Genomic DNA, 57,671 nt, shown 5'->3' on the forward strand with positions numbered 1-57,671 from the left:
CGGGATCCCCAGCGGGGCAAGATTGCCGGGGTCTGTGCCGGTCTGGCAGAGTACTTCGGGGTGGAGACCTGGATCGTGCGGCTACTGGCCATCAGTGGTCTCATCTTCGCCGGTTTCATCACCTTCACCGCCTATATTGCCGCCTGGTTCCTGCTCGACAAGAAGCCGGTCACCCTCTACTCCCAGGAGGATGCCGAATTCGCCGAGGTGCGGATGAAGGCGCGCAGCTGGCAGGCAGGCGTCACACCTCATCAGGCCCTTGCCCGCATCGGCCAGGAGCTGGATGCACTGGAGCCCAGGGTGCAGCGCATCGAGAAGCTGGTGACCTCCAAGGAGTTCACCCTGCAACGGGAGTTCAGCAAGCTCTAATCGTGCCGGGCCGCGAGGATACTGCCTCGCGGCCGTCTCTCTGATGTGATCACAAGGAGAAGAAGACCCGCCTTGATACGCAACAAACTAGAACACTCCTGGTCGGTGCTCCAGCACAAGGCAGTTGACGCGGTGAACCGGGCCCGGGATCGCCACATCAGGCTGGCGGTCACCGGCCTTTCTCGCAGCGGCAAGACCGCGTTTATCACGGCGCTGGTCAATCAACTGGAGCACGCGGCCATCGACGGCCGTCTGCCACTCTGGGACGCCCAGCGCCAGGGACGTATCCTCGGTGCTCGCCGGGTGCCCCAGCAAAACGCCCACATTCCCACCTTTCCCTATGAACGGGGCCTCGATGCCCTGTTTGGCGATCCGCCCGCCTGGCCCGCGCCGACCCGGGGGGTGGCCGAGGTACGCCTCGAGATCCGTTATCGCACCCGCCATCCGCTGCGTCGGCACCTGGGGGAGATCTCCACCCTCTATGTGGATCTGGTGGATTATCCCGGGGAGTGGCTGCTGGATTTGCCGCTGCTGGATCTGAACTACAAGCAGTGGAGCGAGCAGGTGCGGGAGCAACTGTGCCGCCCCGAGCTGCAAGCCCTGGCGGCAGGCTGGTTGACGCCGCTCTGGCAGGCAGATCAAGCCTTCGAGGAGCGGGCCGCCAGCGAACTGGCCGCCCGCTACACCGATTATCTGCACGCCTGCAAGCAGGATCTCGGGCTTCACCTCATCCAGCCCGGGCGTTTCGTGTTGCCCGGCGAGTATGCCGGTGCGCCGCTGTTGCAATTCGTGCCCTGGGTGTGGGAGATGCCCACGCACTCCCCCGAAGACGGCACTCTCTACGCCACCTTCAAGCAGCGCTTCGAGCAGTACAAGCAGCATCTGGTACAGGGCTTCTATGAGCAGCACTTTGCAGGCTTTGATCGCCAGATCGTGCTGGTGGACTGCCTGGCGCCCCTCAATGCCGGTGCCGCGAGCTTTGGTGACATGCAGCAGGCCATCGCCCGCATCATGGAAAGCTTCGCCTACGGCAAGAGCAACTGGTGGCGCCGTCTGTTCGCCCCGCGCATCGACAAGCTGCTGTTTGTGGCGAGCAAGGCCGATCACGTCACGCCGGAGCAGCACGGGCCTCTGGTGTCGCTCCTGCAGCATCTGGTGAGCCGTGGCCGGGGTCAGGCCCGCTTCGAGGGGATAGAGACCGAATGCCTGGCGCTGGCCGCCATCAAGGCCACCGAGGTGGGCAAGGGGGTGGCAGACGGACGGGAATTTCCCGCCATTCGTGGCACTACCCTCTCGGGCGAGCCCTTGCTGCTCTTCCCGGGGGAGGTGCCTGCCCAGATCCCGCCTGCGCAGTGGTGGAAAACTCAAGGGTTTGATTTTCAGGCCTTTCGCCCGCTGCCCATGAGCGCTCATCAGGCGCTCCCCCATATCCGGCTCGATGCGGCGCTGGAATTCCTGCTCGGGGATCACCTCGAATAACGGGTGGGTGGCCCGCTGTGCTCGAGGGGCGCCCACAGGAGAGAATGCGATGAACGATCAGACAAGATGGCGCACCGATGACGCCGCTCCTCTGCAAGGCAAGGTGACGCTGGAGCCCGCGCCTTCGATGGCAAGCGAAGCGAAGCCACCCGCCCCGGCCCGGCGGTTGGAAGAGGAGAGCTTCGAGCCTCTGGACGCGCTGGACGAGCTCACCGAGGTGGAACCCGCGCTTCACGTCAGGCCTCGGCGCCGTCATCGTCTGCTGGCCTGGGGGCTGGGCGGGGTGGGGCTGCTGTCCCTTGGCCAGTTTGGCGCTTTTCTGGTGGATCAGTTTGCCGCCTCCCCCTTCTGGGGCGGCGCCTGGCTGCTCGCCTCTGGCCTGGTGGCGGTGGGCACCGCCGCGGTGGCGGGGCGCGAATGGCTGCGGCTGCGCACCTTGAAGCGGCGCCAGGATGTGCGCTCAAGAGCCGAGGATCTGCTGGCCCATCAGGGGGTCGGTCAGGGGCAGGCCTTCTGCGAGGCCCTGGCCGAGAAGAGCGGTGACAAGGGGCGGGAAGGGTATCGCACCTGGTTATCCCAGCTTGACGAGAGCCACAGCGATCGGGAAGTGCTGACCCTCTACAGCCAGCTGGTGCTCACCGAGCGGGACAAGCTGGCCCAGGCCCGCGTCGCGAAATGGTCGGGGGAGGCCGCCGTGCTGGTGGCCCTGAGTCCGCTCGCCACCGTCGACATGATGCTGATGCTCTGGCGCAACCTGCGGATGATCGAGGACATCGCCGATGTCTATGCCATCGAGCTCGGCTACTGGAGCCGCATCCGCCTCATTCGTCAGGTGTTTCGCAACATGCTCTATGCGGGGGCCACCGAGCTGGTGACCGAGGTAGGGATGGATCTGCTGGGCGCCGAGCTGACCGCCAAGCTCTCCGCCCGCGCCGCCCAAGGGGTCGGGGCCGGGTTGCTCACCGCGCGCCTCGGGATGCGTACCATGGAAGCCTGTCGTCCGCTCCCTTGGTGTGCCGACGAGAAGCCGAAACTGGGCGAGCTGCGCAAGCGGCTGATCGGCCAGTTGGCGGGTTATCTCAACAAGTCGTGAGGTGGCTGGCACCCGACATGGATGTCACAAATTATTTACAATTGTCAAAGGCAGCCGACCCCGGGGTCGGCTGCTTTTTTGAGGGGCAAACCGTTACAGTGATCCCATGACTCAACGGCCAGTGACCGCCCGGATGGCGGCTGGCACCCGAAGGATGGGAGCACTCATGGCAAGTCTCTACACGGCCCGCCAACCGGATGGGCAGGGCAGGATCCACTACACGGACAAGGAGCACGGCACCTGGCGGATCCTGATTGCACGCCAGCTTGCGGCGCTCGATGGCAAGGCCTGCGACGAATACCAGGCCGGATTGGCACGCCTCGGCCTGCCTCTGGACCGCATCCCCCAGCTGGACGAGATCAATGCCGCCCTGATGCCCGCCACCGGCTGGTCGGTGGCAGCGGTGCCGGCCCTCATCTCCTTTGATCACTTCTTCGCGCTGCTCGCTGATCGCCGTTTTCCCGTCGCCACCTTCATTCGCCGCCGGGACGAGCTCGACTACCTGCAAGAGCCCGACATCTTCCACGAGATCTTCGGCCACTGCGCCATGCTGACCAACCCGGCCTTTGCCCACTTCACCCACCTGTATGGTCGGCTCGGACTCCATGCCAGCAAGGAGGAGCGGGTCTATCTGGCGCGGCTCTACTGGTTCACGGTGGAGTTCGGTCTCCTGCAGGGGGAGGAGGGGCTGCGCATCTACGGCGGCGGCATTCTCTCCTCCATCGGCGAGACCGCTTATGCCCTCTCGGGCAAGCCTGAGCTGCAACCCTTCGATCTGCTGGAGATCCTGCGTACCCCCTATCGCATCGACATCATGCAGCCGACCTATTTCGTGCTGCCTCGTCTCGATACCCTCTATGGTCTGGAGGGGCAGGGGATCATGGCGGCCGTGGCCGAGGCCCGTCGTCTTGGCCTGCGTCCACCCCGCTTTGCCCCCGTTGCCGGCAAGCAGGCGAGCTGACCCGTATTCATTCCCACGATGTTTCATGAAAGGAGTCCCGAATGACTGAACTGGCGAGTCAACGATGCGAGGCGTGCCGCGCCGATGCCCCCAGGGTGAGCGATCAGGAGCTGGGGGAGCTGATGCACCTCATCCCTGACTGGCAGCCCCTGGTGGTCAACGGCGAGCTTCAACTGCGTCGTGAATTTGTGTTTCGCAACTTCAAGGAGGGGCTGGCGTTCACCAACCGCCTCGGAGAACTGGCGGAGGCGGAGTTCCATCATCCGGCGATCTTGCTTGAATGGGGCAAGGTGACCGTGAGCTGGTGGACCCACAAGATAGGCGGCTTGCATCGCAACGATTTCATCATGGCAGCCCGCACCGACGGGCTGATGAAGTAACCGCCGTCTGGCGCCAACGCAGACAGGGCCTGCCCGGTGAAAGCGGGGCAGGCCCGCATTTTTGTGGGGGAGCGCTCGCACTGGCGGGATCGAGTCTGTATTATCCCGTTATTCAGAATGTTAGCTAGGAAGTGTGTGCCGAATGCGTCTTGAAGTCAGCTGTGAAGACCGTCTGGGCCTGACCCGGGAATTGCTCGACCGACTGGTGGAGCACAACATCGATCTGCGCGGCATCGAAATCGATACCTCAGGCATCATCTATCTCAATTTCCCCGAGCTGGAGTTCCGTGACTTTCAGCATCTGATGCCGGAAATTCGCCGCATTCCCGGCGTCTATGACGTCAAGACCATCCCCTACATGCCCTCCGAGCGGGAGCACCACGAGATAGAGGCCCTGCTCAAGGCGCTGCCGGACCTAGTCTTCTCCCTCGACAGCAAGGGGCGGGTGACCCAGGCCAACCAGGCCGCCCTCACCACCCTGGCGTTGCCACCGGACGAGGTGCGCGGCGTGGCGATCGCCTCCCTGGTCAAGGGCTTCTCGTTTGGCCGCTGGCTGGAGTCGGGGGAGATCAAGCCCCAGACCTGCAAGCTGAGCCTCGGTGGCGAAGAGTACCTGGGCGATCTGATGCCGCTGTTCGTGGCCGAAGAGAAGGGCAAGCAGGCTCTGGCCGGCGCCGTGGTGGTGCTCAAGTCCGCCCGCCGGGTCGGCATGCACTTCAGTGCCCTGCACGCGGTGGAAGTGGGGGGCTTTGAGCACCTTCAGGCCGAGAGCCAGAAGATGAAAGAGGTGCTGGCCCAGGCTGCCAAGCTCGCGATGCAGGACGCCCCCTTGCTCATCGTGGGGGAGACCGGCACCGGCAAAGAATTGCTGGCCCGGGCCTGCCACGGCGCCAGCCTGCGCTCCAGCCACCCCTTCATGGCGCTCAACTGCGCGGCCATGCCGGACAACGTGGCCGAGAGCGAGCTGTTCGGCTATGCCCCCGGCGCCTTTGGCAACAACACCGAGGGCAAGCGCGGGGTGCTGGAGCTGGCCAGCGGCGGCACCCTGATGCTGGACGAGATCGGCGACATGTCCCCCCATCTGCAGACCAAGTTCCTGCGGGTGCTGCAAGATGGCGTGTTTCGCCGGGTCGGTGACGAGCAGGAGGTGAGGGTCAACGTGCGCTTCATCTGCACCACCCAGAAGCAGTTGCTGGATCTGGTCCATGAAGGGAAGTTTCGCGAAGATCTCTACTACCGCCTCAATGTGCTTAGCCTCAATCTGCCGCCGCTGCGCGAGCGCAAGGCGGACATCATGGCCCTGGCCCAGCAGTTCGTGTCGCGCTTTGCCAGCGAACTGCAGCGCCCGCGTCCGCGCTTTACCCGCAACATGGCCGAGTACCTCACCGCCTACCGCTGGCCCGGCAACGTGCGCCAGCTGCGCAACTGCCTCTATCGGGCCATGACCCTGCTGGAAGGGGACGAGATTGGACCCGAGCACGTGGACTTGCCGGTGGCGGCCGATGCCATGCCGCTCATCGACGAGTGGTTCGAAGGGGGGCTCGACGAGGCGGTGAAGCGTTTCGAGAGCCGCCTGCTGGAGCGGCTCTACCCGGCGTTCCCCTCCACCCGCCAACTGGCCAAGCGGCTCGGTGTCTCCCATACAGCCATCGCCAACAAGCTGCGCGAATATGGGATTGGCAAGAAGTAGTGTCGATGGACGGTGTCTGCCTGGGGCATTGAGCGCCTTGCTGGCACGGCTGCGACATCCGGTGACGCAACCGTGCCACTTGCCTCTGGGGGCTGGTCACCCGGCTGGTAAGCTCGGTGCGGTGCCATGCAGGCACTCTCATCATGGGCGTCGGATGACCCCGACGCCGACCTGGACACTCTCGCGGGCACCATGCAGATGTTTTGTTACCTCCGGTTACTGATGTGGCTGGCGCCACTGTGCTGCATGCTGATGCTGGCAAACCAGACCATGGCGGCAACCTCCGCCGAGGCGCGCAGCGACATGGTGCGCCAGACCGTGCTCGATATCCTCAGTTACACCCGCTGGCCCAGCGAGCCCGCCAGACTTCGGCTCTGCATCACGGCGCCGACGGAATATGCGTCATCCCTTCTGACCATCGAACGGCAGGCCAATGGCCGACCGGTGGAGGTCCATCACTACGACATGGACGATGAGGCGCTGATCCAGCGCTGCGATGTCATCTATCTGGGGGTGCTGGCACCGGCGCAGCGCCTCTCCCTGTTCGAGCGCCTGCGCGGTCACGCCATCCTCAGCATCAGCGAGCAGAGCCGCGAGTGCATCGCCGATGCGGTCTTCTGTCTGCAGGCCGGGGAGGAGAGGGTGCGTTTTCGGGTCAATCTGGATGCGCTGGCCCGCAGTGGCGTGCGAGTGCACCCGGCCGTGCTCAAGCTGGCGCGAGCCGATGAGGAGGTGCGATGACGGTCCATCACGCCACTCCCCGGCTTACCCTGCGACAGAGTCTGGGGCGCACCCACATGATGATCTCCCTGACTGCCGTCTGCATGGCCGGGCTGTTTCTGACCGTCACGGCGCTGCTGGCGCTGCGCCTTTATGCGGATCACAACCTCAAGCTGGTGGCGCGGGCCATCAGCTACACCACTGAGGCGGCCGTGGTCTTCCATGACAAGGAGGCGGCACTGGATGCCCTGGAGACCATCACCTCCCGGGAAGACATAGCCAGCGCCAGCATAGTGCTGCCGGACGGCCAGGTGCTGGCGAGCTGGCGCCGGGACATCACTACCCCCTGGACCACCCTGGAGCAGCATCTGGCCCGCCTGATCCTGCCGGGGCCCGTGGTGCTCCCCATGGTGCGCGAGCACAAGGAGATAGCCAGGTTGCATCTGGTCGGTCACGGCCAGTACCTGTTGCGATTCCTGTTGCAGACCTTGCTGGCTACCCTGGTGTGCCTGCTCATCAGTATTCTCGGGGCACTCCATGTGGCGCGCCGGATGCAGCGCTCCATCACGGCACCCCTCAAGGCCCTGACCGAGGTGGCTTACAACGTCAGCCGCCAGCGGGCTCTCAAGGAGCGGGTGCCGGCGGCCAATATCGCCGAGCTGCACGAGCTGGGTGAGGATTTCAATTCGCTGCTCGATGAGCTGGAAGCCTGGCAGGCCCACCAGAAGCGGGAGAACGCCAGCCTGCTGCATCAGGCAACTCATGATCCCCTGACCGGTCTGCCCAACCGCGCTCTGTTCGAGGCTCGCATGGAGCAGGCCATCCTGGCAGGCAACAAGGGGCATGAAGGTTTTGCCCTGCTCTATCTGGATTGCGATCGTTTCAAGCAGATCAATGACAACCTGGGCCACAGCATCGGCGACGAAGTGCTGATCGCCGTGGCGCGGCGGGTGCAGCATCAGCTCAGGCCCCTGGATCTGGTCTGCCGGCTGGGGGGAGATGAGTTCGTCATCCTCCTGACCCCGATCCATGGGGAGGACGAGGTGCGCGAGGTGATAGGGCGAGTGCAGCAGGCCATGAACACCCCCGTTGTATTGAGTGACGGTCGCCATCTCGGGGTGGGGATCAGCATCGGCTCTGCCCGCTCTCCCGAGCAGGGGAAGACGGCGGATGCCCTGCTGCAATGGGCAGACGACGCCATGTATCAAGCCAAACGACAACGCAGGGAGGAGAGAGAAACACGAAAAACGAGCACGTGAAGTTAAACCGGAAATAGTGAAAGGATGATAAGAATGCGCATGTTGAACCCGATCAAAGCGGGCCTGGTGGTACTGTTGCTGAGTGTGCTGGCGGCGTGCCAGAGCCCTCCCCAGGGGCTCACGGCGGAGCAGATCGCCGCCTTGAAGGAGCAGGAATTTCACCTGACCGACGAGGGATGGACCCTGGATATCTCCAACAAGGTGCTGTTCGCCAACAATGTGGGGCCCTCAACCCCGAGACCCGCCAGGTGGTAGAGAAACTCGGCAAGGCCCTGATTGAGGTAGGACTGAACCGGGCCCGGGTGGACGGTCATACCGACTCCAACGGTGATGAGGCCTACAACCAGCAACTCTCCCTCAAGCGGGCACGGTCGGTGGCCGATGTCCTGGTGTCGGTGGGTATGCCACAGGGGAACCTGGATATCCGCGGCCGCGGAGAAGAGGCGCCCATCGCCGACAACGCGACCGCTGCCGGGCGAGCGGAAAATCGACGGGTTGCCATCATCATCGGCAATGGCTGACCCCCGTCAGCCGGTATCGGCGCGGCGCTCCCATCGGGAGCCTTGAATCAACCGCCTGATCCTGTGTGTGCCACCACTCTCCAGTGGGAGAGTGGCTCTCTTCCCTTGTTGTTTCACGCTTTTCTTGCCTGACGCGCGCTGCCCTGATGGGGACAGAGTGACGGCTCAATCCTTCCCGACTTGATCCAGCACAAATACCTGCAACTGATATTCGTTATCATTTGTGTTATTTACGCAGGGTAACCCCAGTGACGACTCTCCAGCTTTCTTCGACCATGACGGGGCTTTGTACCCCGGATCCCCTCAAATTCGCCTTCACCGCCAAGACGTCGGCCCATGCCAGCCGGGGAGGGGCCGCCCCCCTGATGCTGGACGATGCCGGCTGGCAAGCCTGGTGGCAGCAGGAGAGCGAGGCCAAGGCCCGAGCGCTCTATATCCATATCCCGTTTTGCCGCAAGCGCTGCAGTTTTTGCAACTTCTTCGAAAACGGCGCCAATCCGGCGCGCATGAGTCGCTACATGGAGGCACTCTGCGGGTCGCTGCACCAGGCAGCCGAGACGCCGCTTGTCCAGAGCCGGCCTTTCTCGGCGGTCTATGTGGGGGGCGGCACGCCAACCGACATGGCGGCGGGCGATCTCGCCCGCCTGGCCAGCGCCATCCGCCGTTTTCCCCTGACCGTGGATGCGGAGCTGACCCTGGAGGGGCGGCTCAACGGCTTTGATGACGAGAAGTGGCAGACGGCCCTGGCGGGTGGCTTCAACCGCTTCTCGTTCGGCGTGCAGAGTTTTGATACCCGCGTGCGCCAGCAGGCGGCCCGCTTCGATGACAGGGAGACCTTGCTGTCCCGGCTGGCGGCGCTGACCCGCCACAACGAGGCGGTGATCGTGGCGGATCTCATCTTCGGTCTGCCGGGGCAGGATGAGGCCGTGTGGCGCCAGGATATCGCGGATGTGATGGCGAGCGGGGTGCACGGGGTGGATCTCTATCAACTCATCTCCATGGCGGGCACCAACCTGGCGCGCGCCGACGAGAAAGGCACCCTGGGCTGGGCCGCCGATGGCCAGCAGCGGGCAGTCATGTATGCCGACGGGGCACGGACGCTGGAGGCGGGGGGCTGGGAGCGGCTCTCCTGCAGCCACTGGCGGCGCATCGATGCCGAGCAGAGCCGCTACAACCAGATGGCCAAGTGGGGCGCCGAGATCCTGCCCTTCGGCGCAGGGGCGGGGGGCAACATTCACGGCCACGGCCTCATGTATGGCCGGGATCTGGCGCCCTGGCATGAGGCGCAGGCGGGGGGCGTGCGTGCTCCCGGCATGGTGATGAGGCCCAATCCCGATGCCCGTCTCGACGGGCTGCTGCGAGGGGGGCTCGATACCGGATGGCTGGCGTTGTCGCAATTGCCACAGGGGCTGGTCTCCCACCTGATGCCGCTCTTTGAGGCCTGGCAGCGACACGGGCTGGCACGGCTCTCGGCCGAGCGTCTCGCCCTCACCCTGGCGGGGCGTTTCTGGAACGTGAATTTGCAGGCCGGGTTGTTCGAGTATCTGAGGTGCAATCCACCGGGGGGGATCAAGGGGGGCGAGAAACCATCCGGCCACCCGGGCAAGATGGCCGGTCATGCCCTGGTATAACGGGCTATCGGAGCACAGAAAGGAGGCGGGGGCCTGGTGCAGGCCCCCGCTTTTTGTCAGCGGTTGTCGACCTCGTCCACCCGTACCCGCAGCGCTCCCTCTGCGAGGGTGGTGATCAGGGTCTGGCCTGCATTGACCTGGGATGCGCGGCGGATCACCTCCCCGGAGGGGGTGCGCACGATGGCGTAACCGCGCCCCAGGGTGGCCAGCGGGCTGATGCCGTCGAGGCGGGCTCCCAGCATGGCGAGGCGGTGGCGGGCGAGATCCTGGCGTTTTGCGATGAGGGCATGGAGGCGCTCCTCGGCAAGCTGGTGACGACGTTTGCCGATGGCCAGCCGCTTTTCGGGGCTTCTGGCCTGCAGGCGCATGGCGAGGCCCGCGAGGCGCCGCTCCCCCTGGTGCAGGCGATCACGCAGGTGCTGCTGCAAGCGGCGGTCGAGCTCGTCGAGGCGCTGTGACTGCTGCTCCAGCCGTCGCTTGGGATCCTGATGATCGAGCCGCTTCTGCAGCAGGACGAAGCCATGGCGGGCGGCGACCTGGTGACGGCTCATGGCCTGGGTGAGCCGCTGGCGCAGGTGCACGAGGCGCTGGGCGCGGGTGCGCCTGTCCGGCGCCACCAGCTCGGCGGCGGCAGAGGGGGTGGGGGCACGAAGGTCGGCAGCAAAGTCGCTGATGGTGACGTCCACCTCGTGTCCTACGGCGCTCACCACGGGGATGGCGGAGCCTGCGATGGCCCGTGCCACCGCCTCTTCGTTGAAGCACCAGAGATCTTCAAGGGAGCCGCCGCCGCGTCCGACGATGAGCACATCCACCTCGGCGCGGCGGTTGGCAAGCATGATGGCCGAGACGATCTGGGCGGTGGCGGCGCTCCCCTGCACCTGGGTCGGGTAGATGAAAACGGGCAAGTCCGGGGCGCGGCGTTCAAGCACCGTCAGCATGTCGTGCAGGGCGGCGCCGGTGGCGGAGGTGACCAGCCCGACGGCGCTGGGTTCCCGGGGCAAGGGGCGCTTGCGCCCTTCGTCAAAGAGCCCTTCGGCCCCGAGGCGGCGCTTGAGCTCCTCGAAGCGCAGGGCCAGCATGCCATCCCCGGCGGGCTGCATGGACTCGATGATGAGCTGGTAGTCGCCCCGGGGTTCATAGAGGGAGACTCGCGCCTGCACCAGCACCTGCATGCCATCCTGGGGACGGAACGGCACCCGGCGGTTGTTGCCCTTGAACATGGCGCAGCGCACCTGGGCCGACATGTCCTTGAGGGAGAAGTACCAGTGGCCGGAACTTGGCATCGCCAGGTTGGAGAGCTCGCCGGTGAGCCACACCAGCCCCAGATCCTGCTCCAGGATCATGCGCACGGCGCTGTTGAGGCGGGTGACGGTGAAGATCTGCTGTTGTCTGCTCTGACTGGCGGGTTCGAGGTGATTCAAGGCTGGCCCTGCTGTGGTGTCCGCCGGGGCGGGAGAAACGATGGGGGTCATCTTACCCCAGTTGCGCCCATCTGCCGAGCCATGGGCCCGGCAGATGACGCGGAGCCTAGGCTTGTGCCTTGGCCGACTTGACGGCTCTGGCGGGGCTGGTCACCAGCCAGACCGCGAGGCAGACCACGGCGCCGCCGAACACGAAGCCGCCGGTGAGGGTTTCCCCCAGCACCAGATAGCCCCACAGGATGCCGAAGGGCGGAATGAGGAAGGTGACAGTGAGGCTTCGCAGGGGGCTGATGTCGGCGATCAGCCTGAAATAGAGCAGATAGGCGAAGGCGGTACAGAGGAAGCCGACCGCCAGCACGCTGGCCCAGACCCCAGGCTGGGCCCAGTCGACGGCGGGGCCGGTCGCCAGGGTGTAGCCGAAGAAGGGAAGCAGGAAGAGGACGGCCCCTATCTGGCTGCCAAAGGCCACCAGTTTGGCGTCCAGGCCTCCCCGCTCGGTGACCCAGCGTCTCGTCAGGAAGCCGGCGCAGCCATAGCAGGCGGTGGCGATGAGGCAGGCCAGCACCCCGATGGCCAGTTGGCCGCTCAGGTCGACCTCCCCGGTGGTGGTGATGAGCCCGATGCCCACCAGCCCCAGCATGACCCCGGCCCACTTTCGCAAGGTCAGCGTCTCGTGAAAGAAGGAGAAGCCGATGAGGGCGCCCATCAGGGGCGTGGTGGCGTTGAGGATGGCGGAATACCCTGCGGGCAGCCAGAGGGCCGCCACGGCATACATCAGGAAGGGGACGCCGGAGTTGATGATGCCAAGCACCATGATGGATTTGAGCTTGCCCTGAAACTGCATGGGGGTGCGCAGCAGCAGGAGCATGGCGGCGAGCCCGACGAGGGCGAAGAAGACCCGCAGGAAGGTGGTGTTGACCGAGCCGAACGCCGGCGCCGCGATGCGCATGAACAAAAAGCTGGCACCCCAGATGGCTGCCAGCGCGAGCAATCTCCCGTAATCCGATGGTCTCATCGTTTCTCCCTGAATGAACCGCCCTGTTGCCCGAGATGGCAAGGGGGATTGCATCATGGGGGCAAGTGTCCCCGGTGGCAACGGCGCCGTGCAGGAGGCAGGGGCTGACCCTGTGCCCGAGGTGGTCGCGGAGGGCGGCCATCTTGCTCTCCCCGATGGGGGTGCCCCTCACTTCTGCGCCAGGAAATGAAAGCGCTATCAATCACATACAGCCCATGACGAGGTCGACAGTGGTCACATTTTGCGCGTGTTGGCCATTAATTGGCCATGGGGGACTCTAGACTGGTCGGGCTCATCTGAAGGCGGGACGTTGCGGATGGGGGAATGCCGGGACACACCGGCATCACACACAAACAATGAAAATAAAGGACTATCAATGGCTAGATGGATACTCGCGGCCGGATTGTTGGGAACCCTGATCACGGCGCCGAGCACGGCGGCGGAGTGGTTCTTCCGGGGCACCGCGAATGGATGGGCGGCGACCGCCATGACGTCGACGGACGGCGTCAATTTTGATACCTGCCAGCGCTTCGTGAGCGGGGATGCCAGCGGCGGCCCGCGCTTCAAGATAGACAGGTACGGCAACTGGCAGCAGAGCTACCCGGCGGCCGACTACGGGGTCAATGCCAACACGGCGTACCAGATCCGCATCAACGCCAGCACCCAGGCGGTGAGCGCGACGGCAGTGGCCAGTTGCGAGGCCTCGGGGTTTGCCAGCACCTTGCCGCAGCTCAACGTGCGCGGCACCTTCAACGGCTGGGCCAGCCTCCCCATGACCCTGGTAGGGGATCACCTGTGGCAGGTGGAAGCCTACATGGATGGCAAGGCGAGCCAGCGCCTCAAGTTTGATCAGGCTGGGGACTGGGCCGTCAACTTTGGCGACAGCAACGGCGACGGCGTGCTGGAGAAAAGTGGCGGCGACATCTTCTGGAGCGCCGTGGGCACGGTGCGCATCCAGGTCAACGATCAGACCCTGGCCTACAGCATCACCCCCCTTGGGGATGACAACCAGCCGCCGCTCGCGGTCATCACCCCGGGGGGGACGGTGAACGTGACCCAAGGGGCGTCGCTCACCTTGAGCGGCAGCGACTCCACGGATCCTGACGGCCAGATCGCGAGCTATCTGTGGAGCAGCGGCGAGACCACGGAGAGCATCGTCGTCAACACCACCCAGACCGGCACCTTCACCTATGGCCTCACGGTCACCGACGATCAGGGCGCCAAGGGCAGCAGCAGCGTGAGCGTGGTGGTCGGGGCAGGACAGAGCAGCGACAGCTGGTACTTCCGGGGCACGGCCAACAACTGGGGGCTCACCCCCATGACCAGCGAGGATGGCACCACCTTCTGCACCGAGCAGGCCTTTGGCAGCAACAACCCCCGCTTCAAGATTGACCACAAGGGGGACTGGACCGAGGCGTATCCGGCCCAGGATTACCTGGTCAGCGCCAACACCAGTTATCGCATCTGCTTTGACAGCCTGCGCAAGGCCATCGAGGTGGAGACGCTGGCCGGGGCCGATCTGCAGGCCCCCACGGTGACGGCCACCCCGTCCCCGGGGAGTTATGTGGACAGCCAGTCCATCACCCTGGGAGTGAGCGACGATCAGGACAGCGCCCCCGCCGTGCATTTCACCACGGACGGCAGCCAGCCCACCACGGCATCGGCCCGCTATGCAGGCCAGCCCCTGCTGGCGAGTGACAAGGGGAGCGGCACCGATCTGGTGATCCGCACCCTTGCCATCGACGCCAGCGGCAATCAGCGCGAGCAGCGCTTCGAGTACCGTATCGGCGAGCAGGGGGTGGCGAGCGGCGATTTTCGCGCCGAGAGCATCTACTTCCTGCTGACTGCCCGCTTCTATGATGGCGATGCCAGCAACAACTACTACAACCGGGATCGCTACAAGGCGGGGGATCCCCAGTGGCGTGGCGACTTCAAGGGGTTGATCGCCAAGCTCGACTACATCAAGGATCTCGGCTTCACCGCCATCTGGGTGACGCCGCCGGTGGAGAACCGCTCCGGCCTCGACTACCACGGCTACCATGCCTACGACTTCTACCGGGTCGATCCCCGTCTGGAGTCGCCGGGGGCGGGTTACCGGGAGTTCATCCAGGCGGCCCACGCCAAGGGGCTCAAGGTGATCCAGGATGTGGTGCTCAACCACTCGAGCCAGTATGGTCTGCGCGGCAAGACCTGGATCGATCGCCTGCCCGTCAAATACTACGTACCGGCGGGGTCGAGCCAGGGACTCATCAACAATGGCCCCTATCAGGGCAATCTCGGGGACTACGCCAGCGCCAACCGCTGTGACGACGACAACCCGGCGGCGCCCGACTGGTACAAGGCCCGCTGCCAGTCCGATCCGGCGGGCACCCAGCCCCTGGTAGACCCCAAAACCGGCGCCACCGTGCCGAGCGCAGGCTACAACCCAAACCGCTTCTTCGGCATCGACGCCCAGACCCTGGATCCCGCCTGGTATCACCTGGACGGTTTCATGTCCGGCGGTGACTGGGAGAGCCCGCTTGCCCTGCAGCGCAAGCACATGGCGGGGGACTGCATCGATCTCGCCACCGGCAACCAGAACGTCAAGGACTACCTCAACGGCGCCATTCGTCAGTACCTCGACATGGGAGTGGATGCCATCCGTATCGATACCTTGAAGCACATCGAGCGGGACGAACTGCTGACCTATGTCCACGACTGGCAGGCCCACAAGCCGGGGCTGTTCGTCTTTGGCGAAAACCTGGTCAAGGGCACCGGATGGGGCTCGGAGCTCGCCAACGACAATGCCTCGGCGGTGATCCGCCCCTGGTGGTATACCCGCACCACGCCGAACCCGGCCGATCCCCGTGCAGGGGGCGATTCCGGCCTCTCGGTGCTGGACTTCTCCCTCTTCTCCACCTTCCGTGACAACGTCACCCGGGGGAACTTTGGCGGGGTAGGGGGGATTTTCGCCATGGACTGGGTCTATGGGGATGCCACCAAGCTCATCACCTTCTTCCAGAACCACGACGTGGGGCCGGACAATGACTTCAAGTACCGCTACGGCGGGGAAGAGGGCAATGCGGCCATGACCTACAACCTGCTCTGGACGGCGCGGGGGATCCCGACCCTCTACTACGGGGAGGAGGTGATGTTCCAGGCGGGCAAGCCCCAGGACATCGACGGGGCCACCATGACGGTGGATCAGACCGGTCGTGCCTACTACGGAGATGTGCTGGACAACCCCGCTACCCCGAGCCACCCGCTCTATCAGCACATCAAGCGCCTGAACCAGATCCGCAAGGCGGTGCCCGCCCTGCAAAAAGCGCCCATGAGCCAGGTGAACGAGTGGGGGAGCGGCATCAGTTTCGTGCGTGATCTGAGCGCCCAAGGGAGCTACGCCGCCGTGGGCCTTGCGGCCAACTCGGCCCAGCAGATAAACCTGAGTGGCCTGAAGAACGGCACCTACACGGACGCGGTAACCGGTGCGAGCCAGAGCGTCAGCAACGGCAGCCTGAGCTTTGCGGTGCCCGCCTATTCGGCGCGGGTCTGGGTACTGAACGGCCCGGGCAAGGTCGGTGCTGACGGCAAATACCTCAAGTAAGGAAGCCCTGTCACAGGGTGCAGCGAGTCGGCCTTCGGGCCGACTTTTTTATTCTGCCTTCTGCCTGAATGGATGCCCCATCCTGATGGGACTCTGGCTGCGGAGGGGTTGATGGATGGGCAGACCTGTGGACTCGCGACCAGCACGCTCATGGACAGGGGGCTAGAGGGAAGGGAAGTGGTGCATCCGCCGCCCGAGTCACTTCATGCTCTGCATATTGCAGTGCTCATGGCAGTGAGCAAAGCGGTGCCCATGTCGCCTTTGCGCCGCGGTGCAAGGCAAACCGTGCCACTCAGCCGCTCCATATTGGTGCAACTGCACTTTATTGGTGCGCTCCATCCACATACGCCCCTGGAGCCCGCCCCGAAGAAACACGCCGTATGGCCCCCGGACTTCGCCCATGACAAGCATCATCCATGCTGAAAAGCGGCATCGTATCGACATGATCTGCCGAAAAACCGGGCTGTGAAGGGGATAGCACGAGGCCTTTTTCGGTGACTCGGGTAAACATGCTGCGCCACTGTGATGGCCGATCACGGAAGTGGTGAATTCTACCTGCATATTGCACATTTATCGGAATTTAAATCCGATTATTTATGGTATCGCGGACTCTTATTTTGATTGGCGCTCTTTTTGCTGTGACTTGTCATCCCCATGATGGCGAGATCAGGGGGCGGGGGAGCGCAAGATTGGGGGGGTGGGGACGGCAAGGTGAACGGGTCGCCGCCATCAGCCCCAACGCGGCCTGGTTGTCGGGCAACGGATGCCACCATCACATCGGATCTAAGGAGTCATATGGAAGGTGAAATGACCATGCAGCCAGCGGCTGCGGGCAGGGGGCTGGCCCATACCCTCAAGGACGATGTCTACGGCATGGTGCTCGGGGTCATGTTTATCGCCGTGGGGCTCAATCTGCTCAAGTGTTCCGGCATGATCACCGGTGGCATCGCGGGCATCGCCCTGCTGATCGCCCATGTCAGCACCCTGCCCATCGGCGTGCTCTTCTTCCTGGTGAACCTGCCCTTCATGGTGTTCTGCTACGTCACCATGGGGCGCGCCTTCACCCTCAAGACGCTGATCGTCAACGTCGCCCTCTCGGCGGCCACCCAGGCGGTGCCGCTGCTGCTGACGGTGAGCTATGTCCATCCCCTGTTTGCCGCCCTGGTGGGGGGAACCTTCCTCGGCATGGGGGTCTTGTCTCTGGCGCGCCACAATGCCTCCGTGGGGGGCACCGGCGTGGTGACGCTCTGGTTGCAACGGCGCACCGGCATCAATGCGGGAAAGAGCCAGATGGTGCTGGATGTGCTGGTGTTTGCGCTCTCTCTGCTCACCCTGCCGCTTCCCCTGCTGCTCTGGTCAACCCTGAGTGCGCTGGCCATGAACGCCATGCTGATGAACTGGCACAAGCCGGGCCGCTATCAGGGGAACTGACCGCCGGTCTGGCTGACGGCTGAGAGGGGAAAAAAGGCCGTTCCGGGAGACTGGCGGCAGAAAGGGGCTCAACGGCAAAAAAGATCATCTTGTCGGGAAAAACGGCATGGTTACGGCTGAATTTATTGGTTTTTTGCCCTGTTGGTGGCGTTAAATCGGGCTACGCCATAAAAAATTCAAAAAACTTCTTTACCACTGCCCAATGCATGAGTAAAATTTGTCGGCAATATTTTACACCCCCACTCCTCAACGGTGAGATATTGCCATGCTCAGGATTGCCAAAGAAGCGCTGACCTTCGACGATGTACTGTTGGTTCCAGCCCACTCCACTGTTCTCCCCAATACCGCCGACCTGCGTACCAAGCTCACGTCTGCGATCACGCTGAATATTCCGATGATCTCCGCTGCCATGGACACAGTGACCGAAGCCCGTCTGGCTATCGCACTGGCCCAGGAAGGCGGCATCGGCTTCATTCACAAGAACATGTCCATCGAGCAGCAGGCTGCCGAAGTGCGCAAGGTCAAGAAGTACGAGAGCGGCGTGGTCAGCGACCCCGTTACCGTGCGCCCTGACATGACCATCGCCCAGATCAAGGAGCTGAGCCACAAGAACGGTTTCGCCGGTTACCCCGTGGTGACTGACGGCAACCAGCTGGTGGGCATCATCACCGGCCGTGACGTGCGCTTCGTCATCGATCTCTCCCAGACTGTCGAACAGATCATGACCCAGAAAGATCGTCTGGTGACCGTGCGTGAAGGGGCCCCTCGTGAAGAGGTGGTGGCTCTGATGCAAAAGCATCGCATCGAGAAGGTGCTGGTGGTCAACGGCGACTTCAAGCTCAAGGGCATGATCACCGTGAAGGACTTCCAGAAAGCCGAGCGCAAGCCCAACGCCTGTAAAGACGAGCGTGGCCGTCTGCGGGTCGGTGCCGCCGTCGGTGCCGGTGCCGGCAACGAAGAGCGCGTCGCCGCCCTGGTGGAAGCCGGTGTGGACGTGCTGCTGATTGACTCCTCCCACGGCCACTCCCAGGGCGTGCTGGATCGCATCAAGGCGACCCGTGAAGCCTATCCTGACCTGCAGATCATCGGCGGCAACGTCGCCACCGCCGCTGGCGCCAAGGCGCTGGTGGAAGCGGGTGTCAACGCCGTCAAGGTCGGTATCGGCCCGGGCTCCATCTGTACTACCCGTATCGTGACCGGCGTGGGCGTGCCCCAGATCACCGCCATCTCCGACGCCGTCGACGCCCTGGAAGGCACCGGCGTGCCGGTGATTGCCGATGGCGGCATCCGCTTCTCCGGTGACGTGGCCAAGGCCATCGCCGCCGGTGCGAGCTGCGTCATGGTGGGCTCCATGTTCGCCGGCACCGAAGAGGCGCCGGGCGAGATCGAGCTCTACCAGGGCCGCTCCTTCAAGTCCTACCGCGGCATGGGTTCCCTGGGCGCCATGTCCAAGGGCTCAAGCGATCGCTACTTCCAGACCGACAACGCCGCCGACAAGCTGGTGCCGGAAGGGATCGAAGGGCGCGTGCCGTACAAGGGCCGCCTCAAGGAGATCATCCACCAGCAGATGGGCGGCCTGCGCTCCTCCATGGGCCTGACCGGCAGCGCGACCATCGACGACATGCGCACCAAGGCCGAGTTCGTGCGCATCTCGGGCGCCGGGATGAAAGAGTCCCACGTTCACGACGTGACCATTACCAAAGAAGCCCCCAACTACCGGATGGGCTGATAAGACGGGGCCCTGCGCCCCGTTATTCCACCCTTTTTTTATCCCGTGCTTTTTGTGACAACATCAGCCTGATGCAGGAATAAAATGACTAAAGACATTCACGCCCACCGCATCCTTATCCTGGATTTCGGTTCCCAGTACACCCAGCTCATCGCCCGTCGCGTCCGTGAAATCGGCGTCTACTGCGAGCTGTGGGCCTGGGATGTAACCGAAGAGCAGATCCGCGAGTTCAACCCGAGCGGCATCATCCTCTCCGGCGGCCCGGAATCCGTGACCGAGGCGGGCAGCCCGCGCGCCCCCGAGTACGTGTTCAACGCCGGTGTGCCGGTGTTCGGTATCTGCTACGGCATGCAGACCATGTCCGAGCAGCTCGGCGGCAAGGTGCAGTCCTCCAACCTGCGTGAATTCGGCTATGCCCAGGTCGAAGTGCTGGGCCAGTCCGGCAAGACCAGCGCCCTCTTGCGCAACATCGAAGACGCCATTGCCGACAACGGCAATGCCCTGCTGGATGTCTGGATGAGCCACGGCGACAAGGTCACCGAGATCCCCGCCGGCTTCACCACCATCGCCCAGACCGCGACCTGCCCCCATGCCGCCATGGCCGACGAGGCCAAGCGCTTCTACGGCGTGCAGTTCCACCCGGAAGTGACCCACACCCGTCAGGGTGCCCGCATGCTGGAGCACTTCGTCAAGGACATCTGCGGCTGCGAGTGCCTCTGGACCCCGGCCACCATCATCGACGACGCCGTTGCCCGCATCCGCGAGCAGGTGGGTGACGACGAAGTGATCCTGGGCCTCTCCGGCGGCGTGGACTCCTCCGTGGTCGCCATGCTGGTGCACCGCGCCATCGGCGATCGCCTCACCTGCGTCTTCGTCGACAACGGCCTGCTGCGTCTGAATGAAGGCCAGCAGGTGATGGACATGTTCGGCGATCACTTCGGCCTGAACATCATCAAGGTCGACGCCGAAGAGCGCTTCCTCTCCGCTCTCGCAGGTATCGACGAGCCGGAAGCCAAGCGCAAGACCATCGGCCGCGTCTTCGTCGAAGTGTTCGACGACGAGTCCAAGAAGCTCAAGAACGCCAAGTGGCTGGCCCAGGGCACCATCTACCCGGACGTCATCGAATCCGCTGCCAGCAAGACCGGCAAGGCCCACGTCATCAAGTCCCACCACAACGTCGGCGGCCTGCCGGAAGAGATGAAGATGGGGCTGGTGGAGCCGCTGCGCGAGCTGTTCAAAGACGAAGTGCGCCGCGTCGGCCTCGAACTCGGCCTGCCCTACGACATGCTCTACCGTCACCCCTTCCCGGGTCCGGGTCTGGGCGTGCGCGTCCTTGGCGAAGTGAAGAAAGAGTACTGCGATCTGCTGCGCAAGGCTGACGCCATCTTCATCGAAGAGCTGCGCAAGGCCGACCTCTACAACCAGGTCAGCCAGGCGTTCGCCGTCTTCCTGCCGGTGCGCTCCGTCGGCGTCATGGGCGACGGTCGCAAGTACGACTGGGTCATTGCGCTTCGCGCCGTCGAGACCATCGACTTTATGACCGCCCACTGGGCCCACCTGCCGTACGACTTCCTCGGCCACGTGTCGAACCGCATCATCAACGAGATCAACGGCATCTCCCGCGTGGTGTACGACGTCTCCGGCAAGCCGCCCGCAACCATCGAATGGGAATAAGGGTTAATCCCTTTCCCTGCGATCACGCAAAACTGTCAAAAAGGCGCCCTTGAGGCGCCTTTTCTTTTTCCAATCGTTTGCGTTACAAAATCTGGATAAAATAAGGTCCTTGCTTCGAGCACAGGGTTATTTTGATTGACCCGAATTGGTACTCTCTGTCTATAGCTAGGTCGTGCCTCATTATCTCGCTGTCGGGATGAAATAATTAGGAATGATCTCTGGAATCCCTGACATTTAGAGGTATTGCGGATATGAGATTTTTTGCTGATGGCCCGTCCATTCCGGATCTTCTTCTTGAGCGGTGTGATGCTGGCAGAGTGGTATTTCTGTGCGGCGCAGGAGTCTCAATCCCGTCAGGAATGCCTAGTTTTTACAAGTTGACCAAGTATGTTGTTGACTTCTTCGACCCTGCACCAGACTCCGGGATTATGCAGGCTTTCCAGCCATGGATTGATGACCCGCGAATTCAACTTCGAAGTGCGACACTCGCCTATGCCGCCTGACAGTACTCTTCGAATACCTTGACAGGCTGCCTGAATCCGAGACATTTCCGAGGTCGTAGGTTGAGCCACTGCTCCGCTCTCCTGACATCCTCGTCCGTGACCTCTCTCAGGTCTGTTCCCTTTGGGATAAACTGCCTCAACAGCCCATTGCTGTTCTCGTTCAGACCGCGCTCCCACGAAGAGTAAGGGTGCGCAAAGTAAGTCTCGGCACCCAGCGCTTCCTCTATCGCCTTGTGTTCGGCAAACTCGCCGCCGTTGTCAAAGGTGATGGTATGCACCTGCTCGATGTAGGGCGTTAACATCTCGATTATCGCATCCCGCACCACCCCAGCCTGTTTGCTCGCGACCCGCTTGACCAGATAGAGCCGGCTCTTGCGCTCCACCAGGGTGACCAGTGCACCTGTGCCTTGCTTGCCCAGCACCGTGTCCGCCTCCCAATCACCGAGCCGCTCCCGGCTATCGACGATAGCCGGCCGTTCATCAATAGAGCGGGCTTCCTTGATGGGAGAACGCAGGCTGCTCGCCCCCTTGCGGTAGCGCTTGTGGCCCTGGCGCAGATGGCGGTACAACTGGCCACCCCGGGCTTTGTCGGCGGCCACATGGCGGTATATCCACTCGTGACTCACCATGAGGCCTATCTGCTTGCCCACCGCGCTTATCTGCTCCGGGCTCCACCACCAGGCGAGTGTCAGCTCGACAAACTGGATGACATCGGCAGATAGCCGAGATTTGGCCGCACTGGCCCGTCGGTGGGTGGCGTGCTGATGCGCATTGTCTGGCTGGTAGCCCTGCGGCCCGGCGTTACGACGCAGCTCCCGGTAGAGGGTGGAGCGATGAACGCCAATGGCGCGTGCGGTGGCAAGGATGGACATCCCCTGTGCGCGAAGCACCGATAACTGGTATCGTTGCCCCTCGGTCAACTGCTGATAGCTCATGGTGATACTGCTTCCTGATTACCCATGATTAGCAGTCAGTTACCACGAACTATACTGATCTTACGTACAGTTATCGAGGTGCGAGATCATGGCCAAAAGCAAAATCCAATTCCAGAAAGGCTACAGCCTGTTTGAGTTTCTCAAGGACTATGGCACTGAGGCTCAGTGCGAAAACGCGCTGTTCACTTGGCGTTTTCCTAACGGCTTTGTCTGCCCTGAATGTGCCAACAAGACCTGTTGTCGCCTGAGAAGGCGGCCACGTGTGTGGCAATGCAATCACTGCCGTCACCAGATGTCATTGACTGGAAACACGATTTTCGCAAACACCAAGCTCCCACTGACCAAGTGGTTTCTGGCAATGCACCTGTTGTCACAAACCAAAACAGGCTTGTCAGCGATGGAGCTAAAGCGCCAGTTGGGCGTCAAATATGACACCGCCTGGATGCTCAAGCACAAGCTGCTGCAAGCCATGAAAGAGTCCGATGACAAGCAGCCCATCAGCGGCATCATTCAGCTCGATGATGTCTACTGGGGTGGCGAGCGCCGTGGTGGCAAACGGGGTCGGGGCGCGGCAGGCAAGACGCCGTTTGTGGCAGCAGTGGCCCTGAACAAGGAAGGACATCCAATCAAGATGCGGATGACGGTGGTCGATGGTTTCAAAACCAAGTCCGTTGCTGATTGGGCAAAACGGCATATTGCCAGTGGTAGCGCGGTGATATCCGATGGATTGGCCTGTTTCAAAGCGGTCAAGGAGGCCAATTGTGAGCACCTGGGAGTTGTCACCGGGGGCAACCTGGACTGGCTGGATCATCCGGCATTCAACTGGGTAAACACGATGATAGGAAATGTGAAAAACTCGCTGCGGGGCAGTTGCCATACGCTCGGAGCGAAGCATTTACCAAGGCATCTTGCGGAATACTGCTTCCGGTTTAATCATCGTTTTGACCTCAATAGCATGTTGGTAGAATTGGGGCATGCAGTCGTGGCAAGCCCTCCGATGCCATATCGGCTCTTGAAGCTGGCTGAGGGTCATGGGTAATCAGGTACTGCTTTTACTTTGGCGAGCAGAAGGGTACCACCAATCAGCAGTTGGCCACCTCTCGCCATTCATCCATGAGTGTCGCACTTATTATCTGAATTCCCGTACTGCTTTTACTTTGGCGAGCAGAAGGGTACCACCAATCAGCAGTTGGCCACCTCTCGCCATTCATCCATGAGTGTCGCACTTATTATCTGAATTCCCGACCCTCTTGATGAGAAACCAAGCATTAAGACGCCACTGGATCAAATCTTTAATCTTTTGCATCAGGAATATGGCAGAGAGGAAGTGAAACCCACGGCTTAGAAGGCCGTACCTGTTAATATAGTTAAAATGTCATCAGGATACGTCAAGCACCAAATTAATATAGAGCTTTAAAATCAATGCTTTATTGCCATCATGTCGTTCTAGGTTAGCTGAGGAAATTTGATGTTGCCAAAATTGGCTCTTCAGGTTTCTGCATTTTTAGTTGTTTTTTTGATCTAAAATGGATCATTCACTCGCTCGTACGCAAAAAAATGAGCCTCGATAGAGGCTCACCTGGGGCGATGCAAGAGGCATTTGTCACATTGGTTAATTATCGTTTTAAGCGTTGAGCTCTCGAACTGAGTCCACCCAAAATTGAATCTGCAATCTCAGTGGGAAATGTATCAGGCAATTGCTGACGAACGATTGATATTACCTCATCCAGATTATCCGTCAGCTCGCTGATGATTTTTTCCATCTGCACTTGTTCAAAACCAATCGCCTTGGCCGTTTGATAAAAATGGCGAGGAAATATCTGCTCTATCGCGTATTTTTTGCCCTTGGTTGCAGTAAGCCCCATGGCCAACTTGGCATCACGGGGATGTAATCCTTTACCACCAAATGCAGGATACATGGAAAGGATGTCGTAAAACGGTGTAAGCCGGAAACGCCCTTCAGGTTCGATAAACACCGAGAAATTCTTGGCATGGCCATCAGTGGCAGCCAGCAGCCAGAACAACACCTGAGACTTCATAAACAGGTACCGATCCTGCTCCGGCGTGGCCGATCCCAGCAGGGTCGTCATGATGTCAGCAATGCCCGGTCCACCATGGCTCTCGTACTTGCGTGCTGACGGTACATTCAACACCTGGCAGAAGTCCTCTTGGGGCAGGCGCATGATCCAACTGCGATCCGTGGCGTAGCGCCGATCGAAGCGTTCCACCGCCAGAGCCTTGACCTTGCCGACCTGCATGATGAAGCAATGGGGAACCGGAAGACCCAATGCTTTGGCGATCAGGATGCAGAGATATTCGTTTTCTACGCTCTGGGAGAGGTCTATCGAGTAGGAGTGGCTTTCGATCTTGCCAATGGGCAGCTTGATAATGTGGGTGGTTGGGGTCGCTGCATGCGGTAAGCACCAACGGTTGTCGAGGTAGAGTAACGCGGTCTTTTCCTGAGCCCCGGCGATGGATATCCGAAAATCGTCCTCTTCCCTCACCATACCAAGCGGGATCCCTTGCTGGTAGCTGGTCAGGATCTGCTCCAGTTCGGCGTCAGAGAGCGGCTTGCACTCAATGCGCTTAACGTCTGGCACAGGTCTGCCCTGAGCCACCAGTTGCAATGCCCCCACGCTGTCCTGGCCAATGCAACTGAGCAGATCAAAGGGTTGGGTGGAATCGGCTTGATAGCGCGCCACCACCCGGTTTCTTACTTCCGGGTTATCTGGCAGCAGATTATCGAAGAAGTTATAGGCCTCATCGCCCTGGTAGCGCTGCTGGCGTAATGGCATGGAGAGCGAGATGGGGCGGCTGCCTGGCAACTTCACCCACGATTCATCGTACTGAAATTGGTGAGCACCATTGGTCGCCTTGGTAAAGGTACCTACCCGGTATCCGTTCATGTAGACCGTCAGGCTGGCCATTACCACTCCTCCTTCCAGCCAGGCGTGGCGTTTTCCGCAGGATCGGTGCGGGGCCTGATATCGAGGGAGAGTTCCAGTGCGGCGAGGATCTTGAACAAGGTCTCCAGCTTGGTTGACTCGGGATTGAGCTCGAAGCTGGACACCGTGTCCTGCCTGATCCCCACCTTGCCGGCCACTTTGCCTTGGGAGAGCTTTTGCGAAAGCCTGGCATCCTTGAGACAGGCACTAAGTTGCTTGGCGCTGGTTACTTTCATGATTTGACTTACCTGGTAGCGTAATTTCTTTTAATTTACACGCTGTGGCAGGTATATCAATATTTACCTGCTTTAGGCGGTAAATGTTTTTCACACGCTAAAGGCGGTATTTAACCTTGATCCTCAGGTATGGGTGTCGCACTTTCGATTCAAGGGGCCATTAAAACAAGGTGTAACGAGTTTCAGCAGGAGTGCACTGGGGTTGGCGCAACAAAAGCCAAGGCAGCGATGGTGCGTCGGTTGATCGTCTCTGTCAGTGAGTCCATGATTGTTGCGATCGCTTCACGGGAGCTCACAAGTTCGCACCCGCGTTCGCTTCTTTAAATACCTTCTTGAATTGATGAGCACGAAATTTTGCCAATCTAGCCGAGGTTTCTCGGGAAAATTTGCAAATGCAGTGATGGTGTCATACCAAGCAGCCACCTCCATTGAAGATCTAAACTGGACAGGTCCCCAGTGTTATCGAAAACGGGGGGGCGCAACCTGAGGTGTCCTGACAAGATCGGACAGTCCCGGATCAAGCAGCCTGAGCAGTTCTCCAATACCTCTTGTTAAACTCCGCCGGGCTGACATTGCCAAGTCGTGAATGCCGACGCTGGCGGTTGTAAAAAATCTCTATGTATTCCTGAATCGCTGCCTTGGCCTCCGCTCTCGTCTCGAATCTATGGTGGTGAACCAGTTCATTTTTAAGAGACCCCCAGAAGCTTTCTATCGGGGCATTGTCGAAGCAGTTCCCCTTGCGTGACATGGAGGTCTGCATGCCAAATTGTACCTGGAGAGCCCGGTAAGCCTTGGCACAGTACTGACTGCCCCGGTCTGTGTGATGAATAAGCCCAACGGGTGGCCTCTTCTGCTGCACAGCCCGAAACAGCGCCTGACTGACCAACCTGGTGGTCATTCGCTCTCCCATCGCATAACCCACTATCTCACAGGTAAACACATCCTTGAGACCAGCCAGATAAAGCCAGCCTTCGTCGGTGGCGATATAGGTGATATCACCGGTCCAGACTTCGTTGGGCTTCGTCGGCGCAAAGACCTGACCAAGGAGATTCTCCGCCACGGGCAGGGAATGAGCAGAATGGGTTGTCGCCTTGAATTTGCGCTTTTGTTTGCAAGACAACCCCATTTCACGGCGCAATCGTCCAATCCGGTCCCGCCCAGCGTAAAATCCTTCGGCGGCCAACTCAGCTTGTAAACGCGCTGCGCCATAGGTCTGGCGCGTCTTGCTGTGAGCAGCCCGAATGGCGACCTTGAGTCGTTCATCTTCTTGTTGGCGCTGTGACGGTGGACGGTGGCGCCAGTGGTAGAAGCCCGCACGAGAGACCTCCAGCACACGACAGATAACGGAAATGGGATAGAGGTCCTGTTGGTTGGCTATCCACGCGTACTTGGCAGTGACTCCTGAGCAAAGTACGCGGCGGCCTTTTTTATGATGTCGCGCTCCATGTTGGCTTGTGCGAGAGCTTTGCGTAGCCGGGCCACTTCAGCCTCCAGCTCGGCGACAGAACGCGCTCCGGGAATGGCCGATGTATCCTTTCCTCCTTTGGCTGCGACCACCCAGTTGCTCAGTGTGCCTTTGGCAATACCCAACCTTCTGGCGGCTTCAGCTTGGCCAAGGCCTTGCTCCAACACCAGTCGAACCGCCTCTGCCCGAAACTCTGGTGAATAGTGTTCTCTCGATTTCATTCAATACCCCCGATTGTCTCATCGTAACAATCGGGACTGTCTGTGAAAATCAGGATACCTCACGGAAATTCATGATGGTGGTGCGGTCCGGCAAGGCGCTATCCAGGGATAACCGGGCAAACAGACGCATGGAGGCGATTTCGTACAGAGCATCTTCCATCGCGCCATCGCTCAGGTTGTACCAATGCTGCATGCAGTGAATGCGTAGCATGGTTTCCAGCGGATAAGGTCGCCGGCCATTACCAGCCTTGGGGTAAAACGGCTCGATGACTTCCACCATGTTTTGCCATGGCAGAATCTGCTCCATGCGGGACAAGAAAATCTCTTTTCTGGTCTGACGGCGCTTACTGCTGAATTCACTGTCGGCGAAGGTGAGCTGATGACTCATGATGAACCCTTTTTCATGGCTCCAGATGACAAACATGATCTCATATCAGGGACTTGTTCGCACCTTCCCTATAATGCCCCTCCTTTGTGGTCTGGGGGGAGTGCCGGCAGTGAGCCACCGCAAGCCCGAATGTTGATAGAGACGATCCCATGCATACCCTGGAACAGCTTCGCGCAGGCGAACTCTGCGGCGCCCGCCACCTCAAACTTGCTGAAAACCTCGCGGTGTTCCCTCCCGAGATCCTGAGCCTCAAGGAGACCCTGGAGGTGCTGGATCTCACCGGCAACCAGCTGAGCGAGTTGCCTGACGCGCTGGCCGAATGCAAGAAGCTGCGCATCCTCTTCTGCTCTGAGAACAACTTCACCGAACTGCCCGAGGTGCTGGGGCGCTGCCCTGCGCTCACCATGGTGGGCTTCAAGGCCAACCGCATCGCGACCGTCCCGGCCACCTCCCTGCCCGCCAGATTGCGCTGGCTGATCCTGACCGACAATGCCATTGAACGACTGCCGGACGAGCTGGGGCAGTGCGACGCCCTGCAAAAGCTGATGCTCTCGGGCAACCGGCTCGCTGGGCTTCCCGAGACGCTTGCCGGTTGCCACCGTTTGGAGCTTTTGCGCATCGCCGCCAACCGGCTCGAGGCGCTTCCAGAGTGGCTGCTCTCCCTGCCGCGCCTGTCCTGACCGGCCTTCGCGGGCAACCCTTTCTGTGATGAGCAGGCGTGTCTGAACGGCACATCGGTGTTCACTACCGAGATCCCCTGGCAGGCGCTCTCACTGGGGGATGTGCTCGGGGAGGGAGCATCCGGCGTCATCTATCGCGCCGAGTGGGAGAGGGCTGAAGGGCCCTGGGCGGTGGCGGTCAAGCTCTTCAAGGGGGCCGTCACCAGCGATGGCTTGCCCCTGAGCGAGATGGGGGCGTCCCTGGCCGCCGGTCGCCATCCAAACCTGGTCGGGGTGATGGGGCGGGTGAGCGATCATCCCTCCGGCATCCCGGCACTGGTGATGCCCCTGATAGACCCCGCCTTCGCCGCCCTGGCGAGGCCCCCGAGCCTGGACTCCTGCACCCGGGATGTCTATGGGACGGATCTGAACTTCACTCCGGCCCAGGTGATGGCCATGGTGCAGGGGGTGGCTGCGGCCGCCCGACACCTGCACGAGCGGGGCATCCTCCACGGCGATCTCTACGCACACAACCTGCTGTACTCCTTGCAGCCCGCGATGCCTCACTCGGCGCAGGAGGCGCCGGGCCGGGTGCTGCTCGGGGACTTTGGTGCCGCCTCCTGTTACGACCGCGCCGATGAGGTGCTGGCCGGGCGGCTGGAGCGCCTGGAAGTGCGGGCCTTTGGCTGCCTGCTGGCCGAGCTGCTGGCGCGCTGTAATGGGGGCGACGCCGACCTTGACCCCCTTCATCGACTGGCCAGAGAGTGCGGCTTTGAGGTGCCTTCCCGGCGACCCACCTTCGCGCAGATCCTGACCCGGCTGGCAGCGATGGCGACAAGCCTGCCTGGGGTCGTGGCCTGAGGCCTGCCCATCGTGGGCGTTCTCTTGCACAGGGGCGGGATCATGGGGCTTGCGCCACTTCGGTGAAGTTGTGATAGTGATGCACCATTGCAGATGACGAGAGGAAGATGATGGAAGCGGCATTTTGGCACCAGAAGTGGAAAGAGAACCGGATTGGCTTTCATCAGGCAGATTTCAACCGCTGGCTGCAATCCTGGTGGTCGGCCCAGCAAGGGAGCGACCCCGTGCTGGTGCCCCTTTGCGGCAAGTCCCGGGACATGCTCTGGCTGCGTGAGCAGGGGCATCCGGTGGATGGCTTCGAGCTCTCCGAGCTCGCCATTACCCAGTTTTTTGACGAGAACAACCTGAGTGCAGAGAGAAGCGAGGTGGGTCCCTATCAGTGCCACCGGCACGAGGATCTGCGCATCTATCAGGGGGACTTCTTCGCCGCTCCGGAGCTTGGTCAGCGTTATCGCCTGGTCTATGACAGGGCGGCCCTCATCGCCTTGCCGGGCGCCATGCGCCGCCAGTATGCCGCCCTGATGAGCCGCCTGGTGGAGGCGGGAGGGCAGGTGTTGCTGGTGACCCTCGAGTATCAGCCCGAGCAGCAGCTACAGCCGCCGTTCTCGGTGGGGGAGATGGAGGTGCGCACCCTGTTTGAGCGCGACTTTGGTGTCGAGGTGCTGGGCCGGGGGGCTGAGCTGGATCACCCCAGGGTGCTCTCGGGGCAGCTCTCCTATTTCGACGAGGTGGCTTACCGGCTTATCCGCCGGGGCTGAGGAGGGCGCGAGGCCGCTGCCAACGAGGGAAGTGGCGCTTGTTTTACCTCCTTTGACATAGATCAACGTGGAAAATCAGGGAAATGCCTAAGATGAGGCTGTTTCTCAATCACTGCTGGTGCCGACCGATGAGCTCTGGTTTGAACGCCGGTCGAACATCAACCCAGTGTCTGATTTTCACGCTCATGTTCACTTTTGGCGGCTCTGGTCGCAATTGATTATGGTTTTTCCAGCCGACCCCACAGGGTCGGCTTTTTATTGCCTGCGCGTTGCCAACAGGGGAGGTCAGCCTTCGAAGGTGGCGGCGTTGAGCCGAAATGCCCGTGGATCGTCGACAAACTGGCCGGTGATCCGCTCGTCATGTTCGTGCCCCTGACCATAGCTGCAGAGGATCAGCCGATCGGAGGTGCGCGATCGCAGCTGGGTGATAAAGCGCACCAGATCGGCGCGGCTCAACTTGCCCACCTCGTCGCAGACCCGTTCCCGCTGATCAAACCCCAGATCCTTGTTGCCGATGCTGACCCAGAGCCGCTGGCCGCGACTGCGCAGGTTGGCATCCCGCTCGCTCAACTGGGCTTGCAGCCCCGCCTTGCTCTCTTGCCACTGTTGCTCGGTAAATTCGAGCATGGCGAGCGGGAAGAGGTCGATAAACTCCTCCACCGCATCGAGCAGGATCTGCGGTCCCGCCACCGGCGACTGGATATAGAAGATCAGCCCCGGATGGCGATTGAGAGGCAGGTTGCCGGCGCCCACCACATACCCCAGTTGCTGGCGGGTGCGCAGCTCGTGAAAGAAGGTAGAGGACATGATGTGGTTCGCCAGGGTAAAGCAGGCGAGATCCCGCGCCCGGGTGGTGCGGGACTGGTAGTAGACCAGCAGCGCCGAGTCCTCGTGATCGCACCCCTGCTCGCGAATGAGGGTGCCTCTGTCCTGGATGGAGATGAGGGGGCGGCGGGTCTCGGCGCTGGGCTGGCTGTTGGCACCGAGGTGGCGCTCCAGCAGGGCCGCGAGTTCGAGGGCCTCGGCGGCCGTCCAGTCTCCGTGTACCAGGGCCTCCAGATGCACCCTGGCAAAGAGCTCGGAGACGAAGCCGGGCATCTCCCCGAGTTCGACGGTGCGCAGGTGGCGCAACAGCTGCTCGAAGGGCGGGTTGTTGGGTTGCAGCAAACTGGTGAGCTGGTTGAACAACTGGGAGATGGGGCGGGTCTTGGACTGGTTCTCCCAGTTGCGGATAAGCTGCTCCTTGATCTCGCTAAAGCGGGCCGGATCCGGATACCCCAGGGTGCGGTTGCCGAGGATCATGTCGAGCAGCAGCGGTTGCTTGTCGGCAAAGCCGCTGAGGTTGATGGTAAAGCCCCCCTGATGGGCATAAATCTGGTAGCCAAGGCCCGCGAGCTCCGCTGGGTAGGTGAGGGCGTTGAGGTGATCCGTGAGCAGTTCCACGGCCAGACGCGCCATGGCGATGTGACGCGGGCTCTTGACCGCATGTTCGCTGTCGACGGAGATATAAAGGCTGCCCTTGGGCACGCTGAACTGATGCTCATGCAGGTGCCAGAGCCGGAAACCGGGCCTGTCGATGAGGCAGGACGGCATGTCGGCGGGCAGCGCCGGCAGACGGGCGTCGAGGCGGGTGCTGATGAAGGGGTTGGGCGCCGGCAGGTGCAGGGCGGGATCCGGTTCACTCTGCTGCCAGCGGATCTTCTCGGCCTCGCTGATGCTCTGGACGCTGTAGGGTGTCTGGTACCAGCGGGCGAGGCGATCCGTGCTCGCTTCCGGGGCCTGGATGGTCACCCGCAGGTTGTGGGGCGTCAGCTTGGCGAGGAAGCGCCGGATCAGCGGCTCATCGAACTCGCGCATCATGTAGTCGCCGTAGAGCAGATCGTCCGGCCCGTAGCTGAACAGGTTGAGCACGAGGCCGGAGACGGTGTCGAGGGCCCGGCCCCGCTCCTGGAAGCGGAAGGCGGATTCCAGCACGCTGCGCTTCTCCTCATAGCGCCAGGCCTGCACCCCGCCCCGCTCGATGAGCTTCAGATAGCCAAATAGGGCGGCGATGATCTCGTCTACATGCTCAAGCCCAAGGGGGGTGAGGCCAAAGCTCACGCCAAAGTCCTTGAAGTTGGCGCCGCTGATGCCGCCGCCGGCGGCGAGCTGATTGACCCAGCCCCGCCCCTTGAGCAGGGAGAGCAGGCTGCCTTCCCCCTCATAGCCGATGAGGTGGCTCAGGAAGGTGAGGGGTTTTTTGTCGTAATACTCATCCACGCACGGCAGCGGGAAGGTCAGCGCCAGCTTGCGGGTCTCCTTGACCGGGGTCAGCTGGATGCGAATGCCGAGATCATCGAGCCGATAGAGAGGATGGCTCAGTACCTGAGGGCCGAGGCGGCGATCCGGAATGGCACCAAAGAAGCGATCACACCAGGCCAGCTGGGTCTCGATGGGTGCCGGTGAAAGCATGACCAGCGCCATGCGATCCGCACTGTAGTGGGTTTCGTAGAACGCAATGAGATCCGAACGCAGATCCCGGCCGGGGAGATCCGCCAGGGTGTCGAGGTTGCCCACCGAGAATTTGGAGAAGGGGTGGTCCGGATTGACCGTCTCCTTGTGCACCTGGTAGCTGCGGCGCACGTCGTCCTGCAGCTTGAGGCGGTACTCGGAGTCCACCGCGTTGCGCTCCTTGTCGACCCACTCCGGTGCAAAGGTGGGGCAGATGAAGAACTGGGAGAACCGGTCGAGCCCCGCCTCGAAGAAGCCGTTGTCGATGTCGAAGAAGAAGTTGGTGAACTCGGTACCGGTCCAGGCGTTGTTGCTGCCCCCGTGACGGCTCATGAATTGCTGGTACTCACCGGGTTTGGGGTAGGTGCGGGTACCGAGAAACAGCATATGCTCGAGGAAATGGGCCATGCCCTGGCGATCGGCAGGATCGTCGAAGTGGCCGGTATTCACCGCCAGGGAGGCGGCGGATTTGTCGGTCTCGGGATCACAGATCAGCAAGACCCTGAGCCGGTTTGCCAGCTCCAGATAGTGATACCGCCGATGGTCATTGGGACTGGCATATGGGCTCATTGGGGAGGGGCTCGCGGTGAATTTATTTGAATTTAAACATGATTATCGACCCCGCTATCTTGCGAGGCAAACCCTTTTCTGAGAGGTGGCGCAATTGTTTCCCCCGGCATGGCGGGGTAAGATCCCCGCGCTATTTAAACAGGCCCCCTGGGCGAGGTTGTAATGAAAATCTACATCATGCGTCATGGCCAGGCTGGCATGAACGCAAAGACTGATGAACAGCGTCCACTGACCGAGCAAGGCATCGAAGAGTCCATCCACATGGCGGGCTGGCTGGCTCCCCAATTGGCAGGCTCCCTGAACCTGGTGATCCACAGCAACTATCTGCGTGCCAGACAGACCTGGCAGGCCATCGCCCCCGTGTTGCCCAAGGCCCTCAAGGTCGAGGAGAGCGGCGACATCACCCCCTACGGGGATCCGGCTTTCGTGGCAAGCTACCTCACGGAGCTGGCGGCGGAGCATGACAACATCCTGATGGTCAGCCACCTGCCGCTGGTGGGGTATCTGGTCCAGAGTCTCTGCCCGGCGGCAGGGGCCCCCATGTTCGCGACGTCCGGGCTGGCCTGCATCGAATGGCAAGATGGCAAAGGAGTCTTGCTCTGGCTGGAAGGACCGCATACAATACGGTAAAAGTTAATAATAAGTTACATTTTGGTTTTTTGGGAAGAGGGAGTCGATTTTTCCGGTTTTTTATATAAATTTAACGGAATTATTTCGCATAAGCTGCTGTCATACGGATACAACTTCAAGAGGTTGCAAACGATGAGAGTGTTCAAGAAGTACCTGCCACTGATGGTGGCAAAACATGTCAAAACCTTCTTCAAGGGGCGGATTTACATCCACGGCAGGGGGCGCTTCGATTTCCAGTCGGGCTTGCTGATGATGCCATTGCAAGCCGACATTCCCCATCGCCAGACGGTGCTCGAGGTCAATGAACTGATTTCAAGGCTCCACATGGATGCCGCCTGAGGCGCCTCAGGCTGACCTTGGTCCCCCTCATGCCCGCCCCTGTGCGGGCATGATTGTTGATGGCGCCTGGGCGCGGCGCCAACCGTTCGCGTCATGGCGCTTCTTCCTGCGTTGGCAGGCTTGCTTATCCTGATTGCCTCTCTATACTCGCGCGCAATACCCGCCTTTTTATTCTGGATATCGCAATGCCCCTTGCCTTCCTGTTTCCCTTCTCCTGCATGGCCATCTGGGCCGGCAATGGCATCGTCAGCAAGCTGGCGGTCGGGGTGTTGTCTCCTGCGGCGCTCGCCTGGTCGCGCTGGATGGTGGCGGCCCTGGTGCTGACCCCGTTTCTGGCTCACCGGGCCTGGCGCGAGCGCCGCAAGCTGCGGGCCGGTTTCTCGAAGCTGGCGGTGCTGGCCCTGCTCGGGATGGTCTTGAACCAGACCTTTGGCTATTACGCGGCCCAGACCCTAGGGGCCACCGAGATTGGCCTGATGATGGGACTGACCCCCTTGATGACGGTGCTGCTCAGCATCAGGTTGCTGCGCGAGCGGCCCACCTGGGGGGCGCTGCTGGGAGGCGCCATCTCCATTCTGGGGCTGGCGATTTTGTTGGGGCAGGGGGATCCGGCCCGGCTGCTGACCCAGGGCATCCATATCGGTTCCGTCTACATGCTGCTCTCGGCGGCCACCTATGCGCTCTACAGCGTGCTGCTCAAGCGCTGGGATCTGGGGCTGGACAACTGGTCCATGCTCTACGGTCAGGTGCTGTGCAGCCTCCTGTTCCTCACCCCCTTCTATCTGCTGGTGGACGGGCACTGGCCCGATGGCAGCGCCCTCTGGCTCATCCTCTATGCGGGGATCCCGACCTCGGCCCTCTCGCCCTGGCTCTGGATGCAGGGCATTGCCCTGCTCGGGGCAAGCCGCACCGCCATCTTCATGAACCTGTTGCCGGTGATGACGGCCGCCCTTGCCATCAGCTGGCTCGGGGAGCGGCTCACCAGCTATCACCTCATCGGTGGCGGCATGACCCTGATGGGGGTGCTGCTGGCGCAGTTGCTGGTGAGGCCCGTGACGGTGCGAAGACGCGCCCGGCTCGCGGTGGCGGGCTGTCAGGAAAAGTAGGATAAAAAAAGACCGCCCTCGAGGCGGTCTTTTTGGTTCGGTGCCCAGCGTCACTGCGCCGTCAGATAGAGATCCTTGGCATAGACCAGGTCTTGCGGGTTCTGGTAGGGGTAGCCCTTGACGTTGGGTTTGAGCAGCCGTGATTTCACGTAGAAGTAGACAGGAGCGATGGGGGCCTCCTCGTCGATCAGCACCTCGGCCTGCTGATAGAGGCGGTTGCGCTCGGCGGGGTCCTTGGCGTCATGGGCCTTGGCCAGGAGGGCGTCGTACTCCTTGTTGAACCACTTGCCGCTGTTGGCGCTGCTGCTGGAGGTCATGATGTCGAGGAAGGTGGAGGCATCGTTGTAGTCTCCGTTCCAGGAGTAGCGGCTCACCCCGAAGTCACCCTCGTTCAGGGCCGACACCATGGTCTTCCACTCCATGTTGTTGAGCTCCGCCTTGACCCCCAGGTTGTGCTTCCACATGGAGGAGATGGCGAGCGCTATCTTCTTGTGCCCCTCGTTGGTGTTGTAGAGGATGTCCACCGTCAGCGGCTTGTCAGGGCCGTAACCCGCCTCGCCAAGCAGCGCCTTGGCCTGCTTGATGCGCTCTTCCTTGCTCATCAGCTCGCTGGCGGGGCGTTTGAGCTCGAAGCCGTCCACGCTCGGCGGGGTCAGGCTGAAGGCGGAGAGCTGCCCCTGTCCCAGGATCTTCTCCGTGATGGTGTCCCGGTCGATGGCAAGGGAGAGTGCCTTGCGCACCCTGACGTCGTCAAAGGGTTTGCGCTGGGTGTTGAACACGTAGTAGTAGGTGGCGAGCATGGGGGCGCTCACCAGCTCCTCCGGGCTCTGGCGCTTGATCTGCTGATACTGCTCCAGGGGATAGGTGGTGTAGTGCAGCTCGCTCGCACGATAGCGGTTGTAGGCAGCGGTATCGGAGACGATCTCCAGATAGATCACCTTGTTGAGCACGGTGTGCTCGTTGTCCCAGTAGTGGGGGTTGCGCTCGGCGATGAGGCGCTCGTTCGGGGTCCACTCCTTGAGGGCGAAGGCGCCGTTGGAGACGATGTTGGCCGGTTTGACCCACTCATGACCGAACTTCTCGATGGTGGCCTTGGGCGCCGGGAAGGTGGTGTAGTGGGAGAGGGTCTTGAGGAAGAAGGGGACCGGGTTTTTCAGGGTGATCTGCAGGGTGTAGTCATCGAGCGCCTTGATACCCAGGGCATCCGGACTCTGCTTGCCCTGCACCACGTCGCTGGCATTGGCGACGCCGGTCAGCTCGATGAACCAGGCGTAGTTGGAGGCGTTCTTGGGGTCCGCCGCCCGCTGCCAGCCATAGACGTAGTCCGCCGCCGTCACCGGCTCGCCGTTGGACCATTTGGCATCGGGTCTGAGCTTGAAGGTGTAGACGGTGCCCGTGGCATCGAGCTCGTAGCCAAGGGCGCCCGCCGCCTGCAGCTTGCCGTTGCCATCCAGGGTATAGAGCCCCTCGAACAGATCGTTGACGACGTCGCTGCCCGCGCTCTCTTCCACCATCTGGGGATCGATGGAGGCAGGCTCGGTGCCGATGTTGCGCACGAACACTTGCTGGGCGGCTGGCAGAAGCTGGGTGCCTTCAGGCACCTGGGCGGCGAGGACGGGGAGGGTGAGCAGAGCGGCAACCGCCCCGGCGATAAGCGACTTTTTCATTGAATATCCTTATGTTTTTTTGCTTCCAAAGCGCAGCCAGTGTGCGGGATTGGGGGGGAGATCTCAAGAGGGGCGCCTCTGGCACAACATTGCCGGGCGCCAGGGGGAGCAGGGCGGGCAGCCGCGTCGGCCCGGATGCATTCTTGTCACGAATTAACCCCCCAAAAGATGCCGGATGGCACCCTTGTTTCACGGCGAAAGCCCGTGGTGGCGCGGCTTTCTGGCGATTTAAAGAACGGCTTAATTCGCTGCAAAAACAAAAAACAGGCGTTACATTGGGTTACAAAACAACGCTGCCGGGGATCGGCACTTTTTTTGCCGACACTTGCAAACGTTTTCAACGGCCAACGGAAACGATCTTAAAGGAACAAGAATGCGAAACATGATCACCATGGGCGAGTTCATCGTCAAAAAGCAGGCGGACTACCCGACCGCGACCGGCGAGCTGACCTCCTTGCTCAGCTCCATCCGCCTGGCCGCCAAGGTGGTGAACCGGGAGATCAACAAGGCGGGGCTGGCGGACATCATCGGTTCCATCGGCGCCGAAAACGTGCAGGGCGAGGTGCAGCAGAAGCTGGACGTCTATGCCAACGAGCGCTTCAAGGCGGCGCTGGAGGCCCGTGGCGAGGTGTGCGGCATGGCCTCTGAGGAGGAGGAGGACTTCGTCTCCTTCGATTCCGAGCTCTCTCGTCACTCCAAGTACGTGGTGCTGATAGACCCCCTCGACGGCTCCTCCAACATCGACGTCAACGTCTCGGTCGGGACCATCTTCTCCATCTACCGCCGGGTCAGCAAACCGGGCGCCGGGGTCACTCTGGAGGACTTCCTGCAGCCGGGTCACCGTCAGGTCGCGGCGGGCTACGTGGTCTACGGCTCCTCCACCATGCTGGTCTACACCACCGGCTTTGGGGTCAACGGCTTCACCTATGACCCCTCCATCGGCTGCTTCTGCCTCTCCCACGAGAACATCCGCATTCCGGAGGAGGGCAAGATCTACTCCATCAACGAGGGCAACTACATCAAGTTCCCGGACGGGGTGAAGAAGTACCTCAAATACTGCCAGGAGCGTGACGAGGCGACTCACAGGCCCTATACCTCCCGCTACATCGGCTCCCTGGTGTCGGATTTCCACCGCAACCTGCTCAAGGGGGGCATCTACATCTACCCGTCCGGCACCAACTCCCCGAACGGCAAGCTGCGCCTGCTCTATGAGTGCAACCCCATGGCCTTCCTGGTGGAGCAGGCCGGTGGCAAGGCGTCCGATGGCTTTGGCCGCATCATGGACATCCAGCCTACCGCTCTGCACCAGCGCACCCCCTACTTCGTCGGGTCCACCAGGATGGTGGAGCGGGCCGAGGCCTTCATGCGGGAGTTCTCCGCCCACGAGGATCCGGCCAACCAGGGCTAAGCCCGGGCCAGCATCCCTTCGTCACGGGAGCCGTCAAGGCTCCCGTTTTTATTGGCGTGCTGGCGGGTTGAACCAGGTTGATATGCTGGCGGACTGGATTGGACTGGACTGGACTGACGGACTGACGGACTGACGGACTGACGGACTGACGGACTGACGGACTGACGGACTGACGGACTGACGGACTGACGGACTGACGGACTGACTCGACGCCTCGGCGGTCGCGGTGCAATGGCTGGTGGCCCCCTTGCCGGAATACCGGGTCTGGATACGTGGGCGGGATAAATACGGCACGGGCCATCTGCGGGGCGATCGAGGCGCGTTGACCCCGTTTTTTGCCCACGATCATCCCCACATCCATCTGTTTTTCAGATGGGTGATGACTCAATGTATCGCATCAGTGGATGGATTTGGCGGTAAAATGGTGCTGCCAGGAGGGCGAACCAAGGCATCGGGAGGCAAGAAGGCGGGCCGGGGGCGAGATGCCGCCCCTTGCCAGCAACGAAACGGGAGCCCTGGAGCTCCCGTTGTTGTAGGCGGCAGGTCGCGCCCTGCTGACGTCATGCTTCCCCTCAGGGGGTGGCATGGCGGGCGAGATCCGCCAGCAGGCCGTCCACCAGTTTGAGGCGCATGGCCCTGTCCTGGGTTGGCACCTGGAAGCGCAGCCGGGTCGGTCCGTCCATCTTGTAGATGCGCGGCTGCTCCGAGAGCAGCTTGACCAGATAGGCCGGGTTGACGCGGGTTTCCTGGGTAAAGTCCAGATAGCCGCCGCGCTCGCTCATCTCCACCCGGCGAATCCCCAGCGCCGTGGCGCGCTGGCGGAAGGCGGCCAGCTCCATCAGCGTCTTGGTCGGCTCCGGCAAGAGGCCGAAGCGATCGATGAGCTCCACTTTGAGCTCCCGCAGCTCCTGCTCATCGGCGGCACTGGCGATGCGCTTGTACATGGAGAGGCGCATGTTGACGTCCGGGATGTAGTCGTCCGGGAGCAAGGCGGGCAGGCGCAGCTCCACCTCGGTATGCTGGCTCATGAGCTGCTCCAGCGACGGCTCCTTGCCATGTTTGAGCGCCTCCACCGCCTGCTCCAGCATCTCCATGTAGAGGGTGAAGCCCACCGATTCGATCTGGCCGCTCTGATCGTCGCCCAGCAGCTCGCCCGCGCCCCGGATCTCCAGATCGTGGGTGGCGAGCGCAAAGCCGGCACCGAGATCTTCGAGGGACGCGATGGCCTCCAGCCGCTTGGCCGCATCCTTGGTCATCAGCTTGGGATGGGGGGTGAGCAGGTAGGCATAGGCCTGGTGGTGGGAGCGACCGACCCGGCCCCGCAGCTGGTGCAGTTGGGCCAATCCCAAGTGATCCGCCCGGTCCATGATGATGGTGTTGGCGCTCGGCACGTCGATGCCGGTCTCGATGATGGTGGTGCACACCAGCAGGTTGAAGCGCTGGTGGTAGAAGTCCGACATCACCCGCTCGAGCTCCCGCTCGCGCATCTGGCCGTGGGCGATGCCGATGCGCGCTTCCGGCACCAGCTCGGCAAGATCGGCGGCGCACTTCTCGATGCTCTCCACGTCGTTGTGCAGGTAGTAGACCTGGCCGCCACGCTTCAATTCCCGCAGTACCGCCTCGCGTACCACCGCCGGCTCGTGCTGGCGCACGAAGGTCTTGATGGCGAGCCGCTTGGCGGGCGGGGTGGCGATGATGGAGAGATCCCGCATGCCGGACATGGCCATGTTGAGGGTGCGGGGAATGGGGGTCGCGGTGAGGGTGAGGATATCCACGTCGGCGCGCAGCGCCTTGATCTTCTCCTTCTGGCGCACCCCGAAGCGGTGCTCCTCGTCGACGATGAGCAGGCCCAGATCCTTGAAGGTGAGCTCGGCGCCGAGCAGCTTGTGGGTGCCGATGATGATGTCCACCTTGCCCTCGGCCATCTCCTTCATCACGGCGCTCTGCTCCTTGGCGGAGCGGAAGCGGCTCAGCACCTCCACCCGCACCGGCCAGTTGGCGAATCGGTCGCGGAAGTTGTCGTAGTGCTGCTGGGCCAGGAGGGTGGTGGGCACCAGCACGGCCACCTGCTTGCCGCCGTGCACGGCCACAAACGCCGCCCGCATCGCCACTTCTGTCTTGCCAAAGCCCACGTCGCCGCACACCAGGCGGTCCATGCTCTTGGCCTGGCACATGTCGCCGAGCACAGCGTTGATGGCATTGAGCTGATCCTCGGTCTCCTCGAACGGGAAGCTCGCGGCAAACTGGCGGTAGGCCTCCCGGTCGTGTTTGAAGGCAAAGCCGTGGCGGGCTGCCCGCATGGCATAGACATCCAGCAGCTCGGCCGCCACGTCCCGCACCTTCTCGGCCGCCTTGCGCCGCGCCTTGACCCAGGCCTCGCCGCCGAGCTTGTGGCTGGGCGGGTTGTCGGAGCCGGTGTAGCGGCTGATCAGGTGCAAACTGGTGACCGGCACGAACAGCTTGTCGCCGCCGGCGTATTCCAGGGTCAGAAACTCGGTGGGCAGGCCGCCTGCGTCTATGGTCTCGAGCCCCAGGTAGCGACCGACCCCGTGATCCAGGTGCACCACCGGCTGGCCCTGGGTCAGCTCGCCCAGGTTGCGGATCACCGCATCCGAGCTCAGGTTCTTGCTCTTGTCCCGCTGGCGCTTGCTGCGGATCTTGCCGCCGAGCAGCTCGGCTTCGGTGATGAGGGCAAGGGGCGTCTGGCCGGGCTCTTGCAGCAGGAAGCCCCGCTCCAGGGGACAGACCAGCAGCCCGTGGCGCGCATCGCTCGAGAGGAAGGCGTCGAGGGAGGCAAACTCCCGGGGTTGCAGGTTGATCCGTGCGAGCAGATCCCCGAGCCCCTCGCGCCGCCCCTCGGACTCCACCGCAAACAGGGTGCGCCCGGCAAAGCCTTGCAGGAAGCCGTCAAGGGCCAGCAGGGGTTGCTCCTTGCTGTGGTCGAGCTGCAGATCCGGCAGGGGGGCGAGGGGCAGATCGTGCTGACCCGCTCCGCCGTCAACGGTCGCCTCCTGCAGCCGCACGGCGCCATAGTCCCCGAGGGCGGCGAAGAGCTGCTCCACCGGCAGATAGATCTGCTGGGGCGGCAGCAGGGGACGGGTGTTGTCCCAGCGCCTGTCTTCATAGCGCTGGCCGATGTCGTTCCAGAAGCGCTGGGCCGCGGGGTAGATCTCCCCCACGGTGAGCAGCAGGGTGTTGCCTGGCAGGTAGTCAAACAGGCTGGCGGTCTGGTTGAAGAAGAGCGGCAGGTAGTATTCGATGCCGGCGGGCCAGCGCCCCTTGCTCACCTCCTGATAGACGGAGCCCTCGGCGCGGGAGATCTCGAACTGTTCGCGATACTGGCCACGAAACAGCTCGATGGCCCCCTCGTCGGTGGGAAATTCCCGTGCGGGCAGGAGGCTCACCGACTTCACCGGCTCGCTGGAGCGCTGGGTCTCGGGGTCGAACGGGCGGATGGAGTCCACCTCGTCGTCGAAAAAATCAATGCGATAGGGGCGGCTGCTCCCCATGGGGAAGAGATCCAGCAGGGAGCCGCGGGCGGCGAATTCGCCGTGCTCCAGCACCTGTTCCACCGCCACGTAGCCCGCCTGCGCCAGACGCCCGCGCAGCTGCTGCAGATTGAGGCGCTGGCCGCTTGTGACCATCAGGCTGTATTTGTCGAGATAAGCCTGGGGCGCCGTGCGCAGCATCAGGGTGGAGATGGGCACGATGAGCACGCCGTGGCGCATCTGCGGCAACTGGTAGAGGGTCTCGAGGCGCTGGGAGATGATGTCCTGGTGGGGAGAGAAGCTGTCGTAGGGCAGGGTCTCCCAGTCCGGGAACAGCAGCACCGGGCAATCCTGATCCGCCAGCAGGAACCCCAGTTCCTGTTCAAGGCGCAGGGCGCTCGGGGTATCGGCGGTGACCAGCAGGACGGGTCTTCGGGCTTCCCGGGTGAGGCGGGCGGCAACCAGAGCCAGGCTGCTGCCGACCAGCTGGCCGAACGTTGTCTTCTGGCCCGCTTTGGCGGGCAAGGCGGGGAGGGTCATTGGCATCATCGGAGTCTTTTACTGTTGGCGTTCTTTTGACATGGACCTGGGTTAGCGCTGACGTTCCTGGGCACGCAGCTTGAGCTGTTTCGACTGCACATGCAGGCTGGCGCGCACCAGCAGCTCCCGGTCATCCTCGCGGATGCGCACGTAGTCGAGCACCACGTGGGTGCCGTGCTCTCCAGCGTCCCGCTGCACGACCTCGCCGTAGCAGTAGACGGCGGAGGCCTCTTCCCGCAGGAAGATCTTGAGCCGCACGATCTGGTGCAGGGCGGGGGCCTCCCCGTGCCCCTGGTGGGGGTGCAGGTAGGTGAGCTGCCCGGCGCCAAAGCGCAGGGTGTGGAAGCGGTGCTCGGGGTGATCCTGGGCCGCCAGCACATAGCCCATGATCATGTCGATCTTGCGGGACTGCTGGTTGATGATCTCCACCAGATCGTGCATGGACTCGTTCTGGCTGCGCAGCAACCGGCTGCTCACCAGATCGATGGAGGTGATGGCGGAGGCGATGCGAAACGGCTCGGGCAACTCGGCCTCCAGGGCCTCCAGCGTCGGCAGACGAAAGTCGGCCGGCATGGGGATCACATTGACCGGCGTGGCATGGGTGACGCTGAAGAACTGTTCCTGCATGGAGGCTATCCCTTGTTGTCATAGACGGTTTCCCTTTATTATCCGGTATCTTATTTCGTTGGCAACGTAGATATCCTTGAAGACCGGACTTTTTCAGCCACTGTCGCTGGCCATCGGCCTGCGTTATGCAGGCTCGCGACGCAGTAACCGCTTCGTCTCCTTTATCTCCCTGTTCTCCACCTTTGGCATCGCCATCGGGGTCGCCGCCCTGATGGTGGTGATCTCGGTGATGAACGGGTTCGAAGGCCAGCTCAAGGGACGCATCCTCGGGGTGATCCCCCATGTGGTGGTGACCAATCAGGCCGGACGCATCGAGGCCGAGCCCGAAGGTCTGCCCGATCTGGCCCGCCTGCCCCACGTGGTGGCCACGGCCCCCATGCTCGACAGCGAAGGCATGCTGCAAAGCCCCGGTCAGCTCACCGGTGTGAGCGTGCAGGGGATTGATCCCGCCCGCTGGCCCAAGGATGACATCCTGCACGCCCAGATGCTGGGAGGGCGCCTTGACAGCCTGCAGGTCGGTGAATACCACATCGTGCTGGGGCAGGGGGTGGCCAGCCGCCTCAAGGTCTCCATCGGCGACCAGGTGCGTCTCATCCTGACCGAAGGTACCCGCTTTACCCCCTTTGGCCGGGTGCCGGCCCAGCGTCTTTTCACCGTCTCCGGCATCTTCGGGGTCGGCGCTGACGTGGACAGCCAGGTGGCCCTGATTGCCCTGGGGGATGCCCAGCGCATGCTGCGCCTGCCCACAGACAAGGTGGGCGGCATCCGCCTCTGGCTGGACGATCCCTTCGCCGCCGACGAGGTGGTGAAGACCGCGTTGCCAGACGGGCTGGAGTGGCAGGACTGGCGCCGCGAGCGCGGCGAGCTGTTCCAGGCGGTGGCCATGGAAAAACGGATGATGGGGCTGATGCTGGTGCTGATCATCGCGGTTGCCACCTTCAACATCCTCTCCGCCCTGGTGATGGTGGTCACCGACAAGGAAGGGGAGGTGGCCATCCTGCGTACCATGGGCATGAGCGAATCCGGCATCGTCAAGATCTTCATGGTGCTGGGGGCATCGAGCGGCGTCATCGGCGCCCTGTTCGGTGGGCTGGCGGGGCTGGCGCTCTGCTTTGGCCTCAATCCTCTGCTCAATGCCCTTGGGCTCAACCTCTATATGGCGGCGGGGGGCAGCGGTCTGCCGGTCATCGTCGAGCCGGCCCAGGTCATGACGATCCTGCTGGGTGCAGTGCTGCTGAGTTTCAGTGCCACCCTCTACCCGGCCACCCGCGCGGCCCGGGTCAAACCGGCGGAGGCGCTGCGTTATGAATAATTCATCTTCTGTTGTTACTGGTGCAAGTGGAGCCCCCGTTATGAATCAATCCGTCTCCTGCGAGCCGCTGCTGCGCTGCCAGGCCCTCAACCATGTCTACAAAGAGGGCAATCTGGAGACCCAGGTACTCAAGGGGATCGAGCTGGACGTCGCCCCCGGGGAGATGCTGGCGGTGGTGGGGAGCTCGGGCTCCGGCAAGACCACCCTGCTGCACCTGATGGGGGCGCTGGACAACCCTTCCAGCGGCGCCGTGTTGTTCAAGGGGCAGGACATCCATGGCTGGGACAGCCGCACCCAGGCGAGGTTTCGCAACCAGGAGCTGGGTTTCGTTTACCAGTTCCACCACCTGCTCTCGGAATTCAGCGCACTGGAAAATGCGGCCATGCCGCTGCTGATCGCCGGTGAGTCGGTGGCCAGCGCCACCGAGAAGGCGAGCAAGATGCTGGGGCGGGTGGGGCTCTCCCACCGTCTCAACCACAGACCGTCCGAGCTCTCCGGTGGCGAGCGCCAGCGGGTGGCCATCGCCCGTGCCCTGGTCAACGAACCCAGCCTGGTGCTGGCGGACGAGCCCACCGGCAACCTGGATCATGCCAGCGCCACCGCCGTCTATGAGCTCTTGTGCGAGCTCAATCGCGAGCTTGGCACCGCGTTCGTGGTGGTGACCCATGACTTGAGCCTGGCCGCCAAGCTCCACCGCCGGGTCACCCTGGTGAGCGGCATCATGGCGGAGGTCGCCTGATGTTCAAGCCGCTGCCCCTGTTCCTGGGCCTGCGTTACAGCCGCTCCCGCCGTCGCAACGGTTTCATCGCCTTTATCTCGGCCTCCTCCCTCATCGGGATCGCCCTCGGGGTGATGGCCCTCATTCTTGGCCTCTCCGCCATGAACGGGTTCGAGCGGGAGCTCAAGAACCGGGTGCTCTCCGTGGTCCCCCACGGCGAGCTCATCGGCATGGAAGCGCCGCTGCCTGACTGGCCGAGGCTCAGGGACTACTTGCTGGCCCAGCCCGGGGTGGAGGCGGCTGCGCCCGTCATTCGCCTGGACGGCCTGCTGGAGCACGGCTCCGCCCTCAAGGGGGTCCAGCTGCGTGCGGTGCTGCCGGAGCTGGAAGCCAATCTCTCCGATGCGGGCAACTTCATGACGGGGCGGGGCCTTCGCGAGCTGCAGGCGGGTGAACACGGGGTCATCCTCGGCAAGATCATCGCCGACAAGCTCGGGGTCAAGACAGGGGACACCGTCACCCTGCTGCTGCCCCAGGCGGGGGATGCCGCCGGCATCAAGAACCCGAAACGGGAGGCGCTCACCGTGGTGGGGCTGCTCGAGATCGGCGGCCAGCTCGACGGCCTGCTCGGCTTCATGCACCTGGCGGACGCCCAGGCCATCACCGGCATGGGCAGCGCGGTGGAGGGGTTCAGCCTCAAGGTGAGCGACGTGCTCAAGGCCCAGTCCATCACGGTGGCGGCGGCCCAGAAATTCCCGCACTACGTCTATATCAGTAGCTGGATGAGCCGTCAGGGCTATCTCTATCAGGACATCCAGATGGTGCGCACCGTGATGTACGTGGTGATGCTGATGGTGGTGGCGGTGGCCTGCTTCAACATCGTCTCCACCCTGGTGATGGCGGTGAACGAGAAACGCAGCGAGATCGCCATCTTGAAGACCATGGGGGCGAGCCCGGGCCAGATCCGGCTTACCTTCGTCATCCAGGGGATGGTGAACGGGGTGGCGGGAGCCTTGCTAGGCGCCCTGCTGGGCGGCCTGCTCTCCAGCAAGCTGACCCAGATCCTGAGCGCCATCGAAGGGGTGATCGGGCACCGTTTCCTCAATCCCGACATCTACTTCATCGACTTCCTGCCGACCGAGCTGCACATGCAGGACTTGCTCATCGTGACCGGCGCCGCCATCCTGATGAGCCTGGTGGCGACCCTCTATCCCGCCTGGCGGGCGAGCGGCCTGGTGCCGTCCCGGGAACTGGGGCATTGATGCCCATGGATGTGATAAAGGGCCCTGCGGGGCCCTTTTTATTGTCACTCTTTTGTGGGAAACCCCGAAGTGGCGGTTATCGGGGTAATACGCAGGAGGAGATGATGCCCGGTGCCGTGTTGATGGCGTCAATGGGCATTCAACTCATCGAGAGGCAGTGAAAAACTCCCCACGAAGACATCGATGAAGTAGCGCATGGCGGGGTTCATCCTGGCGTCCAGCATCTGCTCGAGGCGCTTTCGCGCGGGCTCGAACTCCCGGTTGCCGACGCTCAGCTCCTCCAGACACTTGGTGTAGGCACAGAGGGTGTCTGCATCCTTCACCAGGCTGGTGAGGGCCTCGTCCTGGGCGCCGGAGTCGAGCAGGGGGCGAAAGTCCTCTACCAGCTCAGGCGGCAACATGCCCAGCAGGCGCTGCTCGGCGGCAAGCTCAATCTTCTTGTATTCGCGGGCGATTTCGGGATTGAAGTACTTGACCGGGGTGGGCAGATCCCCGGTCAGCACCTCACTGCTGTCGTGGTAGAGGGCCATGACGGCGGCCCGGTCGGCATCCACCTGGGCGCCGAACAGGCGATTGCTGATCAGGCCGAGGGCGTGGGCCACCATGGCGACCTGCAAGCTGTGCTCGGCGATGTTTTCGGGCTGGATGTTGCGCATCAGGGGCCAGCGGTAGATGAGGCGCATACGGGCGAGGTTGGCAAAAAAATGGCTGGGCAGCATGGAAGACCTCGAATGGGGCAATGAAAAAGGGCAGACCCTAGTCTGCCCTTTTTTCCACCCGCAAGGATAGCCTGAGATGGGCCGTCAGCGGATGTAGCGGCCCGATTCGGCCTCGTGGTTGGTCACTATCATCTGGCCGATGGGGGCCAGGCTGATGAGGGCCAGCTTGAGGTGCTGGATGCCGAACGGGATGCCGACGATGGTGACGAAACAGGCCAGCGCCGAGGCGATGTGGCCGATGGCCAGCCAGACCCCGATGAGCACAAACCAGAGAATGTTGCCAATCAGCCCCAGGGCGCCGGTGCCGATGTCGCTCTGGCCCGTCATGCTCTTGCGGCTCACCGCCTGCTTGCCAAACGGGAAGAAGGTGAAAGTGCCGATGACGAAGCAGGCGCGTCCCCAGGGGATCCCGATGAGGGAGACGAAGCAGAGCAGCCCCGCCAGCCACCAGGCCAGCCCCATGAAGACGCCTCCCAGCACGAACCAGAGCAGATTGAACAAGAAGCGGAAAAAGGACATGTGGGTGACTCCAGCAGCACGTAAATTGGTTGTCACCATAGCGAGCCCGGCCGGGGGACGCAATGGCACAGGCGAGAAGGTGGACAATTTGGGTCGCAGCACGCCATTTTTGTGCCCGATTGGCGGCGGATGGCGATCAAAATGGCCCGTTCGCCGTGAAAAAGAGTGAGCCAGTGCAAATTATTGCGGATGGAATGCTTGAACTCGGTGCAAGGCTTCCCCATATAGGAGAAAGTCTTGCGCAAATTGTGCTGTCTGTGCCCCGGATGGGGGATGTGCGGCTCGACGCGACCACTGCACGCCGCTATAATGTCGCGTCATATTTTCTCATCACAAAGACAGTCGTTGTCTTTATAAACAGGAAGACTCCGGGCTTGCCCGGGGGCAATAAAGGGTCAGCACGCAGTGCTGAGTTGAACGAGGTAAAAGAATGCAAGTTTCTGTAGAGACAACCCAGGGTCTGGAACGCCGTCTTACCATCACTGTACCGGCCGCTACCGTTGACGCCGCCGTGCGCAAAGAATTGAATGGCCTGGCCAAAACCCGTCGCATCGACGGTTTCCGTCCTGGCAAGGCTCCGGTTGCCATCATCAAGAAGATGTTCGGTGCCATGGCTCACGCCCGCGTTGCCGATGAAATGATGCAGAACAACTTCATCAAGGCCATCATCGAGAACAAACTGAGCCCGGCTGGCGCCCCGACCATGGATCCGAAAGAGATCAAAGAAGGTCAGGATTTCGAATTCACCGCCACTTTCGAAGTGTATCCGGAGTTCGAAGTTGCCGGTCTGGAAAGCATCAAGGTCGAGAAGCCGGTTGCCACCGTGAAGGACAGCGACCTGGAAAACATGATCGACACCCTGCGCAAGCAGCACGCCACCTGGACTGAAGCCGCTGTGGCTGCCGCCAACGGCATGCGTGTGACCATGGACTTCGTCGGTTCCATCGACGGTGAAGAGTTCGACGGTGGCAAGGCTGAAGGCTTCACCCTGGAACTGGGCGCTGGCCGCATGATCCCGGGCTTCGAAGACGCCATCCTGGGCAAGAAAGCGGGCGACGAGTTCACCATCGAGGTGACTTTCCCGGCTGACTACCACGCCGAAGCCCTGAAGGGCAAGGCTGCCAAGTTTGCCTCCAAGCTGCACAAGGTTGAAGAGCAAGTGCTGCCCGAGCTGACCGAAGAGTTCGTCAAGCGTTTCGGCATCGAGAGCGGCAGCGTTGAAGAGCTGAAGGCAGAAGTGCGCAAGAACATGGAGCGCGAACTGGCCCAGGCCCTGAAAAACAGCGTGAAAGAGCAGGTACTGAACGGCCTGGTTGAAGCCAACCAGATCGATCTGCCGAAGGCTGCTGTTGCCCAGGAAATCGACACCCTGCGTCAGCAGGCTCTGCAGCGCTTCGGTGGCTTCCAGGGCGGCAACGCCCCCGAGCTGCCGGCCGAGCTGTTCCAGGCCCAGGCCGAGCGCCGTGTCCGCGTTGGTCTGCTGCTGGGTGACGTCATCCGCACCAACGAGATCAAGGCTGACGACGCCCGTGTGACCAGCATCATCGAGTCCATGGCCACTGCCTACGAAGATCCGAAAGAAGTGATCGAGTACTATCAGCAGAACGAGCAGATGCTGAACGGCGTGCGCAACCTGGCCATTGAAGATCAAGCCATCGATCTGATCCTGTCCAAGGCGCAAGTCACCGAGAAAGAAGTTGCCTTCGACGAAGTGATCAACAAGTCCGGTGCCGCTGCCTAAGAACATTTGACTTAAGGTCAAAACTGTTAAGTATAATGGCTCGTGTGATCTCCACTCGGGCCATTTTATTTTAGGGACAATGCCTTATGTACAAGAACTATAACGATGTGACTGAATCCCCACGCAATGCGCTCATCCCGATGGTGGTAGAGCAAACCGCGAAAGGGGAGCGTTCCTACGACATCTATTCCCGTCTGCTGAAAGAGCGGGTGATCTTCCTGACCGGTCAGGTCGAGGATCACATGGCGAACCTAGTGGTGGCCCAACTGCTGTTCCTGGAGTCCGAGAACCCGGATCAGGACATCAGCATTTACATCAATTCGCCGGGTGGCGCCGTCACTGCGGGTATGTCCATCTATGACACCATGCAGTTCATCAAGCCGGACGTGAGCACCGTCTGCATGGGGCAGGCCTGCTCCATGGGGGCCTTCCTGCTGGCCGGTGGCGCCAAGGGCAAGCGTTTCTGCCTGCCCAATGCCCGAGTGATGATCCACCAGCCGCTGGGCGGCTTCCAGGGGCAGGCTTCTGACATCCAGATCCATGCCCAGGAGATCCTGAAAATCAAGAATACCCTGAACGATCGTCTGGCGTTCCATACCGGTCAGGACATGGCCACCATCGAGCGCGACACCGACCGTGACAACTTCATGTCCGCCGAGCAGGCCGTTGCCTATGGTCTGGTTGACGGCATCCTGAGCCAGCGCGGCTGAGCAGGGTACCCCGTCCTGTTGTAAACTCAACAGGACGATCCATCCTCTATTGATAAAACGAGGTCGCTGAATGACAGAGAAACGCAAGGGTGAGGGCGACAAGCTGCTGTATTGCTCTTTCTGCGGCAAAAGCCAGCATGAAGTGCGCAAGCTGATCGCTGGCCCTTCCGTCTACGTATGTGATGAGTGTGTCGAGCTATGCAACGACATCATCCGCGAAGAGATCCGCGAGATCTCTCCCAAGCGCGATGGTAGCGAGCTGCCGACCCCTCATGAAATCCGCGCCCATCTGGACGACTACGTGATCGGTCAGGAGTACGCCAAGAAGGTGCTGGCAGTGGCTGTCTACAACCACTACAAGCGTCTTCGCAGCGGCAGCGAGTCCGGTGGCGTGGAGCTGGGCAAATCCAACATCCTGCTGATTGGCCCCACCGGCAGCGGCAAGACTCTGCTGGCCGAGACCCTGGCTCGTCTGCTGGATGTGCCCTTCACCATGGCCGATGCTACCACCCTGACCGAAGCCGGTTACGTGGGCGAGGACGTGGAGAACATCATCCAGAAGTTGCTGCAAAAGTGCGACTACGACGTGGAGAAGGCCCAGCGTGGCATCGTCTACATCGACGAGATCGACAAGATCTCCCGCAAGTCGGACAACCCCTCCATCACCCGCGACGTGTCCGGGGAAGGGGTGCAGCAGGCCCTGCTGAAACTGATCGAAGGCACCATCGCCTCCGTGCCGCCCCAGGGCGGTCGCAAGCACCCGCAGCAGGAGTTTTTGCAGGTCGACACCTCCAAGATCCTTTTCATCTGTGGTGGTGCCTTCGCGGGGCTGGACAAGGTGATCGAGCAGCGTTCCGTCAAGGGCACCGGCATCGGTTTTGGCGCCGAGGTGAAATCCAAGAATGCCAAGGCAACCCTGAGCGAGAACTTTGCCAAGGTGGAGCCGGAAGATCTGATCAAATACGGTCTCATCCCCGAGTTCATCGGTCGTCTGCCGGTGGTCGCGACCCTGACCGAGCTTGACGAGGCTGCCCTCATCCAGATCCTGAAAGAGCCGAAGAACGCGCTGACCAAGCAGTATGCTGCGCTGTTTGCCCTGGAAGAGGTGGAGCTGGAGTTTCGTGACGACGCGCTCAATGCCATTGCCCGCAAGGCCATGGAGCGCAAAACCGGTGCCCGGGGTCTGCGTTCCATTGTCGAGGCCGTACTGCTCGACACCATGTATGACCTGCCCTCCCTGAAAGGGGTCAGCAAGGTGGTGATCGACGAGACGGTGATCAAGGGAGACTCCGCGCCCCTGATGATCTACGACAATCCCGAGACTCAGGCCGCAGCCTCAGAGTAACTGTCTGATTTTTAATCACATAAAGGGGCTTTTTGCCCCTTTCATGCTTTTTACGGCCAAGGCGATTGAATCTCATCTTTGCGCCCCCATATACTCAGCCAAGCCTTTGCCAACGGTATAACAAGCCGAGAGGACATATATGAACCTAGAGCGTTCAGAACGCATCGAGATTCCCGTCCTGCCTCTTCGTGACGTGGTGGTCTATCCCCACATGGTCATTCCACTCTTTGTGGGGCGGGAAAAATCCATTCGCTGTCTGGAAGCGGCCATGGAGAAGGACAAGAAAGTCCTGCTGGTGGCCCAGAAGGATGCGTCGACTGACGAACCGACGGTGGAGGAAATTTTCTCCGTCGGGACAGTGGCCAATATTCTGCAGATGCTCAAGCTGCCGGACGGCACCGTCAAGGTGCTGGTGGAGGGGGGCCAGCGTGCCCGCCTTGAGCGGATGATCGACGATCGCGACTTCTTTGTCGGGGAGGCCCAGTACATCGCGTCCGCCCCCATCGAGGAGAAGGATCAGGACGTGCTGGTGCGCTCTGCCATCGGCCAGTTCGAAGGTTACATCAAGCTCAACAAGAAGATCCCGCCCGAGGTACTCACCTCGATTTCGGCGATTGACGATGCGGCGCGCCTGGCCGATACCATGGCTGCCCACATGCCGCTCAAGCTCGAAGACAAGCAGAAGGTGCTGGAAATCGCCTCCGTGTCCGAGCGCATCGAGTTTCTGATGGCCATGATGGAGTCGGAGATCGACCTGTTGCAGGTCGAGAAACGCATCCGCTCTCGGGTCAAGAAGCAGATGGAGAAGAGCCAGCGGGAGTATTACCTCAACGAGCAGATGAAGGCCATCCAGAAAGAGCTGGGTGAGCTGGAAGACAGCCCGGATGAATTCGAAGCCCTCAATCGCAAGATTGAAGAGGCCGGGATGCCGGAGGATGCCCGCGAGAAGGCCCAGGCCGAGCTCGCCAAGCTCAAGATGATGTCCCCCATGTCGGCGGAAGCCACCGTGGTGCGCAGCTATGTGGACTGGATGGTGCAGGTGCCCTGGAAGGCCCGCTCCAAGGTCAAGAAAGACCTAGGCAAGGCCCAGGAGGTGCTGGATGCGGATCACTATGGCCTGGACAAGGTCAAGGATCGCATCCTCGAATACCTGGCAGTGCAGGCGCGTGTGAACAAGCTCAAGGGCCCCATCCTCTGCCTGGTCGGGCCTCCCGGGGTGGGCAAGACTTCCCTGGGCCAGTCCATCGCCAAGGCCACCGGCCGCAAGTATGTGCGCATGGCCCTGGGTGGGGTGCGTGACGAGGCGGAGATCCGTGGTCACCGCCGTACCTACATCGGCTCCATGCCCGGCAAGCTCATCCAGAAGATGGCGAAAGTCGGCGTGAAGAACCCGCTGTTCCTGCTCGACGAAATCGACAAGATGAGCTCGGACATGCGTGGCGATCCCGCTTCCGCCCTGCTGGAGGTGCTGGATCCCGAGCAGAACAGCAGCTTCAACGATCACTATCTGGAAGTGGATTATGACCTGTCGGACGTGATGTTCGTGGCCACCTCCAACTCCATGAACATCCCGGGTCCGCTGCTGGACCGGATGGAAGTGATCCGTCTGTCCGGTTACACCGAGGACGAGAAGCTCAACATTGCCAAGCAGCACCTGGTGGCCAAGCAGATCCAGCGCAACGGCCTGAAGCCTTCCGAGATCACCATCGAGGATTCGGCGCTGATCGGGGTGATTCGCTACTACACCCGCGAGGCGGGTGTGCGCAGCCTGGAGCGTGAAATCTCCAAAATCTGTCGCAAGGCAGTCAAACGCATCCTGCTGGACAAAAGCATCAAGCATGTTCAGGTCAACCAGGAGAACCTCAAGGAGTTCCTGGGGGTACAGCGCTTTGACTATGGCAAGGCCACCGACCAGAACCAGATTGGTCAGGTGTGCGGGCTGGCGTGGACCGAAGTGGGGGGCGATCTGCTCACCATCGAGACCACCAACATGCCAGGCAAGGGCAAGCTCACTTACACCGGTTCCCTCGGTGACGTGATGCAGGAGTCCATCCAGGCGGCCATGACAGTGGTGCGTGCCCGCGCCGAGAAGCTGCGTATCAACGGCGACTTCTACGAGAAGCGCGACATCCACGTGCACGTGCCGGAAGGGGCGACCCCGAAAGACGGCCCGAGCGCCGGTATCGCCATGTGTACCGCCTTGGTCTCCAGCCTCACCGGCAACCCGGTGCGCGCCGACGTAGCCATGACGGGTGAAATCACCCTGCGTGGCGAGGTGTTGCCCATCGGTGGTCTCAAGGAAAAACTGCTGGCGGCCCACCGTGGTGGCATCAAGCGTGTGCTGATCCCGAAAGAGAACGAACGTGACCTCGAGGAGATCCCGGCCAACGTCAAACAAGATCTTGAAATCTATCCGGTTCGCTGGATTGATGAGGTGCTTGCACTGGCGTTGCAGGACAATCCGCAAGGTTTCGAACGCGTTTCTGTCGTGTAAATGTTGATGCGCCGCAAATTTGGCGCATTCGGGGGGTGGTTAAGGCTTGCATGCACCGGACAACGGAAGTAGCCTTGACCACCGATCGGGTACTCATGATGAGTCGCAATGCGTGATGTGGCGCGGGTTTGCGCCAGATTGTCACTTGCAACTGATCAGGAGGCTTGTTATAAAACCTCCACTTGTTGTGGCCAGGGAAATCAGCGCCGCAGCGATGTTCGATAAAAGGGGAATATAAGAGTGAATAAATCTCAACTGATTGACAAGATTGCAGACGGTGCTGATATCTCCAAAGCTGCCGCTGGTCGTGCGCTGGATGCCTTCATCGATGCCGTGGGCGAAGCCCTGAAAGAGGGTGACCAGGTTGCTCTGGTTGGTTTCGGTACTTTCGCCGTTCGCGAGCGTGCAGCCCGTTCCGGCCGCAACCCGCAAACTGGTGCGACCATCGAAATCGCTGCCGGTAAAGTTCCTGCCTTCAAAGCCGGCAAGGCCCTGAAAGACGCGGTCAACTAAGCCGGTCGCTGATATCTATCGGCACCGTCCTTGGTCTCTGACCAGACAAGTGAGAGGGCTCTCCCTCATACTGCTTGACCAAGGCGCATCGCAATCGGTGCGCCTTTTCATTATTTACGCCCATCGAGTTCGGGAGCATAAGTACAAACATGATGTTGGATAAACTACGCGAAGGGGCGCAGGGCAAGGTAGCCAAGGTTATCTTGGGCCTGATCATCCTCTCCTTTGCCTTGGCCGGCGTAGGCAGCTACCTCAATGGCCCGGCACGTACCGCCCCCGCCACCGTCAACGGCAATGACATCAGTGCCCCCGCACTGGAGAATGCCTACCGCAATGAGCGGGCCCGCATGGAATCCCAAATGGGTGAGGCCTTCAACCAGCTGGCCGCCAATCCCGATTACATGAAACAGTTCCGCCGTGGCGTGCTGGACCGTCTGATCGATCAGGCGCTGATCGATGACAAGGCCCGCTCCCTGGGTCTGCGCGTCAGCGATGAGCAGATCAAGCAGGCCATCGTCGCCATGCCCGAGTTTGCCGAAAACGGCAAGTTCAGCAATGACCGCTACCTGCAGCTCATTCGCCGAGCCGGCATGACCCCCGAGATGTTCCGCGACTCCCTGCGCCAGGACATGGTGCGCCAGCAATTGATGGGCGCCGTGCTGGGATCGGAGTTCGCCCTCAAGGGTGAAGCCGAGCAACTGGATCGTCTCTACAACCAGACCCGTGACCTGCGCCTGATCCGTCTGGCCGCTTCCGCCTATGTGGACGGGATCGAGGTGAGCGATGCCGAGGTAGAGCAGTTCTACAAGGCCAACAGCGCTCGCTTCATGAACGACGAGACGGTCAAGGTCGACTATCTACTGCTCGATGCCGCGAACCTTGGCAAGAACATCAAGGTCACCGAGCAAGATGCCCAGGATTACTACGACCAGCATCAGGATCTGTTCCAGCGTCCCGAGCGCCGTCAGGTGGCGCACATCCTGATCCCGTTTGGCAAGGATGAAAAGGCCGCCGAGCAGAAAGCCGAGGCCGTGCTGGCCAAGGCCAAGGCGGGTGACGATTTCGCCGCGCTGGCCAAGGCCGACTCCTCCGATACCTTCTCTGCGAAGAAGGGCGGGGAGCTCGACTGGTTCGAGAAAGGGGTGATGGATCCTGCCTTCGAGAAAGCCGCGTTCGCGCTGGCCAAGGCCGGCGATCTCTCCGCCGTGGTGAAGAGCCCGTTCGGCTTCCACATCATCAAGCTGCTGGGAGTCGAGCCTGCCAAGACCAAGCCCTTCGTGGACGTGATGAGCGATACCATCGCCCGTCTGCAATCTGAGAAGGCCAAGGAGCAGTTCTTCGCCGAACAGCAGAAGATGGCCGACAGCAGCTTCGAGAACCCGGACTCCCTGGACTTGACCGCCGAAGCCATGGGCCTCCAGGTGCAGTCCACCGGCTATTTCAGCCAGGCCGATGCGCCGGCACCGCTCAATGATCCCAAGGTGCTCTCCGTGGCGTTCTCCGAACAGCTGCGCGATGACAATACCAACTCCGACGTGATCGAGCTGGCCGACGGCAAGGCGCTGGTGCTGCACATCATGGGTCACCAGCCGAAGGCGGCCAAGCCGCTTGCCGAGGTGAAAGAGCAGGTGATCACCGCCATCAAGCACGACAAGGCCAGTGAAGTGGCCCGTGGCAAGGCCCAGGGTCTGCTGGACAAGCTCAAGGCCGGTGAGAACGTTCAGGCCGACCTGACCGCGCTGGGTCTGAGAGTGGATACCCATACCGGCGTATCCCGTTTCGCCCAGGAGATGGATCAGAACCTGGTGACCCAGGCGTTCCGCATGCCCCATCCGACCGATGGCAAGCCGAGCGTCGAGCTGGTGACCGAAGCCAACGGTGATCGTGTGGTGGTGGCGCTGGACAAGGTCAACGTCATCAAGGAGCCGTCCCAGATGGTGAGCCTGCTGCAAGGTCAGCTGGGTCAGGGCAAGGCACAGGCCGACTACAAGTCGCTGATCGACGAGCTGCGCAAGGCGGCCAAGATCGAATACTTCACCGACGTGGAAGCCACTGTCGAGTAAGTCAGCCTCACGGCCCCAAGTGTGAAAACGGCTCCATGATGGAGCCGTTTTTTTGTGCCATCAACAGCCCGGCAGAGCGGGCGGGCGCAGGAGGGAAGGGGCCAGGCACGGGCTTGTGCTACCTATCCTGGCTGGGGATGAACGGGACAGGTGTATGACAGCGCGCTGTACTCTTGCTCTCCTTATCCCCAATCCTTCTCTTGCTGTGGGGCGTGATAAAGGAGGCATAAAAAAACCGGCGCACGAGGCGCCGGTTCTGATCGCTTTGCTTGAAGGCGGGGGATTACACCACACCCTGGGTGCGCAGGTAATCCTCGTAGGTGCCGCCGAAGTCGCGGATGCCGTCTTCGGTCAGCTCCAGGATGCGGGTCGCCAGGGAGGAGACGAACTCGCGGTCGTGGGAGACGAAGATCAGGGTGCCCTTGTACATCTCCAGCGCCAGGTTCAAGGATTCGATGGATTCCATGTCCAGGTGGTTGGTCGGTTCATCCATGAACAGGATGTTGGGGCGCTGCATCATCAGCTTGCCGAACAGCATCCGGCCCTGTTCACCACCGGAAAGCACCTTGACCGGCTTCTTGATGTCGTCCTGGGAGAAGAGCAGACGGCCCAGCACGGAGCGCACCGCCTGCTCGTCTTCGTTCTCCTGCTTCCATTGGGCCATCCAGTCGAACACATTGAGATCGGTGTCGAAATCTTCGGCGTGATCCTGGGCGTAGTAGCCGATCTGGGCGTTCTCGGACCACTTGATGGTGCCGGTATCCGGTGCCAGGGCACCGACCAGCGTCTTGATCAGGGTGGACTTACCGATCCCGTTGGTACCCAGGATGGCGACCTTCTCGCCCACTTCCAACATCATGTTGAGCCCCTTGAACAGGGGACCGTCGCCATAACCCTTGGAGACGCCTTCGATCTCCAGGATGTTGCGGTAGAGCTTCTTGTCCTGCTCGAAGCGGATGAAGGGGTTCTGACGGCTGGAGACCTTCACTTCCTCAATCTTGATCTTGTCGATCTGCTTGAGGCGGGAGGTAGCCTGGCTGGACTTGGAGGCGTTGGCGCTGAAGCGGGAGACGAAGGATTGCAGATCGGCGATCTGGGCCTTCTTCTTGGCGTTGTCGGCCAGCAGGCGCTCGCGGGCCTGGGTGGCAGCCAGCATGTACTCGTCGTAGTTGCCCGGGTAGACCCGCAGCTCGCCGTAGTCCAGATCCGCCATGTGGGTGCAGACGGAGTTCAGGAAGTGACGGTCGTGAGAGATGATGATCATGGTGCTTTCACGATCGTTGAGCACCTGCTCCAGCCAGCGAATGGTGTTGATGTCCAGGTTGTTGGTCGGTTCGTCCAGCAACAGGATGTCGGGGTTGGAGAAGAGCGCCTGCGCCAGCAGTACCCGCAGTTTCCAGCCCGGGGCCACTTCGCTCATCGGACCGTTGTGCTGCTCGATGGGAATACCGGCACCCAGCAGCAGCTCGCCTGCGCGGGATTC

The 57,671-nt window shown here is 61.6% G+C and carries 42 protein-coding genes and 3 pseudogenes (2 of these 45 only partly in view); 31 read left to right on the forward strand and 14 right to left on the reverse strand.

Annotation, left to right across the window (positions count from 1 at the left end):
- The 10 genes and pseudogenes from pspC to hutW all read left to right on the forward strand — a co-directional run.
- Nucleotides 1-369, forward strand: the 3' portion of a protein-coding gene (pspC, locus tag C3F36_RS20865) for an envelope stress response membrane protein PspC (RefSeq protein WP_010674535.1). It extends 36 nt beyond the left edge of the window; the window shows 369 of its 405 coding nt (coding positions 37-405); the start codon falls outside the window, past its left edge; the stop codon is at nt 367-369.
- Between the two features lie 72 nt (nt 370-441).
- Nucleotides 442-1,848: a YcjX family protein gene (locus C3F36_RS20870; RefSeq protein WP_103858955.1), complete on the forward strand. Its 1,407-nt coding sequence runs from the start codon at nt 442-444 to the stop codon at nt 1,846-1,848.
- A 49-nt stretch (nt 1,849-1,897) separates the two neighbouring features.
- Nucleotides 1,898-2,941, forward strand: a complete 1,044-nt coding sequence (locus tag C3F36_RS20875; protein WP_103858956.1) for a YcjF family protein — start codon at nt 1,898-1,900, stop codon at nt 2,939-2,941.
- 166 nt (nt 2,942-3,107) lie between these two features.
- Entirely contained in the window at nt 3,108-3,902 is a 795-nt protein-coding gene (gene phhA, locus C3F36_RS20880) for a phenylalanine 4-monooxygenase (protein WP_104455840.1), read from the forward strand.
- 41 nt (nt 3,903-3,943) lie between these two features.
- On the forward strand, nt 3,944-4,282 hold the full coding sequence (locus C3F36_RS20885; RefSeq protein WP_010674539.1) for a 4a-hydroxytetrahydrobiopterin dehydratase: 339 nt from the start codon (nt 3,944-3,946) through the stop codon (nt 4,280-4,282).
- 142 nt (nt 4,283-4,424) lie between these two features.
- Nucleotides 4,425-5,972, forward strand: a complete 1,548-nt coding sequence (gene tyrR, locus C3F36_RS20890) for a transcriptional regulator TyrR (protein WP_010674540.1) — start codon at nt 4,425-4,427, stop codon at nt 5,970-5,972.
- Between the two features lie 222 nt (nt 5,973-6,194).
- Nucleotides 6,195-6,713, forward strand: coding sequence for a YfiR family protein (locus tag C3F36_RS20895; protein ID WP_104455841.1), 519 nt, complete (start codon nt 6,195-6,197; stop codon nt 6,711-6,713).
- The gene (locus tag C3F36_RS20900; protein WP_104455842.1) at nt 6,710-7,951 is read left to right on the forward strand and encodes a diguanylate cyclase domain-containing protein; all 1,242 of its coding nucleotides are present in this window, start codon (nt 6,710-6,712) and stop codon (nt 7,949-7,951) included. Before C3F36_RS20895 ends, C3F36_RS20900 begins: the two co-directional genes overlap by 4 nt.
- A 33-nt stretch (nt 7,952-7,984) precedes the next feature.
- Nucleotides 7,985-8,472 (forward strand): annotated as a pseudogene (locus C3F36_RS20905) (OmpA family protein).
- A gap of 275 nt (nt 8,473-8,747) precedes the next feature.
- Nucleotides 8,748-10,103 carry a heme anaerobic degradation radical SAM methyltransferase ChuW/HutW gene (gene hutW, locus C3F36_RS20910; protein ID WP_104455843.1) on the forward strand — a complete coding sequence of 452 codons (1,356 nt, stop codon included), beginning with the start codon at nt 8,748-8,750 and terminating at the stop codon, nt 10,101-10,103.
- A gap of 56 nt (nt 10,104-10,159) precedes the next feature.
- Here the strand turns inward: hutW and xseA are convergent, their stop codons facing one another.
- Entirely contained in the window at nt 10,160-11,524 is a 1,365-nt protein-coding gene (gene xseA / locus C3F36_RS20915; protein WP_104455844.1) for an exodeoxyribonuclease VII large subunit, read from the reverse strand.
- A gap of 106 nt (nt 11,525-11,630) precedes the next feature.
- A complete protein-coding gene (locus C3F36_RS20920; RefSeq protein ID WP_029314444.1) occupies nt 11,631-12,539 on the reverse strand; it encodes a DMT family transporter in 909 nt (302 codons plus the stop codon).
- 376 nt (nt 12,540-12,915) lie between these two features.
- Between C3F36_RS20920 and C3F36_RS20925 the strand changes: the two genes are divergently transcribed.
- The 4 genes from C3F36_RS20925 to guaA all read left to right on the forward strand — a co-directional run bounded on the left by C3F36_RS20925 (nt 12,916) and on the right by guaA (nt 20,956).
- Entirely contained in the window at nt 12,916-16,122 is a 3,207-nt protein-coding gene (locus C3F36_RS20925; RefSeq protein ID WP_233759681.1) for an alpha-amylase family glycosyl hydrolase, read from the forward strand.
- Between the two features lie 795 nt (nt 16,123-16,917).
- Nucleotides 16,918-17,553 carry a YitT family protein gene (locus tag C3F36_RS20935; protein WP_010674548.1) on the forward strand — a complete coding sequence of 212 codons (636 nt, stop codon included), beginning with the start codon at nt 16,918-16,920 and terminating at the stop codon, nt 17,551-17,553.
- A 265-nt stretch (nt 17,554-17,818) separates the two neighbouring features.
- Nucleotides 17,819-19,282: an IMP dehydrogenase gene (gene guaB, locus C3F36_RS20940; protein WP_010674549.1), complete on the forward strand. Its 1,464-nt coding sequence runs from the start codon at nt 17,819-17,821 to the stop codon at nt 19,280-19,282.
- Nucleotides 19,283-19,366: 84 nt separating this feature from the next.
- Nucleotides 19,367-20,956, forward strand: coding sequence for a glutamine-hydrolyzing GMP synthase (gene guaA / locus C3F36_RS20945; RefSeq protein WP_010674550.1), 1,590 nt, complete (start codon nt 19,367-19,369; stop codon nt 20,954-20,956).
- 490 nt (nt 20,957-21,446) lie between these two features.
- Here guaA and C3F36_RS20955 read toward each other — a convergent pair whose 3' ends face one another.
- Nucleotides 21,447-22,394 carry an IS30-like element ISAs2 family transposase gene (locus C3F36_RS20955; protein ID WP_104454191.1) on the reverse strand — a complete coding sequence of 316 codons (948 nt, stop codon included), beginning with the start codon at nt 22,392-22,394 and terminating at the stop codon, nt 21,447-21,449.
- An 88-nt stretch (nt 22,395-22,482) separates the two neighbouring features.
- Between C3F36_RS20955 and C3F36_RS20960 the strand changes: the two genes are divergently transcribed.
- Nucleotides 22,483-23,433, forward strand: coding sequence for an IS1595-like element ISKpn3 family transposase (locus tag C3F36_RS20960; protein ID WP_043851557.1), 951 nt, complete (start codon nt 22,483-22,485; stop codon nt 23,431-23,433).
- A gap of 577 nt (nt 23,434-24,010) precedes the next feature.
- Here C3F36_RS20960 and C3F36_RS20965 read toward each other — a convergent pair.
- The 4 genes and pseudogenes from C3F36_RS20965 to C3F36_RS20980 all read right to left on the reverse strand — a co-directional run.
- The gene (locus tag C3F36_RS20965; RefSeq protein ID WP_104455847.1) at nt 24,011-25,321 is read right to left on the reverse strand and encodes a type II toxin-antitoxin system HipA family toxin; all 1,311 of its coding nucleotides are present in this window, start codon (nt 25,319-25,321) and stop codon (nt 24,011-24,013) included.
- Nucleotides 25,321-25,575, reverse strand: a complete 255-nt coding sequence (locus C3F36_RS20970; protein ID WP_005329233.1) for a helix-turn-helix domain-containing protein — start codon at nt 25,573-25,575, stop codon at nt 25,321-25,323. Before C3F36_RS20970 ends, C3F36_RS20965 begins: the two co-directional genes overlap by 1 nt.
- A 517-nt stretch (nt 25,576-26,092) precedes the next feature.
- Nucleotides 26,093-27,261 (reverse strand): IS3-like element ISAeme20 family transposase gene (locus C3F36_RS20975; protein WP_104455848.1). Its coding sequence is split into 2 segments (ribosomal slippage): nt 26,093-27,006 and nt 27,006-27,261, totalling 1,170 coding nucleotides; the frame shifts between segments, so codons are not numbered across the junction.
- A 55-nt stretch (nt 27,262-27,316) separates the two neighbouring features.
- Nucleotides 27,317-27,649, reverse strand: a pseudogene (locus tag C3F36_RS20980) (transposase); the annotation flags it as partial.
- Nucleotides 27,650-27,798: 149 nt separating this feature from the next.
- Between C3F36_RS20980 and C3F36_RS20990 the strand changes: the two are divergent.
- Both C3F36_RS20990 and C3F36_RS20995 read left to right on the forward strand, forming a co-directional pair.
- Nucleotides 27,799-29,169, forward strand: a pseudogene (locus tag C3F36_RS20990) (leucine-rich repeat-containing protein kinase family protein).
- A gap of 110 nt (nt 29,170-29,279) precedes the next feature.
- A complete protein-coding gene (locus C3F36_RS20995) occupies nt 29,280-29,927 on the forward strand; it encodes a thiopurine S-methyltransferase (protein ID WP_010674558.1) in 648 nt (215 codons plus the stop codon).
- 285 nt (nt 29,928-30,212) lie between these two features.
- Here C3F36_RS20995 and C3F36_RS21000 read toward each other — a convergent pair whose 3' ends face one another.
- Complete coding sequence (locus C3F36_RS21000) at nt 30,213-32,987, reverse strand: insulinase family protein (RefSeq protein ID WP_104455849.1); 2,775 nt, start codon at nt 32,985-32,987, stop codon at nt 30,213-30,215.
- 162 nt (nt 32,988-33,149) lie between these two features.
- Here C3F36_RS21000 and sixA point away from each other — a divergent pair, with 162 nt between their 5' ends.
- The 3 genes from sixA to C3F36_RS21015 all read left to right on the forward strand — a co-directional run bounded on the left by sixA (nt 33,150) and on the right by C3F36_RS21015 (nt 35,062).
- Nucleotides 33,150-33,617, forward strand: a complete 468-nt coding sequence (sixA, locus tag C3F36_RS21005) for a phosphohistidine phosphatase SixA (RefSeq protein ID WP_010674560.1) — start codon at nt 33,150-33,152, stop codon at nt 33,615-33,617.
- A 132-nt stretch (nt 33,618-33,749) separates the two neighbouring features.
- The gene (locus tag C3F36_RS21010) at nt 33,750-33,956 is read left to right on the forward strand and encodes a DUF1107 domain-containing protein (RefSeq protein WP_005324080.1); all 207 of its coding nucleotides are present in this window, start codon (nt 33,750-33,752) and stop codon (nt 33,954-33,956) included.
- Between the two features lie 185 nt (nt 33,957-34,141).
- Entirely contained in the window at nt 34,142-35,062 is a 921-nt protein-coding gene (locus tag C3F36_RS21015; protein ID WP_104455850.1) for a DMT family transporter, read from the forward strand.
- A 50-nt stretch (nt 35,063-35,112) separates the two neighbouring features.
- Here C3F36_RS21015 and C3F36_RS21020 read toward each other — a convergent pair whose 3' ends face one another.
- Nucleotides 35,113-36,729: a peptide ABC transporter substrate-binding protein gene (locus C3F36_RS21020; RefSeq protein ID WP_010674562.1), complete on the reverse strand. Its 1,617-nt coding sequence runs from the start codon at nt 36,727-36,729 to the stop codon at nt 35,113-35,115.
- Between the two features lie 143 nt (nt 36,730-36,872).
- Here C3F36_RS21020 and C3F36_RS23450 point away from each other — a divergent pair, with 143 nt between their 5' ends.
- Nucleotides 36,873-37,115, forward strand: a complete 243-nt coding sequence (locus C3F36_RS23450; RefSeq protein WP_139739434.1) for a hypothetical protein — start codon at nt 36,873-36,875, stop codon at nt 37,113-37,115.
- The gene (gene fbp, locus C3F36_RS21025; protein WP_029314452.1) at nt 37,103-38,137 is read left to right on the forward strand and encodes a class 1 fructose-bisphosphatase; all 1,035 of its coding nucleotides are present in this window, start codon (nt 37,103-37,105) and stop codon (nt 38,135-38,137) included. The genes C3F36_RS23450 and fbp overlap by 13 nt, the downstream gene beginning before the upstream one ends.
- Nucleotides 38,138-38,709: 572 nt before the next feature.
- Here the strand turns inward: fbp and mfd are convergent.
- Together mfd and C3F36_RS21035 are read right to left on the reverse strand one after the other, a co-directional pair.
- A complete protein-coding gene (gene mfd, locus C3F36_RS21030; RefSeq protein ID WP_104455851.1) occupies nt 38,710-42,174 on the reverse strand; it encodes a transcription-repair coupling factor in 3,465 nt (1,154 codons plus the stop codon).
- 42 nt (nt 42,175-42,216) lie between these two features.
- A complete protein-coding gene (locus tag C3F36_RS21035) occupies nt 42,217-42,792 on the reverse strand; it encodes a PilZ domain-containing protein (RefSeq protein ID WP_042863798.1) in 576 nt (191 codons plus the stop codon).
- Nucleotides 42,793-42,868: 76 nt separating this feature from the next.
- On the opposite strand from C3F36_RS21035, the gene C3F36_RS21040 reads away from it, so the two are divergent.
- Genes C3F36_RS21040 through lolE form a run of 3 tightly spaced genes read left to right on the forward strand, consistent with a single transcriptional unit; the run spans nt 42,869 to nt 46,084 of the window.
- Entirely contained in the window at nt 42,869-44,104 is a 1,236-nt protein-coding gene (locus tag C3F36_RS21040; RefSeq protein WP_104455852.1) for a lipoprotein-releasing ABC transporter permease subunit, read from the forward strand.
- A 40-nt stretch (nt 44,105-44,144) separates the two neighbouring features.
- Nucleotides 44,145-44,843, forward strand: coding sequence for a lipoprotein-releasing ABC transporter ATP-binding protein LolD (gene lolD, locus C3F36_RS21045; protein ID WP_010674567.1), 699 nt, complete (start codon nt 44,145-44,147; stop codon nt 44,841-44,843).
- Nucleotides 44,843-46,084 (forward strand): lipoprotein-releasing ABC transporter permease subunit LolE, encoded by a 1,242-nt coding sequence (gene lolE, locus C3F36_RS21050; RefSeq protein WP_039039045.1) that lies wholly within the window; start codon nt 44,843-44,845, stop codon nt 46,082-46,084. Before lolD ends, lolE begins: the two co-directional genes overlap by 1 nt.
- A gap of 128 nt (nt 46,085-46,212) precedes the next feature.
- On the opposite strand, the gene yfbR is transcribed toward lolE, so the two are convergent.
- Together yfbR and C3F36_RS21060 are read right to left on the reverse strand one after the other, a co-directional pair.
- Nucleotides 46,213-46,803 (reverse strand): 5'-deoxynucleotidase, encoded by a 591-nt coding sequence (yfbR, locus tag C3F36_RS21055; RefSeq protein WP_010674569.1) that lies wholly within the window; start codon nt 46,801-46,803, stop codon nt 46,213-46,215.
- 84 nt (nt 46,804-46,887) lie between these two features.
- Nucleotides 46,888-47,322, reverse strand: a complete 435-nt coding sequence (locus C3F36_RS21060; RefSeq protein WP_039039046.1) for a YccF domain-containing protein — start codon at nt 47,320-47,322, stop codon at nt 46,888-46,890.
- A 430-nt stretch (nt 47,323-47,752) separates the two neighbouring features.
- On the opposite strand from C3F36_RS21060, the gene tig reads away from it, so the two are divergent.
- The 6 genes from tig (at nt 47,753) to ppiD (ending at nt 56,188) form a co-directional block, all read left to right on the forward strand.
- A complete protein-coding gene (gene tig, locus C3F36_RS21070) occupies nt 47,753-49,063 on the forward strand; it encodes a trigger factor (RefSeq protein WP_010674572.1) in 1,311 nt (436 codons plus the stop codon).
- Between the two features lie 86 nt (nt 49,064-49,149).
- Complete coding sequence (gene clpP, locus C3F36_RS21075) at nt 49,150-49,773, forward strand: ATP-dependent Clp endopeptidase proteolytic subunit ClpP (RefSeq protein ID WP_005324106.1); 624 nt, start codon at nt 49,150-49,152, stop codon at nt 49,771-49,773.
- A gap of 70 nt (nt 49,774-49,843) precedes the next feature.
- On the forward strand, nt 49,844-51,118 hold the full coding sequence (gene clpX, locus C3F36_RS21080; protein ID WP_010674573.1) for an ATP-dependent protease ATP-binding subunit ClpX: 1,275 nt from the start codon (nt 49,844-49,846) through the stop codon (nt 51,116-51,118).
- Nucleotides 51,119-51,257: 139 nt separating this feature from the next.
- Nucleotides 51,258-53,612 (forward strand): endopeptidase La, encoded by a 2,355-nt coding sequence (lon, locus tag C3F36_RS21085; RefSeq protein WP_104455853.1) that lies wholly within the window; start codon nt 51,258-51,260, stop codon nt 53,610-53,612.
- 240 nt (nt 53,613-53,852) lie between these two features.
- On the forward strand, nt 53,853-54,125 hold the full coding sequence (gene hupB / locus C3F36_RS21090; RefSeq protein ID WP_005315375.1) for a nucleoid-associated protein HU-beta: 273 nt from the start codon (nt 53,853-53,855) through the stop codon (nt 54,123-54,125).
- Nucleotides 54,126-54,274: 149 nt separating this feature from the next.
- Nucleotides 54,275-56,188 (forward strand): peptidylprolyl isomerase, encoded by a 1,914-nt coding sequence (ppiD, locus tag C3F36_RS21095; protein WP_199769628.1) that lies wholly within the window; start codon nt 54,275-54,277, stop codon nt 56,186-56,188.
- 283 nt (nt 56,189-56,471) lie between these two features.
- On the opposite strand, the gene C3F36_RS21100 is transcribed toward ppiD, so the two are convergent.
- A protein-coding gene (locus tag C3F36_RS21100) for an ABC-F family ATPase (RefSeq protein ID WP_104455854.1) crosses the window boundary here: on the reverse strand, nt 56,472-57,671 show its 3' portion. It continues 393 nt past the right edge of the window; 1,200 of the gene's 1,593 nt are visible here — the last part of the coding sequence; its start codon lies off the right edge, out of view; its stop codon occupies nt 56,472-56,474.

The organism is Aeromonas sp. ASNIH2 (assembly GCF_002934795.1).
In the GTDB taxonomy this organism is placed as follows: Bacteria; Pseudomonadota; Gammaproteobacteria; order Enterobacterales; family Aeromonadaceae; genus Aeromonas; species Aeromonas caviae.

Bases quoted from the DNA above. Each gene is read 5' to 3' on its own strand.
- C3F36_RS20875 (WP_103858956.1), top strand. From the start codon at position 1,898: ATGAACGATCAGACAAGATGGCGCACCGATGACGCCGCTCCTCTGCAA.
- phhA (WP_104455840.1), top strand. From the start codon at position 3,108: ATGGCAAGTCTCTACACGGCCCGCCAACCGGATGGGCAGGGCAGGATC.
- C3F36_RS20885 (WP_010674539.1), top strand. From the start codon at position 3,944: ATGACTGAACTGGCGAGTCAACGATGCGAGGCGTGCCGCGCCGATGCC.
- tyrR (WP_010674540.1), top strand. From the start codon at position 4,425: ATGCGTCTTGAAGTCAGCTGTGAAGACCGTCTGGGCCTGACCCGGGAA.
- C3F36_RS20895 (WP_104455841.1), top strand. From the start codon at position 6,195: ATGTGGCTGGCGCCACTGTGCTGCATGCTGATGCTGGCAAACCAGACC.
- C3F36_RS20900 (WP_104455842.1), top strand. From the start codon at position 6,710: ATGACGGTCCATCACGCCACTCCCCGGCTTACCCTGCGACAGAGTCTG.
- hutW (WP_104455843.1), top strand. From the start codon at position 8,748: ATGACGGGGCTTTGTACCCCGGATCCCCTCAAATTCGCCTTCACCGCC.
- C3F36_RS20920 (WP_029314444.1), bottom strand. From the start codon at position 12,539: ATGAGACCATCGGATTACGGGAGATTGCTCGCGCTGGCAGCCATCTGG.
- C3F36_RS20925 (WP_233759681.1), top strand. From the start codon at position 12,916: ATGGCTAGATGGATACTCGCGGCCGGATTGTTGGGAACCCTGATCACG.
- C3F36_RS20935 (WP_010674548.1), top strand. From the start codon at position 16,918: ATGGAAGGTGAAATGACCATGCAGCCAGCGGCTGCGGGCAGGGGGCTG.
- guaB (WP_010674549.1), top strand. From the start codon at position 17,819: ATGCTCAGGATTGCCAAAGAAGCGCTGACCTTCGACGATGTACTGTTG.
- guaA (WP_010674550.1), top strand. From the start codon at position 19,367: ATGACTAAAGACATTCACGCCCACCGCATCCTTATCCTGGATTTCGGT.
- C3F36_RS20955 (WP_104454191.1), bottom strand. From the start codon at position 22,394: ATGAGCTATCAGCAGTTGACCGAGGGGCAACGATACCAGTTATCGGTG.
- C3F36_RS20960 (WP_043851557.1), top strand. From the start codon at position 22,483: ATGGCCAAAAGCAAAATCCAATTCCAGAAAGGCTACAGCCTGTTTGAG.
- C3F36_RS20965 (WP_104455847.1), bottom strand. From the start codon at position 25,321: ATGGCCAGCCTGACGGTCTACATGAACGGATACCGGGTAGGTACCTTT.
- C3F36_RS20970 (WP_005329233.1), bottom strand. From the start codon at position 25,575: ATGAAAGTAACCAGCGCCAAGCAACTTAGTGCCTGTCTCAAGGATGCC.
- C3F36_RS20995 (WP_010674558.1), top strand. From the start codon at position 29,280: ATGGAAGCGGCATTTTGGCACCAGAAGTGGAAAGAGAACCGGATTGGC.
- C3F36_RS21000 (WP_104455849.1), bottom strand. From the start codon at position 32,987: ATGAGCCCATATGCCAGTCCCAATGACCATCGGCGGTATCACTATCTG.
- sixA (WP_010674560.1), top strand. From the start codon at position 33,150: ATGAAAATCTACATCATGCGTCATGGCCAGGCTGGCATGAACGCAAAG.
- C3F36_RS21010 (WP_005324080.1), top strand. From the start codon at position 33,750: ATGAGAGTGTTCAAGAAGTACCTGCCACTGATGGTGGCAAAACATGTC.
- C3F36_RS21015 (WP_104455850.1), top strand. From the start codon at position 34,142: ATGCCCCTTGCCTTCCTGTTTCCCTTCTCCTGCATGGCCATCTGGGCC.
- C3F36_RS21020 (WP_010674562.1), bottom strand. From the start codon at position 36,729: ATGAAAAAGTCGCTTATCGCCGGGGCGGTTGCCGCTCTGCTCACCCTC.
- fbp (WP_029314452.1), top strand. From the start codon at position 37,103: ATGCGAAACATGATCACCATGGGCGAGTTCATCGTCAAAAAGCAGGCG.
- mfd (WP_104455851.1), bottom strand. From the start codon at position 42,174: ATGATGCCAATGACCCTCCCCGCCTTGCCCGCCAAAGCGGGCCAGAAG.
- C3F36_RS21035 (WP_042863798.1), bottom strand. From the start codon at position 42,792: ATGCAGGAACAGTTCTTCAGCGTCACCCATGCCACGCCGGTCAATGTG.
- lolD (WP_010674567.1), top strand. From the start codon at position 44,145: ATGAATCAATCCGTCTCCTGCGAGCCGCTGCTGCGCTGCCAGGCCCTC.
- lolE (WP_039039045.1), top strand. From the start codon at position 44,843: ATGTTCAAGCCGCTGCCCCTGTTCCTGGGCCTGCGTTACAGCCGCTCC.
- yfbR (WP_010674569.1), bottom strand. From the start codon at position 46,803: ATGCTGCCCAGCCATTTTTTTGCCAACCTCGCCCGTATGCGCCTCATC.
- C3F36_RS21060 (WP_039039046.1), bottom strand. From the start codon at position 47,322: ATGTCCTTTTTCCGCTTCTTGTTCAATCTGCTCTGGTTCGTGCTGGGA.
- tig (WP_010674572.1), top strand. From the start codon at position 47,753: ATGCAAGTTTCTGTAGAGACAACCCAGGGTCTGGAACGCCGTCTTACC.
- clpP (WP_005324106.1), top strand. From the start codon at position 49,150: ATGTACAAGAACTATAACGATGTGACTGAATCCCCACGCAATGCGCTC.
- clpX (WP_010674573.1), top strand. From the start codon at position 49,844: ATGACAGAGAAACGCAAGGGTGAGGGCGACAAGCTGCTGTATTGCTCT.
- lon (WP_104455853.1), top strand. From the start codon at position 51,258: ATGAACCTAGAGCGTTCAGAACGCATCGAGATTCCCGTCCTGCCTCTT.
- ppiD (WP_199769628.1), top strand. From the start codon at position 54,275: ATGATGTTGGATAAACTACGCGAAGGGGCGCAGGGCAAGGTAGCCAAG.